This window comes from Paraburkholderia phymatum, assembly GCF_038900715.1.
GTDB lineage: Bacteria > Pseudomonadota > Gammaproteobacteria > Burkholderiales > Burkholderiaceae > Paraburkholderia > Paraburkholderia phymatum_A.
Genome location: NZ_JAYMRZ010000013.1, coordinates 1 through 57,671 on the forward strand (window position 1 = coordinate 1; position 57,671 = coordinate 57,671).

The window sequence follows — 57,671 nt, forward strand, 5'->3', positions numbered from 1 at the left end:
CATCTGCACCTCATCAGGAATTGCAGGATTCACGCATCAATATGCCAGGTCCCTGCAATTCCCACAACACCATTTCCGACTCAAAGCCCCACTGTAGAAGGCTCCGCTGATTGTTCAGGGTCGACTAATTAAAAGGGAGGCTATTGCCGTTCAAGTTGGCGCGAGACGACTTAATGGTCTGGCGACACGCAGCCGTCGGCTTACAGTCGAAACACTGCCACCGACTCGCGCAGCACAATCGCCTGCGATTCCAATGACTTGGCCGCAGCGGCAGCCTGCTCGACGAGCGCCGCATTCTGCTGCGTGACTTCGTCGATCTGCCCGATCGCCTTGTTGATCTGCTCGATGCCGTCGCTCTGCTCGTGCGCGGCGCCTTCGATCTCCGTCATGATGCCCGTCACGCGCTCGACGGCGGTCATCGCTTCCTGCATCGTCTTGCGCGCATCGGCGACGAGCGACGCGCCCTGCTCGACCTGCGCCGTCGAATCGCCGATCAGATCGCGAATTTCCTTCGCCGCGGCCGCCGAGCGCTGCGCGAGCGCGCGCACTTCCGATGCCACGACGGCAAAGCCGCGCCCCTGCTCGCCCGCACGCGCCGCCTCGACGGCCGCGTTCAGCGCAAGGATGTTGGTCTGGAACGCGATGCCCTCGATGATGCCGATGATCTCGCCGACCTTGCGCGACGACCCGGTGATGCCGTCCATCGTTTCCGTCACGCGCGTGACTACATCGCTGCCGCGCACGACCGTCTCCAGCGCGCCTTGCGCGAGACGGTTCGCCAGCTTCGCGTTGTCGGTGTTCTGCTTGACGGTCGCCGACAGCTCTTCCATGCTCGCCGCCGTCTGCTGCAAAGCGGCCGCCTGCTGCTCGGTACGGCTCGACAGATCGGCGTTGCCGGCGGCGATTTCGTTCGCGCCCAGCGTGATCGACTGCGTGCTGCCGCGCACTTTCGACACGGTTTCGACGAGCCCGTCGCGCATCTGCGCGAGCGCCTGCAGCAGCTGGCCCATTTCGTTGCGCGAGCGCACCCTGACCGTCGAGGTCAGATCGCCTTCGGCCATGCTGCGGAAGTGGCGGATCGTCTGGTTCACGGGCTTCACGACAGCGGCGGAAAGACCGGCGCGCGCCAGCGCGCCCACCACGACAGCGGCCACGCCGATCGCGATGAAAATGCCCGTCGAGATCCTGAAGCGCTGGCTCAGCTGGTCCGCCTGGCGCTGCCGGTTGTCGGCCTGCGCATGCTTGAGCGCGTCGATCGCCTTCGCGTAGATGCCGTAGTAATGGTCGCCCGTTTCGCCCTGAATCGTGCGGAACGTGTTGAAGTCGTTGTCGACGAGGGCCTTGTGCTCCGGCTCGATCGCCTGGTTGACGAGCGCCGTGCGCGCGTCCGCGACGGTCTGCGCAAGCTTGCGCTCTTCGTCGCTGCCGAACGGGCCCGCCATATAGACGCGAAACTCGTCGTTCGACGCTTCGAGCATCTTGTGCGCGGCCGCGAGTAGGCCTTCCGTTTCCTTGCCGACGCTGAAGAGCGTCTCGTAGCTCCCGAGCGACAGGCGGACCTGCAACAGCTTCTCCGAGCTCGACGAAAGCGCGTTCATCGCGGCCGAAGTCTGTTGCACGTTCTGCAGACCGTCGTTGCCGAATTTCAGCGCGCCCCAACCGACGCCCATCACCGTCAAAAGAAGCGCTGCGAATACGCAGATGACGAGCGTCAGTCCTTGTCGGATAGTGATGTTGTTGAGCATGGAGAGTCCGTGACGTGCAATGGGCAGCCGGGATGGCGGCTCCATCGATGGCTAACGGCAACGGCTCGCGTGCTCTGGATAGGGAAAATCCATGACGCAGTATGTGGGATTGTGCGTGTGCTCGGGAAACCGTCAGGAGTGTCGCTTCCTTCGGACGACCAGCCACCTCGGTGACTTGAACCGTACGATGCTGACGTAGAGCCACACATAGGTCGCTGCGAACACGATCACAAAGCAGAACAAATGCAGCGTATGCCGCCAGAATAGCGTCGCAGGGATGACTGCAATCAGACAGAGGAGCCACAGGTAAGGCGAGGTCAGCGAATTGCGCCGCGTGAGTTCCCGCGCGTTGCGCGCGCCCACAACCCAGCGCATCAATCGCTTGTAGACGAGCATATGCAGGTGCACGCCATCTGGAATGCCCGGCGACATCCCCCGAATGAATTTCTTCCGGTAGATCGAAAAGCACGTCTCGAAAATCGGGTACATAAACAGCAGCACGGGATACCACGCCGATACATCGCGGTTGCGCATGACAAGCATGATCGACAACTCGCCGAGCATGAAGCCGATGAAATACGCGCCGCCGTCGCCGAGAAAGATCAGGCCAGCGGGGAAGTTCCAGATGAAGAAGCCCATCACCGCGCCCATCATGATCAAGGACGCCGACAGCACGATCGGGTCGTGCACCTGAAACGCGACATAGGCGAGCGAGGCGAACATCATGAACGCGACCATCGACGCGAGCCCATTGAAGCCGTCGATGATATTGATCGCATTCGCCAGCGCGGCAACGGCCAGCACGGTCACGGCGCACGAAACCGCCGCATACGACAGTAGAAAATCGAGCGGCGGCACGCTGATGCGCGTGACGGCGATCCCGAGCACGAAGTACGCAAGCGCCGCCGCGACCATCGTGCAGATCAGGCGCACGAGCGGAGAAACCTTCTTCGTCAGATCTTCGACCAGGCCCGAGGCGAACGCCGGCATCCCGCACGCGACAACGCCCAAGATGCCCGCCGACACTCCCGGATACGCGCCATGCAGCTGGATCGCCGATGCGACGAGCCCCGCCAGAATCCCCGTTCCGCCGATTCGCGGCACGGGCCGCGCGTGGAATTTCTGCACGCCGCCCAGATCGGTGTCCGCGAACGTTTCATGCAGATGCGCATAACGCACGATCACGAGTGTGACCAGTAGTGAAACGATGAAACCGAGCGCGAAACTGAGCATGAAAGTGTGGGCCGGAAAGCAAACGGGGGATTATACAAATGAAACGCAGCCTGCCCGGACGGGTTGACGGGCATTCGATGCATCACCTCGAGTGGGGGATGCTGACGATTCCGTGCAATTTGGTCGAGGCCCCGGGCGCAGATCGTCTATATCCATCTTCGGCAGATGAAAAGAATCCGTATGTCGGGCGATTCGCTTGGGACTATGACGCGGATTTGCTCGGGTCTGCACGTGAGACGCCCATCACACAGGCAGGTAGCGATGTTTTTTCGGCCATAATTCGCTCCGTACCCACGCTTGTTCTTCGAAGATGCGACCTACACTTCTTGCATGTCTGACCGTGGCGTTGCTCGCTTCGCCACTATCATCCATTGCTGCTCAATCAACTGCTTCGTTTACGATGACGGGCGTCGCCGACAATGGCGATACCGTCGAGCTTCACCTTGACAGTTCGCCTTCGAGATCCGCAACGCTTCTAATAAAGGGCGACAGAACGGGGTTTCCTCCCAAATCCATCCCCTGTTCGTATGAATTTGAACCCACACAGAAGGGTGGTCTCGAAAGTCCGATCGTCAAGATCACATTCAACGACAGGCAAACGATGACAATCGCCTGCGATCCATTGTCCGACAACTGCCACGCTGATGGCTATCCGACGGTAAGCGGCACCAGCTTCTCCATCCTTTGGCGCATCAGTCGGACAGACGCACAGTCCACCTCAACAAAGACTGGTATTCCGCGCAGATGATTTGAGAGACGCGCAGGCTCAATCGTGGGGGCGTGACAATTTTCAGGCACACGTACCGCACATGACTAAAAAGGCGCCTCGCGCCTTTGTCTTTACATCGACAGCCGTTGACCAACGAGCGGCGGCACGCTGCGCAACGGCGGCGCGGCCAATGTCGGCTGATATTCGGCGACCCAACGGCGCAGGTCACGGCGCACTTCGTCGTCCATCAGCACGCGGTGCTGCATGAGCCACGGAAGCAGTTCGTCGAGCAGACTCTCCGGCACGCCACGCGCCTGCGCGATTCGCAGCTTCGGATGTGGTGTGCGCGTGGTCGTTTCCTCGTCGGCCAGCAGTTCTTCGTAGAGCTTTTCGCCGGGACGCAAACCTGTGAACTCAATGCGAATCTGCTCTTCGGTGAAGCCGTAAAGCCTGATCAGATCGCGCGCGAGATCGACGATCTTCATCGGTTGGCCCATGTCGAGGATGAAAATTTCGCCGCCGTGTCCCATGCTCGACGCCTGCAGCACGAGTTGTGATGCCTCCGGAATCGTCATGAAAAAGCGCGTGATTTCGGGATGCGTGACGGTCACGGGACCACCCTTCGCGATCTGTTGCTGGAATTTCGGAATCACGCTGCCCGCACTGCCCAGCACGTTGCCGAAGCGCACAGTTTCAAATTGCGTGCGGCCGCTGGTCTGTTGCAGCGCCTGGCAGGTCATCTCCGCTAGACGCTTGCTCGCTCCCATCACATTGGTCGGGTTGACGGCCTTGTCCGTGGAAATAAGCACAACGCGCGTCACACCATGGCGGATTGCGGCGCGCGCAACGCGATACGTACCCAGCACGTTGTTCCGCACGGCTTGCCATGCGTTCTGCTCTTCCATCAGTGGCACGTGCTTGTAAGCGGCGGCGTGGTAGACGATATGCGGGGTGTAGCGTGCCATCACCTGATCGAGCAGCAGTGAGTCCTTGGTGTCGCCGATGACAGGCACAATCGCCACGCCCGGGAGGCGTTCATGCAATTCTTCCACGAGGCGATACATCGCGTACTCGGAGATATCGAATGCGATCAGCTGCGCGGGCTTGAAGCGCAGAATCTGACGACACAGTTCCGAGCCGATTGAGCCGCCTGCCCCGGTCACCATCACCACGCGCGCATACAGTAGCGCTTCGACGTGCGGCGTATCGATATGTACTGGCTCACGCCCAAGCAGATCTTCCAGGTCGATGCGGCGCACGCGGGACATCGACGCCTGTTCCTCGGCGACGTCCGTCAGCGCCGGCAGCACCATCGCGCGCACTCCGGCTCGCACGCACAGCGTCGCCGCGCGGCGCTGCTGCTCGACGGGTGCCGATGGAATCGCAATGATCGCGTACTCCGTCTTCATCGCTTCGGCGATCTCGGGCAGCTTGCTGATCGGGCCCAGTACCTTGTAACCGTAGATTTCGCGGCCATGCTTCGAAATGTCGTCGTCGAGCAAGCCAATTAGGCGCCACTCGCTTGTGCGCGCCAACTCGCGTGCGAGCATCGCGCCCGCCGTGCCCGCGCCGAGCACGACGACGGGCTTTCCTTGCGCCACCAGCCCACCGTACAGATAGAATTCCTTCGCTGCGCGGTACAGCGCGCGAGAGCCGCCCATCGCCAGGAACAGGAAGAGCGGCGACACCAGCAATACCGAGCGCGGAATGATCGGGTTGGGCTGCACCATCACCGCGAGGATCATCGTGATAAGGGCAGCCGCCGCCACCGCCTTCGATATGCGCAGCAGATCGGGCAAGCTGGCAAACACCCACATGCCGCGATACAGACCGAAGATGCGGAACATCACGCCATAGACAGGGAGCACCCAAATGAGCGCATGCAGAGCGCTGTCGCGAAAGTCGGTAGGTACGGCGCCGTTGAAGCGAATCAAATACGCAATCAGCCACGCGCCTGCGACGGCAGTCAGATCGAAAAGGAAAGCGCTGAAGGATAGCCAGCTGGCTTTGGTTCTTAGCATCAGCGTCATACCTCGGATTGTTTGGACAGTGTTGACTTGAAACGACGCCAGCGCAGATCCACGATGCCCCCCATGACGACCAGCACGGCGGCCCATCCAACGACAATGCCCCACTGAACAGCCGGGGAACAGCCAAGCGCAACTACGGCAAGTCCTATGCCGATGACCATGACCGTGTACCATGCCCACGCGGTGCCTGCATGGCCGACTCCCGAACGCACCATACGCTGATAGTAGTGCTCGCGGTGCGCCTGCCAGAACTTATCGCCTCGCGCGAGCCGCCGCAACAGCGTAACCGATGCGTCGCCGATGAACGGCGCGAACACCAGCGCCGGGAACCAGACTGGCCAAGTTCCCTTGAGCCAGCCCCAGTAGCCGAGTGCTCCAGCCAGATAACCCAGCGAAATAGACCCGGCATCGCCGAGAAAAATCCGGGCCGGATGAAAATTAAATAGCAGAAAACCAAGCGCCGCGCCAGCGATCGCCGCCGACGCAAGCGCCAATTCCGAGGCGGGATGACTGCTCGACAGGGCGGCCGCGGCATAGCCTGAAAAGCCGAACAGGGCCATGCCACCGGCCAGGCCGTCCGAACCGTCCATGAAATTATAGAGATTGACGAACCAGATCATCAAAAATGCCAACGCCCCAAGCGCCCACCACGGCGCCATCGCCGGAAACAGCGCGACAAGCGCGACGACGGCGACCAGGTGCGCGGCGAATCGCACGCGCGCGGGTAGCCCGCGACGGTCGTCGACCTGAGAGACGGCAGCAAGGAATGCCGTTGCGAGCACGGCGCACCACAGCGACGGCGCAACCAGCAGCATCCCCGCGAGCGCGACGGGCACGATACCCCAGCCGCCGACGCGGGGCGTAGGCCGTACGTGAAGTGAGCGGTCGTTTGGAATGTCGGTTGCGAGCCGCCAGGCGAGGCCGGTCTTAAGCAACGTGTACAGGATTGCCGCGCACGCGCAGACGCCCAAGATGGCGACGGCGGCCACGATCCAGGGAACCAACGACGGGGCTTGTATTTCCATGATGGCTCAATGAGTCGAGCGGTACCAAGCGGCCGTTGCCGACAGGCCGTCGTCGGTTGAAAACGGCGCACGCCAGCCTAGCACCTCGCGAATGTGCGTCGTATCCACCTGCAGACTGCCTATCAGACGATCGATCTCCGCCGAACGGCCAGTCAACCGGCCAGCCGCGCGCAGCCAGCCTGCTGGCACCGGCAGCATGCGCGAGGGTTTTCGCAGATGCAAGGCTAGCGAGCGGACCAGTTCCGCTACGGTCGGCGCGCCAGAATCGGCGACATGAAAGCACTGGCGCGCCGCACGCGGATCGGTCACACAGCGCACGAGCGCATCTGTCAGATTGCCAACGTAGATCACGCTGCGCCGCGCGCTCACTGCACCGAGCGGCAACGGCATGCCACGCCAGACGGCGTCCATCAGGCGCAGGAAGTTGGCGCGCACTTCGGGACCATATACGAGCGGCGGCCTGACAATGACAACATCGAGCCCAGTTTCCTTACCGAATTGAATCAACGCCTGCTCCGCCTCGCATTTCGAACGACCGTATGCATCTTGAGGGCACAGCGGGTTGTTTTCGCTCAATGGACGGCCTGGGTCGACTTCCGCCATTGCCTTGATACTGCTTACGAATATCATACGGCGCACGCCGCGTTGACAAGCTGCCTTGGCGACGCGCAGTGTGCCCTCCACGTTTGTTTGGCGAAAGGCCGCTAGCGGATCCGCTGCGTCGTCGCGCATCACGTGCACGCGCGCTGCCAGATGGACGACGCAATCGCTGATCAGATTCTGCGGCCATGTTGCAGGCAGGTTCGCGAAGTCCTTGCCGTTATGAAGCCATTCCTGAGTGCCGTTGGGACACCCGCCCGCCTGCCGGACCAACCCCGTCACCACATGGCCTTCGCTTAGCAAGGCTCGGCAGAGCGAACGACCGACAAAGCCGTTCGCCCCCGTGACCAGAACGTGACTCATAGCCATTTCCAGCCGAAGCGGTTGAAGAATTTGAACGCGGAAGCGGCAAACATACTGATGTGCGCCGGGCCTTTGCGCGCGGCCCCCCCGCCATGGTGAATCACCCGCACGAATGGCACATAGACGACACGGGCGAACTCATGTGCTCGTAAGCTCAGGTCGTAGTCCTCGAAATAGAGGAAATAACGCGGATCGAAGCCGGCCAGCTTTTTCAGCAGCCCAGTTCGAAACAGCATGAAGCAGCCGCTAATGATGGGTGGGTCCCAGACAACTTCGCGCTCGTTGATAACGTCATGCATTTCGTAGCGTGTCAGACGCTTTTTGAAGAGGTCGCGAATTCTTCGTGGGAGGAAACCTCGGACAAATAGGTCGAGAAGGGTCGGATAGCGACGGCACAGATATTGGAGTCGCCCTTCGCGATCCCCGATTCGCGGCGTGATGAGGCCAGCATCCGGATGCTCATCGAAAAAATCAAGCGCTTTCATCAACGCGTCCCGCTCGATATCGATGTCTGGATTCAAAATGAGGTGGTAACGGCTCTCGATCCGCTGGATCGCCAAATTGTGGCCTCGTCCGTAGCCAACGTTACCGTGTCCGCCAACGATCTCGCAAGCCACTCCCAGGTCCGTCAACACGCCAATGGTCTGCGATATATCCAAAAGACCGCCATTATCCACGATGCATATGTCAATCGCGAAATCAGGCCGGAATTTGCGCAATTCGCTGCACGCAACTCCCAAATTGGCAAGCGTGCAATTCAATAGCTCCTCATCCGGTCTGAATACGACAACAGAGACGGACAAGCCCCCGGTTTCGGAACGCGGCTCATCTAAAGAAATCATTTTTGAGAAACTGACGTGTCGTCTTGGCAACACTTCCAAGATTGAGGGCCGCAACAACCTTTCAGTTTCCTCAAAAACGCCGCCCTCGGCAACTCAATTTGCTGTTTGTTACATTTTCTTTTCCTTTGTTGCGAGTTGACCGCCAACTAGAAGAAAGCCGGACATGGTGCCCAGCCAGCAAAATATCTGGCAGAAAATCTTCTGCACGGGGGTCGTGTGGAAGCAACAAAATCGTAAAGTAGCGCCGCTGGAACATGTGGATTCGTTGATTCTGGGCAGCGAGCGGGCTCCTCGCCGGTGGCTGGTACGTCTACGCCCAACCCGCGCCGCACAGTTCAGCGCTTTCATCGACGCACTTGACCGGAGGCGGCGGAACATGTCAACTACGCCTTGCCTCAAAATCAAGTCACGTTTTCGGAATGACGGCTTGCGACATGTTGTCAAGCCGCCCCAAAAGCTTACTGGATCGACAAGATTGAACAGCACACTTGTACCGTCACGGAAACTTCTTGCTGTCCGCGATCCCAGCGATGGAGTTCGCATCAAAGTAACGCGCGTGGAGAGTGATTTCCGTACTGTCAACCGGTTCATCCGACTACACAAACGGAATCAGTACCATACCGCCAAGGAGCCAAGCGCAGTCCAAGATCGCTTGCGCCCCGGCTCCATTGAATCAACTTAACGTCGATCCTAGTCTCGCCCTAGCGTCAAGCCGCCTTCAACGACGCAATTGCACCACGCATCGTCCTCACTCGTGCGCGTAGATGTGTTGACCGTTGCTGTTCCAACCGACGGTCAACAATGACTTTGGGTACGCACATTCTATCGCGGCAAACACAACATTCTCAAAGGGAAATATCTTGTTTGAGCGTATTCATAAACTGATTAGCGGCACGCAAAGGATACAAAGCGATACTAACGTCCCACCACCTTGGACCAGCATGCATCTAGGGACTTTCCGGGCCAGCTTTGCGGAGCCGAATTTGACGGAGGAGGAGCGCCGACTCGTCGAGTCGTTCTCGGACTTGTACTATCGAAAGATAGATAATTTTCGCGGTCTTCATACCATCGTGCTGTCATGGATGGGCTACGAAATGTTCAAATGCCCGCTCGATCTGTGGGTTTATCAAGAGTTAATTATTAGAGAACGCCCAGATTTAATTATCGAGGTAGGTACATATAAAGGCGGCAGCGCACTATATCTCGCGACTGTATTCGATTTGGCCGGCTTCGGTGAAATCGTCACAATCGACATTGATCCCACACATGATTCGATTCGACCGCGACATCCTCGGATCACCTATCTAACAGGATCCAGCATCGCCGATGACGTGATTGACGACGTCGCCAACGCTGCAAAGGGGAAAAGCAATATCCTTGTCATTCTGGACGGGGATCATCGATGTGAGCACGTCCTGCAGGAGTTGCGGATTTATCAGCGCTTCATTCAGCCCGGCGGCTTCTTAGTGGTTGAGGATACCAATATAAACGGCCATCCTACCTATCCAGAGTTTGGTCCCGGCCCATGGGAAGCCGTCGATCTGTTCCTGAGGGAGAACGATGGCTTCTATGCCGATCGGTCGTGCGAACGGTTCTTATTGACGATGAATCCACGAGGATTCCTACGTCGGCGCTAATCTCCTCCACACGCAGCCGCATAACGATGACGATCTAGAAATGAGGGAATACAATGTCGAGACCATCCTTCTCGATCTTATTGCCGAGCCGAAATCGACTCGAACTATTAAAACACGCTATCGACTCAGTTTTGGCACAGAACGAAGGAAATCTGGAAATTATAATTTCGGATAATGCTTCCAGTGAAGATTATATCGGTTATATACGGACAATTACATCTGTGCCGATCCGCTACATTCGCGGGGATGCGCCGATTTCGGTAACCGATAATTGGAACCGCGCGCTCAAAGCCGCAACCGGTGACTATATTGTCATGCTTGGTGATGACGACGCCTTGACGCCGGGTTTCATTCAGAAAATGAGCGATATTATCGAAGACCATACGCACCCAGACGTCGTCTACTGCATGGCTTATCACTACGCGTACCCTGATGTTCTTCCTGATCAAGCAGCGGGATACTTATGCACCGTCAACAATAGCAGCTTATTTGACGAATCGCCTGCCGCCTATTTGCTTGATATGCATAAGGCAAGGCAACTCGCAAAGCAAGCTCTTCGATTTCGACATTTGATAAGTTTTAACGCCCAGCACTTTATTTGGCGGCGTGAATTCATAGAGCGCAATCGCTCGGGATCCGCATTTTTTCAGTCGCCGTACCCTGATTTCTTCGCTAGTTTCCTGACGTTTTTGGCGGCCGAAAAAATAGTTGTCACACCAACACCTGAAATTATTATTGGCATATCCAAGCACTCGTTCGGTTTTTTTCATGCAAACGACAAGGAAGAAGAAGGATTTCGCGAATTCTTCGGCGAATCGGTTCCAGAAACCGCACTCGCCGCAGAAAGCGATGAAATTCTCCGTGCATTGCGGCACCCCGGCACTGGACATTATAGAAACTGGCTAATAGCGGCGCTATATATCAAGCGATATTTTGCTGATTCCATTGACCTGCACATTGATCTCCGTCGTTATCGCCGAATCCAGATATTCGAGCTCGCCCAAAGCAGCGCATACAAGAAAACCTTGAGCCGACATTTTTTCAGGCAGAATATGAAGAATTTCGATACACGTGATCTACGGTATGCAGAAAGACTACTATGGGCGTTCGCGATGTTAGATCGCGTCAAAACCCTACCGCGGCCAATGGTGGTCTACGGGGTAAGAGAGTTGTTAAACATTCACCACCCGCCGAAAATATACCAGCACGACATCGGTAATCACGAAAATATTATGGATGCCTTTCACTGGCTGGAAAAAAATCGCTGATTGCGCCTCTTGACACAATGCCCCATTCTCCAATGCCTTTTGGATAATGTGATGAGGCGGCCTTCGAAAAAAGCTGACGTGTTCAATCTTCTCCAAAAAATTCGGGTTCCCTCTGGCTCCTTCAAATTTTCAATTATGCCTAGGAAAAATCGCTCCTCATTTTCACGTTATAAAATATTCGCGAGGCTTTGTTTTAATGCGGTGGCAGGAAGCCGTCCGCGTTTTGGTGTTTTCGCGTTGTTCGATCCCGAATGGTATCTGTCGTCGAACCCCGACGTCGCCGAAAGGGGGATAAACCCGCTGGCGCATTTTCTCAAGCACGGCTTACTCGAAGGTCGCAATCCGCACCCTTTGTTTGACACTGATTGGTACCTAGAGCGCAACCCTGACGTCGCAGCAGCAGGGGTCAACCCACTGGTCCACTTCATCACATCAGGCGCTCGCGAAGGTCGCGATCCGCATCCGCTGTTCGATATCCATTGGTACGTCGAGACCAACCCCGATGTTGCTGCAGCGGGGGTCAACCCGTTGATGCATTTCATCAGGGCAGGCGCTCGCGAAGGACGCGATCCGCATCCGCTGTTCGATACCCATTGGTACCTCGAGACCAATGCCGGAGTCGCAGCGACGAGGGGCAACCCGTTGTTGCATTTCATCAGGTCAGGCGCTCGCGAGGGACGCGACCCTCACCCGTTGTTCGACACTGATTGGTATCTCGAGCGCTACCCCGACGTCGCAGCGGCGGGGATCAACCCATTGGTCCATTTCATCACATCAGGCGCTCGCGAGAGACGGAGTCCACATCCGTTGTTTGACACTAGCTGGTACCTGGAAACCAACCCGGATGTTGCCGATGCTCAGGTCAATCCACTTGTCCACTACTTAAGATCCGGTGCGTCCGAAGGGCGCAGCCCGAGTCCCGATTTCGATACGAATTGGTACGTTTCTCAATATCCGGACGTGGCCGCGACAGCAATCAATCCACTTGTACATTACGTTCTGACCGGGGTTCACGAAGGCCGGGTACCGCATGCGAAGATAAAGGCACGCGAGCGATTGGACGGAGCGATTGCGCGGTATGAAGAAACGGGTGAGTTGAATGCCGAAACAACTCTTCGTCTGCGTCGCGATGACGCCGGCACTACTGCTCTTGGGTTTCTGTTGCCCAATCAACCGCTCAACGTGTTCGTCGATCCGAGCCTGAGTTCGACTCCAACCCTGAGGATTTTGCTGCCTTCCCTTCAGATGCGCTACGCTACCGGAGGCCCAAACACGGCATATATCTTGGGCATGCTACTCGCCAACGATGGCATCCCGGTCATTTTCGTGTCGACGGACTTACCTCTCGATGACAATCTCAACGGGATCAAGTCGCACCTGCATCGGTTGACCGGCTTACGGCCGGACGATCTGGCGGTCCAATTCATTGATGGCAGTGACCGGACGCAACCCTTAGCCATTGGCTATAACGACGCGCTGATGGCCACCGCGTGGTGGACTGCCCACGCCGCAAGATCAGCGACAAGCATGCTTCGCTGCAAGCGCATTTACTACCTGGTGCAAGACTACGAGACGCTCTTCTATGGCGCTAGTGAGAACTTCGCGGATGCCGAAGCCTCGTACAGTTTCGATCACGTCCCGATCATCAATACGAGCCTTTTGCGTGATCACTTGATTAGTCGAGCCGTCGGCCGCTACTCGAATGCCGACTTCAGTCGGCAAGCCATCGCGTTCGAACCTGCGATTGACCAATCGTATTTCCGTCCTGAGAACCGTGACGCTCAAGCACCTCGCCGGTTACTCTTTTACGCGAGACCAAATATCGCAAAGCGAAATCTCTTTGGACTTGGCATCGCTGTTCTGCGTGCGGCAGTTGAGAAAGGTCTTTTCGGGGACAGTGGTTGGGAATTTATTGGAATGGGGGAATCATTTGATCCGATCCCCCTTGGCCGCGGCTATACGCTCACGCCCGCCGAGTGGCTCGACTTCGAAGGGTACGCGGAACAGATGCGGGGAACGGACATTCTCTTATCCTCGATGCTATCGCCGCATCCTAGTTATCCGCCGCTCGAAATGGCCGCATGTGGTGGGCTGGCAGTCACAACTGTATTTGGAAGCAAAACGGCAGCACGCCTCTCGGCGCTCTCGCCCAATCTGATCGGTGCGGAACCTGAGATCGGCGACATGCTCTTAGCCCTCGCGCGCGCGCGGGCCCTTAGCGATGATAAGGGTCGCCGGCAAACAGCGCCACAGCTAAGTCTCCCACGGACCTGGACCGAAAGCCTTTCGCCCGCAGTGGAAACGCTTGTCGCGCAATTGCAACGTGACGGAATTTCACGGCGCGGAACACTTCCGAAACTCGCACGCCCCGTTTCCGTCGTCCGTGCAAACGATATCATCGAAGACAGCCCCACCTTCTATCATCGGCGGGCGCAATTGCGTCGCAAACGATATGTCGAAGGCGATACCCCTGGGCTCCTTAGTCTGGTTACTACCGTCTATGATACGGACCCGTCGTTTCTCACCGACCTTGCCCACACTGTCTTCGGTCAAGATACGACAGCCGACTTCGAATGGCTGATTCTGGACAACGGCTCCACGCGGCTTGAAACGCGTGAAGTCCTGAATGAAATCGCTCTCGATCGTCGTGTACGCCTTGGCCGTGCTGAACAAAATCTAGGTATAGTCGGCGGCATGCGTTGGTGCCTCGAGCGTGCGCAGGGACGTTATATCGTTCCGGTTGACAGCGACGACCTGTTGTTCCCCGATTGCGTACGGACACTTTCGAGCTTCCTGGAGCAAGCCGGAATGCCACTAGTCGTATATACCGATGAAGACAAGACCGACGGATACAATCATCGCGACGCTTACTTGAAACCAGAATGGGATCCCGTTCTGTTTGTCCATTCGTGTTTCATCGCCCACCTCACAGTAATCGATCGAAAGACAGCACTCGAACTCGGCTGCTACTCGGATCCAGCTACCGAGGGATGCCACGATTGGGATACGTTCATACGGTTCTTCAACGCTGGACAAGAGCCTGCTCATATTCCAGAGGTACTGTATTCATGGCGCATGCATCATGCGTCAACGTCGAGCAACTACCGTGCGAAACCTTATATCTATCAGTCTCATAAGGCAGCGCTTGAACGCTTCCTAGACGCACGCGGTAAACTCGATAAGTATGAGATCGTGCTTTCACCGCTTTTCGACGGCACGCCCGATTACCGTTTCAAGCGGCGCCGCGCTCGCACCGGCGATTCTCAAAACGCTGTGCGAGTGAACAATGACATCATCGCAACGGTCATGCTTGATCAAAGCGTATCGCGCGATGGCCTACGGGCTGCAATTGGTCACGTTGACCCTAACGTACGCTACATTCACTTGCAAAGTCGCAAATGCGATCTCATCGAAGGAGAATTTGCAGAAGAAGTGCTCACGCATTTCGATCTATTCCCTGATTCTGCTGTCGTTGGCGGACGCATTCAAGATGGCGAAATCATACGTGAGAGCGGATATGTCTTTGGCTATGGTGGTTCGATTGGTTGCCCTGAAAGCGGAAACGCATTGACTAGTTCCGGATACTTCGCGCAAGGTTGGAAGCCACGTTCGGTCGCAGCTGTATCTGCTCGCCATAGTGTAGTGAGTCGCGCGTTTCTAACCGAAAACCTAGACAAGTTGCCCGTTGAACTCAGTTTAACGATGCTCGGCCCGTGGCTTGGCGCACTTGCATGCCTAGCAGGACTACGTGTGATCTATACTCCACTGATCAGTGCGAAACTAGGAGCGGGCGAGGAAATCGCATTGTCGCACGAGGAGCTTGCCGGATTCACCGGGGCGTTCAGTAGCCTGATGCGAAATCCAGTCGGATACGCACATCACTTGGACCGCAGCGGACAGCGCGCATATCAACCTGCGGAAGTCGGCACGCCGCTGATTCGCTTGCCCTACGCAAATTTTTTTACACAGCACGTCGAACAACGCTTCGCAGCACTAGCCCCGCGCCTGACGGACGATTTGCCAACTATATCGGTACTGACAACAGTATACGAACGTACTGATACAAAGCTGTTTCGTGCGACGGCGGAAGCGATGAGAGCACAAAGGCACAAAGCATCCGAGTGGATTGTCCTGGCGCACGGTCCCATTCCAGCCGATCTCGACAAAACATTGGTCGCCTTCGAGGCAGAAGGACTACTTCGGACGCTCCGTCACGAAGTGAATCTTGGAATTCATGGCGGGCTACGCGTTTGCCTCGAACACGCAATCGGCGACTTCGCAATCTCGATGGATGCCGACGATCTCTTGACGCCGGATGCGCTTGCCATACTAGCCAACGCCGCGAAAAGCAATCCCAATAGAGCGATCTTTTATTCTGACGAGGATCTGCTAATCGAAGATGCCTTCTGTCATCCTTACTATCGACCGGATTTCGATCCCGCGCTGCTGTTTGCCCAATCGTACATATGGCATGCGATACTCTTCCAACGCCAACTGGCTCTCGCGCTAGGCGTGTTTACGTCGAGTGAGGCAGAGTACGCCCAAGATTGGGATACTCTTGTCCGCTTTGCCGAAGGTGGTCACGAGCCGTTGCATATTCCAGAAGTTCTATACCACTGGCGACAGCATCCGAGCTCTCTCTCAAACAGTGGTAACTCGTTCTCGGGAAGCGCAAGGTCCATCCAAGCAGTGCTTCGCGGCGTTGCGCAGCGCCGTCGCCAAGATCTCTATGAGGTTGCCCCCTATCCGTTTGATCTCGGCATTCAAGACTACTATCTCAGGCGCTTGCAAAAGGAACCTGCTTCGGTAGACCTCATATCGATCGGCCTTGATGCACGTGGACCTGAGCACTTTCCATTCGCTACCCGTCAAGTTGCGCCGCCGTTGAGAGGTCTGAGTGGAATTGCAGTTCTGCTTGATCTTCTGGAACATTCAGAGAGCGAATTTGCGATGCTTGTTGGGCCGTCAACCGTGGCAATTGAGAGTCAAGCGGTGTGGGATTCGCTAAAACACTTTGAATTGATCAGCAACGTCGTGGCCGTTACGGGTCCGCTCGTCGACGCATCGGGAAAAGTCTTACGGGGCTCGCTAGTCTTACGCGACCGCGAGCAACTCTGTGACCCGATTGCAGGCCGTGCAATGAATGATCCCTGCTCCGGTTCCTTGGGACTCAAACCTCATTGCGTAGACGGAGTATCTGTTGACCTTCTGATCGGGCGTCGCAGGTTCCTGGTCGATGCGCTCAAAGCGGCGCCTGGGAATCTCGCGACGAGGAGCTTGGGCGCATGGCTCGGAAGCTTCGCCTCCGGCACTGAGCGGCTAATGGTCTACGAACCTCTGCTGAGGGCCTTCGTGAAGAATGAGAACGATCTGATCGGCGACGGGATTAGCGGCCTGCAAACGACGTGGGCTCACTTGCTGGCAGCGCGCGCGCCCTGCAATGTGCCCGCCCGTGGCCTCGCCGGATTTGTCCGTCACTCCGACATGCATGAGTAGCCAGCACCCAACAGTCGGTACTGACCGCAACCGACGGGTTCAGCTACGGAAAAGCGAGGTCAGACGTTCTTGAGACAAGAGCAGTGCTGCGAGTAACGCCGTCTTCATGCACGAATCTTGCTTTCCAATGAAATATCGTTCGCGTACACTGGTTCGCTTATACTTCCTGCACATTCCAGTGGTCGAGCGCAACCCGTTACTGTCCTCTCCAGTCCCACAATCTATGAAAGCCGTAATTCTTGCCGGCGGGTTTGGAACCCGAATCAGTGAAGAGTCACACTTGAAGCCGAAACCGATGATAGAAATCGGTGGCAAGCCGATTTTGTGGCACATCATGAAGATCTACTCGCATTACGGGATCAACGACTTTGTGATCTGCCTTGGGTATAAGGGTTACGTAATCAAGGAATATTTCGCGAACTATTTTTTACATACGTCCGACGTCACGTTCGACATGAGCAAGGGAAACGGCATGGAAGTGCATCAGCGTTACGCCGAGCCTTGGCGTGTCACGTTGATCGATACCGGACCGGAAACGCTGACCGGCGGACGCCTGAAGCGAGTCCGTGACTACGTCGGCAACGAAACATTTTGTTTTACGTACGGCGACGGTGTTGCTGACATTGACGTGTGTCGTCTCGTTGAGTTTCACCGACGACACGGCAAACTGGCGACGGTAACGGCAATTCAGCCGCCCGGTCGCTACGGCGCATTGCATACTGACGGCGATGTCGTCTTGAACTTTCAGGAAAAGCCTGCCGGCGACGGCGCGTGGATCAATGGCGGCTTCTTTGTCCTTGAACCCAAAATATTCGACTACATCGACGGTGACGATACGAGCTGGGAATCTACGCCACTGCCCAAGCTTGCGGCCGAACAACAACTGATGACATACCGGCACCACGGCTTTTGGCAGGCAATGGATACCCTGCGCGATAAGAATCACCTCGAAGATTTGTGGCGAACCGCCCCTCCATGGCGAGTCTGGTCGTGAATCTGTTCGGCGGCGCCTACCTCAATCGCCGGGTGCTCTTGACCGGTCATACAGGCTTTAAAGGAAGCTGGCTCGCGCTTTGGCTAACGCGGCTTGGGGCGCACGTCACCGGCGCATCACTTGCGCCGGCGACCAATCCAAATCATTGGGATCTGCTAGAGCTCGATGCCGTTAGCCATCGAATCGATATACGCGATCCCGATGCGGTCGCGCGCGTCGTCGAGGAAGCGCAGCCTGAGATCGTGTTTCACCTCGCGGCCCAACCTCTCGTGCGCCGTTCGTATGTCGCCCCCGTCGAAACCTGGGCAACCAACGTGATGGGAACGTGCCACGTGCTCGAAGCATGTCGCACGATGTCGAGCGTGAAAGCCATCGTCGCAGTCACGACGGACAAGTGTTACGAGAACAACGAATGGGTTTGGGGTTATCGCGAGTGTGATCGCCTGGGCGGCCACGATCCCTACAGCGCGTCCAAGGCCGCAGCGGAACTCGTAGCGGCCAGCTACCGTGCATCCTTCATGTCGACAACCAACGCGTCGCTCCTCGCGACAGCACGTGCGGGCAACGTTATCGGCGGGGGTGATTGGTCAGAGGACCGGCTGATACCTGACCTTGTCCGGGCTATGGTCAACGGCGCCTCTTTAGAAATACGCTCGCCCAATGCAACACGTCCCTGGCAACACGTGCTGGAATCGCTGAGCGGCTATCTACTGCTCGGTCAGCGGCTGCTGACAGGACAGAATTGCTTTGCAGAACCATGGAACTTCGGTCCAGACTCCCATGGCAATCGGTCGGTCTCCGACGTGCTGCGGCACATGTCAGAGTCGTGGCCCGAAATAAAATGGCACACGACGACGCAGTATCATCCGCATGAGGCTCGGTTGCTATCGCTTGATAGCACAAAGGCGCACACGTTGCTACGCTGGCAACCCGTGTGGGACTTCGACGACGCATTGCGGCATACAGCTGAATGGTATCGGACGTGGCTCGCGTCCGGCGAAGTCGTCAGCGTGCGCCAACTCGACCAATACGTTGAGGATGCCGCAGCTATCGGTGCATCATGGTGCGAGTCATGAAAGTGACACCTACTGCCATTGCAGGCGTGATGATTGTGCGCGCCACACCCTTTGCTGACCATCGCGGAATTTTTCAGAGAGTTTTCTGTGATAAAGAACTGGAATCGATAATTGGCCGACGGCACATTACACAGATCAATCACTCCAAGACAATGCGTGCCGGTGCAGTGCGCGGCATGCATTTTCAGCACGCACCACACGCAGAACTGAAACTGGTTCGTTGCCTTCGCGGTAAGGTCTGGGATGTTGCTGTCGATTTGCGAGCCGACTCGCCAACGTTTCTCCACTGGCACGCAGAGGAGCTTTCGTTTGACAACGGACGAATGCTCGCCATTCCAGAGGGATGCGCGCACGGCTTTCAGGTTATCGAGCCTGAAAGCGAGTTGCTATATCTTCATACGGCGTCGTATGAGCCCACCGCCGAAGGCGGCATACGGCACGATGATCCGGCGCTGAACATCACATGGCCTCTTCCAGTTGCCGATGTCTCTCAACGAGATCAATCACACCCTCTTCTAACGCCGGAGTTTCGCGGAATAACTGTATGAACTGCCGACACTGTCAAACGCCCTTGGAACACGTTTTTCTCGATTTGGGTTTTGCGCCGCCATCCAATGCCTATCTAACAGCCAGCGACCTAAAGGCTCCTGAGACGTATTTCCCACTAAAGCTTCTTGTCTGCCAACACTGTTGGCTTGTTCAAACCGAGGATTACGCACGCGCGCATGAACTGTTCAAGCCGGACTACGCGTATTTCTCGTCGGTCTCCCAAACTTGGCTGGCGCACGCGAAAGCCTACGCGGAAATGGTGTCCAGGCGTTTTGCGCTGAGTCAAGACAGCCTTGTCATTGAGGTAGCGTCAAATGACGGCTATTTGTTGAAGAATTTCATCGAGGCCGGTATTCCATGCCTAGGTATCGAACCGACCGCAAGCACGGCGGAAGCAGCTGAACGTCTTGGTATTCCAGTGCTGCGTGATTTTTTTGGTGAAGCACTTGCAAGGCAACTTGCCGCAAAAGGCAAGCAAGCGGACCTTATCGCTGGTAATAACGTGTTCGCGCATGTTCCAGACATCAACGACTTCACCTCGGGCTTGAAAACAGCGCTAAAGCCGCATGGCACAATTACATTGGAGTTCCCTCATTTGATGCGATTGATCGAGCACGTGCAGTTCGACACCGTGTATCACGAACACTTCTCCTATCTGTCGCTTCGGACTGTGATGAAGATTTTTGCACGCGCAGGTCTGCGCGTATGGCAAGTGGACGAGCTTGCGACGCACGGCGGCAGCCTCCGAGTGTACGGTTGCCACGACGAAGATCGGCGCGAAAATCATCCCTCGGTAGCAAAGGTGCTTGACGAAGAGGCTCGCTTTGGGCTCGCGGACCTTTCGACTTACAGCAGCTTCCAGTCGCGGGCCGATCACGTTAAGAATGGCCTACTCCAGTTCCTGCTTGAACAGAAGAAGCTGGGAAAAAAAGTTGCCGCGTATGGGGCGGCAGCCAAAGGCAACACTCTTCTCAACTATGCTGGGGTAAAGCCGGATCTGTTGCCGTATGTATGCGACGCGGCGCCGTCGAAACAGGGGAAATATCTTCCCGGAAGCCACATCCCTATTCTTCCGGCAGACGCGCTTCGCAAACACCGCCCGGACGTCATTCTCGTTTTGCCTTGGAATATTCTCCACGAGGTCACCGATCAGCACGCCTACGTCAGAGAATGGGGAGCTCGATTTGCGGCCGCCGTACCCGCTATAAGTATCTCTTGATACGGCGTACCGTGCGCCGACGACCGACGTCTCCCCTAGCTGTAAGCAGAATCCGAGCGAAGTGTGCGGTCGTGATCGTGCTCGACGGCGGCAATGGCTCCGCCTACTCAATTGTCTGTTCCCCAGATGCACATATTGCCATGCCGTCCATCCTTGGCCAGATAGAGAACACACTCCGATCGCGGATGAAGCGAAGGCTGCAATAAAGGGAAAGAAGGAGCGGCGACCTCCACGACGCGCACCGTTCGCCCAGCCGTAGGCGAGAATTTGGAAATACGACGCGCTGGAGGCCGTCGGGGACTAATGCGACTGAAATCTGGTGCTGATGTGCGAAGGTCGGGTCGAGTTTACCGTCGCCGGACGCAGAAGCTGCGATCCTGCGCAGCTAGCTCGTGAGCGTCACGCCGCTAACCTATTTGCCGGCATGGATGGCGAATAGCATATTCGCAGCACCTTGGAATGGCGGGATTTGTCTCGCTAACGCACTGGACGACCTACCCGTACTAGGCGCGGTCGGCAACCGAGAGTGTATGGATCATGATGCTTGACCAATTGCTTCGCCGCGGAAATAACAACGCTGATCTGCTTCGCCTAATCGCCGCGACAGCAGTAATATGGGGACACGCGTACAGGCTGACTCCTGAATCAGGCGTGGACGAGCCACTCGGCAACCTCCTCGGGTTCGATTATTCCGGCTCATTGGCGGTGAAGTTCTTCTTTTTCCTCAGTGGCATTCTCGTTACCAACAGTTGGCTTACGAAGCCAAGCGCGGTCCGTTTCGTATCGGCTCGATTTTTCCGCATTTTCCCGCTACTGTTTGTTAGCTCTTTTGCAACGATCGTCATCATGGGGCCGACGCTAACTTCTATGTCGGTATCCGAGTACTTCCACCATCGCGGCGACCTGACGCGGGTGCTTTTGCATCCCTATATCGAATACGTGCTACCGGGCGTGTTTGAGCATGCGTTGTATCGGCATGCAAATGGTTCGATCTGGACGATCAAATATGAATTGATGCTTTACGCCTTACTTCTCGGTGCTGGGATGTGCGGGCTTTTTCGTGTTAGGCTAGCCGCCACCGCGGTTCTCTTAACGGGTATTGTCGTCTGCTTGGCCTGGCCCGATGGCATCACCGCAATCGGTTTACCTAATATCAACAAGGGTGGCCAACTGCCAGCATTTTTTGCATTCGGCTCTCTACTAGCCCTGTACAAGGAACGCGTGCGGATAGACGGACGCCTGTGCATCGGGTTGGCGGTCCTCGCCGTCACTGTCAGACATGGCCCCGCATTCGAGTTTGTATTCTTGCCTGCCTTTTTTATTACTGCCTTGTGGGTTATGTCATTGGACATTACGAAATCCATTCGCCTTCCGGGAGACTTTTCCTATGGGGTGTATGTGTTCGGGTGGCCTCTGCAAAATACTTTCGCCAGCATTTTCCCGAAATCCGGAATACACGGAAACCAGATTATGACGTTTGCATGCGCGTTTCTCCTTGCGGTTATATCGTGGTTCTTGCTTGAAAAACCATGCATCTCGCTGGGTCAAAAGATTCCAGATCTTTTACGACGAAGAAACCGGAGCGCTGAAGCAGAAGCTCCCAAAGCGACGTTCGTGTGATAGAACTGCCTGCACTTACAGCTGTAAAATAAGTAAGAAGAGGGAGGCGGTAAAGTAATCCGCTACGCTCCTGGCATTGTCTTATCTTGTCCGCAATGCCGAAGGAATTTATACATTTCGACGATTCACCGAGTCATACCGCGCGGATGCCTTTTGTCAGTCCGGCACCGAGAATCGTGATGCCGCCGGTTGTATTTGGCACCATGCACGTGACGTTCGCGCTGAATGCATATGTGCCAAGGGTAAATTGGCTGATCAAAGGCCGGAGGCGATCGACTGAAGCCGGCGCGCGTCCCCCCAGAACGCCATTGGTTCATGGCTGGGATATGGATAGTGTCCCAGGTTGAGTGTAATTTGCGCGCTCCGCTCAACAATTCTTCGTTCGACCAGCCGACGCACGGATATCGGCGCACCACTACAGATGTTTGTTACGCCACTCAGTTCAGGATGCTCAATCAGTAAGGCTAACCTCCGGACGACTTCCACCACCGGCAGGTAGTCCCGCAACTGCTCCCCTCCCGACATATTGAAAACCGAATCGCCGTCATCAATCGCGCGATCGAGCTGTGCAAGTACACTGCGCGGATTCTGTCCCTCTCCGTACATGTAGAACAATCGCGCCCATTGCAGGGTAAACTGCCGCTGCTGCCAGGTCTCGAGAAATTTCCGAAGTGTATCTTTCGCCAACGAGTACGCATTCCTTGGCTGCGACTCCAGCGTCTCCGAAAGACACCCGTCTCGCATGCCATATTCAAAGCATGTCCCAGTCACAAGAACCTGCGAAATGCCCGCCGTCACACATTGCTTTAGGAAGCGATAAGCGGCTGGCAGATTCTCTTCGAAGTGAAACGGCGCATGATAATTGGGAAGCCCTGGCCAGGCAAGATGGATAACAGCATCTTGACTACCTAAAGACCCAAAGAAATCCGGCTCCATACAGCCAACGTCCGCGGTAACGATGCGAACTTCGCTGGACCATCGAAAATGGCGCGCTTTTGCTTTATCCCGCGCGAGCGCGACAATTTCGTGGCCGCGGGAAAGCAATTCGGGCACGAGATGCTGGCCGATAAAGCCGGTGGCTCCAGTTACAACGACTTTCATGGGCTGTCCTGTATTCGGGTTACGCATTCATTGCGGCACTATGCGCCATGGCCTACTTGCCTGCGCAAGCGCAATCAGCATGGCGTCCAAAAATATAAGGAGATCACTTAATACGGGCGCGCTAACCACCAGTATCTTGCGCCTCATAAGACACGCCAGCGTCATCTTGCAACGAATGAAAAGCCGTATCAAGCGCGTTACACTCAGCGTCTCAGTTCTCGGAACGTAGGTGTCAGCGACCAACTGACCATGATAGAATTTTCAAAGTTTGAGGGTGATCGGTGCCGACGCCCGTATGTGCGACCGAACTGAAGCCGTCGAGCTTTGAAGATTATCGAATACTCACCGATTTCGCGATCTTAACATTTAGTGGCTGGGCAAATGCCGCGGTGCAAAAATTTGCGTCGACGCTGCGAACATTATTGATTTTCTTGAATATGTTGGACAATACCATCGGTAAAATAGCATTTTTACATATCCCAAAAACAGCCGGTGTTTCAGTTATCGACGCCTTTGTTCAACGGCTTGGCGCGGAATCCTGCCAAGCATTTAGCAGCGAAATTTCTGAAGATGTCTTCAGCAAAAAGACATTTGTGTCCGGGCACGTTTACCTCGGTGACATTCAATGTGATCCGTTTATTTTCACGTTTGTTCGAAATCCGCTGGAGCAAATTGCATCGCATCTGATGTGGGTCGACCACTATAATCAGCCGGAGTACGAAATCGAGCTCAATGGTTTCCCAGAGAAAATTAGGCAGGAGATACGCCGGGTTGCGAGCGTGGATCTTTCAAGCGCTAAATCGATAGACAAATATTTCGAATCACGCTCTCATGACTCCGAGATCAGACTGATCAATCTCCAATCCGAATTGCTTGTATTCAAGCGCGGCCACGTCACTGAAATGACACACAGAGATCTCGCAAGCAAAGCGATAAACAACTTAAATCGGTTTGGATTCGTTGGAATTTCCGAGGATCTTTCAGCTGAAATGAAAACACTTTTTGAAATGCTCAATCTGGGAGCGAGCCCAGTTATTTCACATCTCAATTCCTCTCCTTCTTCACGGAAAGTGGATACAAGCGTGCATGATATTCAGCGAACTTTGCTGAAATATGTTCAAGCGGATCTACGACTGTACGAGCACGTCATGGCAGAAAAGAAAAGCTCTCTTAAGACCAACCGGAATATCTTTTCCATAATGCAATCCTTTGCGAGGAAATACACAAGAGCTTAAAGAAAAATCCAACTATTGGCCTAACAGGCGCTAAGGCCGGTACCACCTTCAGGAACTCCCAGTGCAAGCACCAGCAAAGGTAGCGACGGCACTGACGGAAGAAAGTAGCACTCCAATACACCGCGTATGGTCATTTGACTGTCCCGCGTCCACGTCAAATACAGCGGCCCGAAGATCATTCCAATGAATCGCCAGGAAGTTAAAGAGCGGTCTATCATTTCGGCGATCGTGCATTCGGCCCACTGACGTACAGGACAACAACGCGTCGATCGCCGCTCGTGAGAACGGCAACGTCTCGTCCGCGGCGAGACGAATGACCAGCGCTGGTCTGGCGGGTCGCCAGTGACTACCCTCAGGCGGCGCCCAGCGATCAGAGCTCACTGATCCGGCCGTGCTGGAACGTCAGCACGCGGTTGCACATCTTCTCGACAAGCGCCTGCGAGTGCGAAGCCAGCACCAGAATCGACGAATTTTCTACGACCTTGTCGAGCCGCTCTGCCGCCTTCTCGTTGAATGCAGCATCCCCCACCGACAGCCATTCGTCCATCAGCACAATGTCCGCGTGAATAGACGTTGACACGGCGAACGCGAGGCGCAGCAGCATACCGCTTGAATACGTCCGCACGGGCATGTTCAGGAAGTCTTCTCCTAACTCGCTAAATTCCGCGATCGCCTCGAGCTTCTGCTCGATCTCACGAGGCTTGATACCCATCATGATGCCGCGCAGAAAAATGTTCTCGTAGCCAGTGGCTTCGTGATCCATGCCAAGGGAGATGTCGATCAGCGACACGATCCTGCCCTTGACATCCAGCGTCCCTGCGACAGGCGGATAGACGCCCGCCAGCACGCGAAGCATGGTCGTCTTGCCAGCACCGTTATGTCCGACGAGGCCCACGCGGTCGCCTGGCTTGAATTCAAAGCTGACGTCGTCGAGCGCCCGGACCGTGACGCGCTTCGCCGCGTCGGCTGCCACGCGCCCACCGGTTGTCGCGCGCATCAGCGACTTGCGAAGCGAACGATGCGACGCGTTGTAGATCGGGAATTCCACGACCACGTTTTGTGCACGAATGTATGACTCACTCATTCCCGACTCACAGCCAGTAAGCGATTCGATCGCGGAAGCGGCCTTGCAGTGCGATTCCAACGGTCAAAAGGATAATCGTCGTACCTAGCGACCAGATCCACGAATCCAGCGGAAAGTAGCCGTTGATGATAGGCGCTCGCACGATCTCGATGAGGTGCGCAAACGGATTGAACTTCGCTACCCAATGATGCTTCTCGCCGAGCGCTTCCGGTCGCCAGATAATGGGCGTGATGTAAAACAGCACCATTGTCGCGTTTGAGATGATCATCGGCATATCGCGGAAACGCGTACAAAATACGCTGACGATCATCGAGATTGCCAGCATGGCGATCGTGCCGAGGAAGAGCCCTGGAATCGCCAACAGCGCGTGCCACGTCAACGACGGACCGAGCACAGCAATCACGATGACGATGATCACGCAGTTGTGACCGAGGATGATCAGGTTGCGCATCAGAATACGCAGCAGGTACACACCCATGGGAAAACGGATCTGCTTGATCGTCGATTCGAACTGGGTGAAGCCCGTACAGGCTTCGTTGATCTGCGCAGCGTAGAAAGTCCACACGACGTTTCCGATCGCAAAGAACGGCAGAAACGACTTGACGTCATTCTTGAACAGCACCGACCATAGCACGCCCATCGTGCCGATCATGATGCCCGTGGAAAGCGTGACCCAAAAAGGGCCAAGAATGGAGCGACGATAGCGCTGACGAATGTCATACCACGCCAGTAACGCCCACAGATGGGGATTCGCAAGCGCGGCCCAGAATTCGCGCAACCCGTTATAACGTTTCATTGCGGTTGTGTTCATACTCGCTTGCAATCAACTAAGTCCATTATTGTAACTGAATGCTCCTGCGCGCCCGACGGTACAAGGGCTATCTGACCTTTCGCGCTCGCAGTCGACATCGCCGTCAAACGCAGGAGGATTCGAACCCGGTCACGCCGCCCACAGGCCCGACAACATCGCGCGAATCCGGCGCAGCCTTGCCGGCGCAAACAGAGTCTGCACGACGAAGAGACGGACGAGCCGCCGCTTCCAGAAGCGCCGCCATGGCAACGACACATAGGGTGAACGTATCAGACGAAGCGAATTGCGGAAGTAAAAATAGTCCCGCATCGGGCTATGCACCGGCAATTCGCGCCTCCCGAGCAGCCAGAACGACACGACCTCATCTCCAATCGCATGCTCGAGCCGAGCCTGCGGAACACAGAATATCGCTCGTCCCGCAGCGCCCGCGCGCAGACACCATTCGACGTCGACCTGATCGACGAAATACGCTTCGTTCATTGGGCCCACCGCATGGAACGCCTCGAGCGCGATCAGCGTGCCCGACGCGATCAGATATTCGCAGCGCACAGGCGCCGTGCCACCGACGTCGACAAATGTGATCCCGCCGTCGGCGATGACGGGAACAGGGGCCGCCGCTCGCGACTTTCGATCGACGATAGCAGGCCCCACTGCACCCAGTACATGGCCAGACCCACGCAACTGGCTTGCTGCCTTGACGAGCGTCGCCACCATGCCTGGTTGAGGCACGCTGTCGTGATCCAGTAGCAGCACGTCAGTCGCGCCCTGCTCCCTTGCGAGCGCGACACCTCTGTTCTGCGCTGCCGCAATGCCAACGTTAGCGGACAGACGGTGCAGCACTGCGCGTCGCCCGCATGCTTGCTCGATCCTTGCCGCACATTCGGGCGTCGAACCATTGTCGATTACGAGCGACACCTCGACTTGCGCACGCGTCGCATCAAGCAGCGCAGCAAACACGTCCAGCTCCGGATTGAACGTGACGACAATCGCGAACACGCGATGCCGTGCCACAACTCCGCCCACGGTCCGCAGCGCGTGGGCGTCGCCTGCAAACGGTCCGCTCATGCGTGTGCAACGCTGCCGATCAACGACAGGATTCGCTCGGCGCGCCGCGCGTACGTATGGTCGACAAGCGCACGCTGCTGGGCGGCTCGGGCCATCGTTGCGGCTCTCGCCGCATCGTCACGCAACATGTCCACATGACGACGCAACTCGGCAGGCGAATCGAACAGCAGAATCTCGCCTGCGTCGGAATCGAAATAGTCGTAGATTTCAAGCCCCTCGACAAACATGCATTGCACGGTGCCCGCCATGGCCGCTTCGAACGTGCGTGGCCCAGGCGTGGGCGCGTCGAGACTAAAGCGGGCATTGGCGAGATCGTAGCGACGCCCAATATTCAGCGTGACGAGCGAACTGGCGTAGTAGTCGGGCAATAGCCTGTTTTCGATGCGCTCATTGCGTGCGAAGCGCATCTCGCCCGGCCATTCGGCGCCAAGCACCTCAACGTGGACGCCATCGAGGTTCGATGCGCAATCGCGCAACAGTGCGACGCGGTTCGGAAAACCCACACCGCAGAAAAATACATCACGCTGCTTCTGAGGACGCAAAGGGCGATAGTGGTCCGCCTTGCTGGCGCCGAGCGGCACATGATAGACACGTGGATGCTGATAGTGTGTGACCGCCCACCGATCGTTCGAAAAGATCACATCTGCAATATTCACGATCTTGTAGTTGAAATCGAACTCGTAGGGATCGTCGTGCAGCCAGAACGCCATGCATGCGCCACTGCGCAAGCAGTAATTCTTCAGGCCGTGATAGACGCTCACGGCGGGCATGCAAGAGCCGAACACCAACACCAGTTGCGGACCGAACGCCTCGGCGCAAAATTCCGCCACTTCCAGCGAGCACACGCGCACAGCCGCATCGCCCAGCAACTCGCGAAAACCTTCGCCTACGTAACCACGCAACTGTGCATTGTTATTGATCGAGTCAGGCGACGCGCTGCAGACGAGAACTCGGATTATCGCGTCCATAGGATCCTTTTCGCGTGTTTGACCATCAGCCTGGCCGTTTTCCTGAAACCATGTTCTGCATAGTACGCGTACACACCGCGCACCTTGGAGCGGTTGCGAAGTCCCGATGACGATAGCTCCACTGTCACCATGTTCAACCGCGAGGCAGACCCGAGCTGGAACCACGATGGTGATTGCAGCACGATCCCCAGTTCCGCGATGCCTGTCGGTCGGCGCGGTACGTCCGATATCTGTTCATGATCAAGATCCCTAAAACGCTTGCGATACTCAGCGGTCAATGCAGCGACGTGAGACGTCAGTGTCGGGTACAGGTCATGAGTAATATTGGCGCGCAGCGTCGCAAGCAGGTAGCGATCTTCCGCGAGCAATCGGATTGCATTGACCAAGTCGCCTTCCTCACTGACTCGGATCTTCAACCCGTTGACGCGGTTGCGTACCCGCTCACCCAGCGCGCCGATGTCCGAGACGATCGGCACGATGCCATGCTGCCAAGCTTCAGACAGCGTGAGGCAGAACGTTTCCGGCCAGATCGACACGTGCAACGACACATCGCACTCGAGCAGCGCACGCGGCAAATCGTCCGCGTGATAAGTGCCGTGCACGAACACGCTCGGGAACATCCGCTTGTCTTCGAGGTGCTTGAATTCTTCGTCGAGGCGGCCGAACACGTGAAACTCGACGGGGACGCCACTCAGTTCAACGACCGTCGGCGCGAGCAGATCACCGCCCTTTCCGTGCGTGACGTTGCCCAGCAGGGCGACCTTCAACGCGGGCGCGGCACCAGCAGGGGGTGCCTGTCGTTCCACCGGGGGCGCGACGTCTTCGTCGTCGAGAATCGGCACCGGTAGGACAATTGCGCTGGGGTGTTGCCGCATAGCTGGGTAGATGGCGCTGAACAGGTCGCGCTGTCCCGCCGTGTTGAAAAACAACATGTCCGCGGCCCCGATGACACCGTTCCAGAAGTCACGACGCGCAGCCTGCGAACCTGGCTGGATCTGGTGTTTTTTCCAAAGGCACAGATCGCACTGCGCAAGCGACACATCCGGTGCGCCGCAAAACTTCCCCTTGAATGAGATCAGTTGAAACTCGTTGCACACGGCCAAGTAGTCATGTGCTGTTATAGCTGTTGGTATGCCGAGCGACTTCGCGATATAGACAAGTGAAGGTACGTGCCCAATGAAATGCTGGAAGTGGACGAGATCGACCTTTCGTTCAATGAGCACGGCGTGAAAGGCTTTCTCGCGCTCGGGCGACGATAGCATTTGAGTCCCGTACGGTTCAGCGAATGTGTACCGCTTGAGCAGCTTGTAGTCCTTGTCCAGCAGGAGCGTGTCCCAATTATCGCCCGAATCGCCGCGCATGTAGAGAAGAACATCGAATTCGTTGCCCAAGTTCGCGCGCAAACGGTCAAGGTAAATTTCGACGCCGCCAAAGTGGCCTCGTTCAACATAGTTGTGCGAGACGAACAGCACGGTCTTGCGTGTCGCAACGGGAGATGTCGCCACACTACCGGCTGCGGCTACCGGCGACGTGCCCGTGTCGTTGCGACGCGAAGATAAGCACGCTGCTTCTGCAAGCATCGTGTCCACGCGGTGGTCATAGGTATGATCGCGCAACGCTCGTTCTCGCGCGGCCGTTGCGATCCGGTTGCGGTACTCGCGATAGCCGATCAGCGTGGTTGCCTTGCGAATAAAGTCCTGAGCATCCGAGAACAGCACGACTTCGGAATCAGGCTCGAATGCAAGTGCGACTTCCGCAAGCGACTCCTGTACCATCTGCACGCCGCCAGCCAGCGCGGCTTCAAATAGACGAGGGGGCGGCGTTTCCGCAAACTCCCTGTCCCCTGAAGCCGAAAAGACGCGAGGCAGCAAGATCGTGATCGCCGAACGATTGACGAAGCGCCCGAAATCCGGTGGCGACGTGCGCCAGGTGATCAGGCTCTCCGGCAGATCCACATTGCGCGGCGGCAAATGCTCGTTGGCAGGAAGCGCGAGCTTGAATCGCCAGTCTGACGGCATCTGGCCAAGTATCGATCGCACGAAGGCCGTTCGGTTAGGCCAAGCCGTACCGGCAAAAAACAGCTCGTAACGCAGCGCCTTGTCGACCGGCAAGACAGGGATGCTGTGGAATTCGACGGCCCCTGCAAGCGGCAGGTGACGGCCCTTCTCACCATATTCAGCCACGGTGGACGAATCGTTGGTGAAGACCAGATCGAAGATCTCTGCATTGCGTTTGTTGACCGATACTTCGTAGGGGTCTTCGGTCACCCACAGCAGCGACCGGCCGCACGCGCGCGCAAGGCGCCGGCACAGCGTCTGATTGAGTTCTTCACCGTCGAACGCCACGAACAGATTGCACTGATGTTCATACGCCTTGTCGATCGCATCTAGCGGATCGGCCTTGACGACGAACTCCACATCGCTGGATCGACCAAGCGCGTCGCGCAACGCAATACAGATATAGTGATTGGGGTTGCGAAACTTCGTATCGAGCAACAGAATCCGATATTTATCGTTACCCATTTGTTTCCTAAATTTCTCGCCTTCGCCGCGCTCAAACCGATCAATTGACCGGCGAGCATCTATTCGATTAACCTGCTCGAACTCTCTTGCCCGGACCTTGCCTCTTGTCTGATCGTACCGCCGCCATCATTGTCACATACGACCCAGAGCGCGAGGTCCTGTTACGACTGATCGAAATGCTCTCAACGCAGGTACGAATGTTGTTCATCGTCGACAATGCATCGAGCAATTTCGATCAGTGGCAACACGCGTTGCCAGCCGCGCAATGCCATCTCATCCGGCTGTCGAGCAACCTGGGTATCGCCGCGGCACTTAATCATGGGCTTGCCCGCGCAGAGCGCGAAGGCGACCTCCAGTTCTGCGCAATCTTCGATCAAGACAGCGCGCCGTCCGCAAACATGATCGACCAGCTCGAGACGTACCATGATCGCTTGTCGTCGCGCGGCCCCGTCGCGCAGGTCGGCCCTTACTTCTTCGAGCACAATCGCGGGATTTTCCTACCGTTCATCGAGTTCAAACTTGGCTTTCCGCGCAGGAAGCGCGATCCCGGCAATGGCACCTGGACGACTGCCGATTATCTGATCTCGTCGGGTGCCCTGATATCAATTGCAGCGTTGAACGTGGTCGGCAATATGGACGAGGCCTTGTTCATCGATTACGTCGACATCGAGTGGGGCCTGCGCGCCCAAGCCGCCGGTTTTCAAAGCTATGGCGCGTTCGACGTTCGCATGGAACACAGAATCGGCGAAAGCGCCCTTGAAGTAGCCGGCATTCGTCTAGCCGTGCACAAGCCACTCAGGCGCTACTACTACTATCGCAATGCCATCCTGCTATGCAGACGCCACTACATTTCCCTCGCCTGGAAGATCAGTGAGATCACTCGCCTCGGAATCAAGTTCTTCGTATTCAGTGCGTTATCGAAACGCCGTGCTGCTGACTTCACCATGATGTCCAGAGGCATTTGGGATGGCTTGCGCGGGAAGACGGGCAAGTTCGAACAGGCCAACCGATCTTGACGGGAGGTTCGGCCGCACAGGCTCGCATGCCGGCCTGCGGCCGGGCGACCTCTCTTTTCGCTCCGCCTGCTTACATTTCGCCGATACAGAGACGCAGCGCGTCGTCCCACTGTGGCACCTGCACGCCGAATGAGGCAGCAAGCTTCTCACAGGACATCCTCGAATTGGATGGACGCTTTGCGGGCACCGGGTACTCGCTAGCAGGAATTGATTCGACCGATGGTTTTTTCTCGAGCTCAGCCATATCGAAGATCGCTTGTGCAAACCCTGCCCATGACGTCGAACCGCCCGCCGTCAGGTGATACACACCTGACTTCGAGGCCCACCACTCGGTGCCTGCCGCGTGACCTTGCGCAACGATATGCGCAACCAGCGCCGCAATGGTCTTGCTCCAGGTCGGCGCGCCGAACTGATCGCCGACAATACGCAGAACCGGCCTGTCCGCCGCGAGGCGCAGCATGGTCAGCAGAAAATTCTTGCCACGTCCGCCGTACACCCAGCTCGTGCGAAATACCAGCGACGCCCCGCCGACTTCGGCAATTGCGCGCTCGCCGGCCAGTTTGCTCGCGCCATACACATTCTGCGGGTTCGTCTCGTCCAACTCGACGTAGGGCGCCGGCTTCGTGCCGTCGAAGACGTAATCGGTCGAAAAATGCAGCATGGGCGCACCCAACTTCTTCGCTTCTTCCGCGATGATGCCAGGCGCTTCACCGTTGATCCGCATTGCGTCGTCGCACTCTTTTTCAGCCAGATCGACGGCCGTGTACGCAGCCGGATTGACGATCAGCGCGGGCTTCAATTCGCGAATGACGCTGCGAATCTGGTCGAAGTTCGCGAGGTCGAATTGTTGCCGGCTCAGCGCGGCGATGTTGCCGAGACCTTGCAGGCTTCTCGCCAGTTCGAAGCCAACCTGACCGTTGACACCCGTTACGAGGATGGTGCGTTGTTCAGTCGTCATCTACGTCCTCATGCGAAGCAATCGGCTTCCGCCAACCGCTTGCCCGCCGCATCCTTCGCCGCGAGCAGGGGCTCGAAATCGATCGGCCATTCGATACCGATCTCCGGATCGTTCCACACGATGCTGCGCTCATGCGCCTGATACCAGTAATCGGTCGTCTTGTAGAGGAACTGCGCCGACTCCGACAACACGACGAAGCCATGTGCAAAACCCGGCGGCACCCACAACTGCCGATGGTTTTCTTCCGACAGATTCACACCGACCCACTTGCCGAAATTCGGCGAACTCTTGCGAATGTCGACAGCGACGTCGAACACTTCCCCTTCCACAACGCGCACGAGCTTGCCCTGCGCGTGTTCGATCTGATAGTGCAACCCGCGCAGCACGCCCTTGGCTGAACGCGAATGGTTGTCCTGCACGAACTCGACACCCGCCTCGACGTGCTCAGCGAATTCGCGCGCGTTGAAGCTCTCGTAGAAGAACCCGCGCGCATCGCCGAACACCTTCGGCTCGATGATCTTGACTTCGGGAAGTGCAGTTGCAGTTACGCTGATGGCCATGCGACTTGATCCGTAAGAATGTTTTGCAAATATTGCCCGTAGGCATTCTTCGAAAGCGGCTTTGCGAGCGCGAGCAGCTGTTCGCCATCGATCCATTTCCGACGGTAAGCGATCTCTTCAGGACACGCGACGACCAGCCCCTGGCGCTTCTGCAGGGTCGCAATGAACGTCGCGGCCTCGATCAGCGAATCGTGCGTACCCGTGTCGAGCCATGCGTACCCGCGCCCCATGATCTCAACGTCGAGCTTCTTCTGCTCGAGGTAGCGCGAATTGACATCCGTGATTTCCAGTTCGCCGCGCGGGGAAGGCTCGATATCGGCGGCGATGTCACACACTTTATTGTCGTAGAAGTACAAGCCCGTGACCGCGTAATTCGAACGCGGCTTTACAGGCTTTTCTTCGATCGACAGCGCGCGGAATTCCTTGTCGAATTCCACCACGCCGTAGCGCTCGGGATCATGCACGTGGTACGCAAACACGGTAGCGCCGTCGGTGCGCCCATTCGCGCGCTCGAGTTGCTTCGCGAGATCGTGACCGTAGAAGATGTTGTCGCCGAGAATCAGCGCCGACGGATCGTTGCCCACGAATTCACGACCGATGATGAACGCCTGCGCGAGGCCATCGGGCGACGGCTGCACCGCATACTGAATGTTCATCCCCCACTGGCTGCCGTCGCCGAGCATCGCCTCGAAGCGCGGCGTGTCTTGCGGCGTCGAGATGATCAGCACGTCGCGAATGCCCGCGACCATCAGCGTCGACAGCGGGTAATAGATCATCGGCTTGTCGTACACGGGAAGCAATTGCTTCGACACGACATGCGTAATCGGATACAGCCGTGTGCCCGACCCGCCCGCCAAAATGATGCCTTTGCGTGCCATCGTGCCGCCCTTACGCGCGTTGCGCGTAGTTGGTTTCGACCCACTTGCGGTACTCGCCCGAAGCGACTTCGTCGACCCATTCCTGGTTGTCGAGATACCACTGGACGGTCTTCGCAAGCCCCGTCTCGAACGTCTCGGCCGGCTTCCAGCCGAGCTCGCGCTCGAGCTTGCGCGCATCGATCGCATAGCGGCGATCGTGGCCCGGACGGTCCTTCACATACGTGATCTGGTCGCGATACGAACCCTGCGCCTTCGGACGCTTCTGTTCGAGCAGGTCGCACAGTGTGTGCACGACTTCGAGGTTCTTCTTCTCGTTCCAGCCGCCAACGTTATACGTCTCGCCCGGCACGCCGCGCGAGAGCACTTCGCGGATCGCGCTGCAGTGGTCGCCGACGTACAACCAGTCGCGCACGTTCTGACCGTCGCCGTAGACAGGCAGTGGCTTGCCGCCGAGCGCGTTCGCGATCATCAGCGGAATCAGCTTTTCGGGGAACTGGTAGGGGCCGTAATTGTTCGAGCAGTTCGTCGTCAGCACGGGCAGGCCATACGTGTGATGATAGGCGCGCACGAGATGATCGGAGCCCGCCTTGGTCGCCGAATACGGACTGTTCGGCGCATAAGGCGTGGTTTCCGAGAATTGCGGATCGGTTGCGGACAGCGAACCGAAGACTTCGTCCGTCGACACATGCAGGAAGCGGAAAGCCGCCTTATCCGCATCGTTCAGTGCGCTCCAGTACGTGCGGGCTGCTTCGAGCAGCGTGAACGTGCCGACGACGTTGGTCTGCACGAAGTCCGCCGGCCCGTGGATCGAGCGGTCGACATGGCTTTCGGCTGCAAAGTGCAGCACCGCGCGCGGCTTGTGCTCGGCAAAGAGTGCGTCGAGCGTCGCGCGGTCGCAGATGTCGGCGCGCACGAACACGTGACGGGGATTGTCCTGCTGCGACTTGAGGGTGCCCAGATTACCGGCATAAGTGAGCTTGTCCAGATTGAGGACTGGCTCATCGGAGGCATTCAACCATTCAAGCACGAAATTGGCGCCGATAAAGCCGGCACCGCCCGTTACCAGGATCATGGGATTCCTTCTAGAAATTTTCTTGACCGAGTAGCCGGCTAGCCGCAGTTGTGAAAAACCCGGCAGCCTTTACCCGAGTGGCCCGAACTCCGGCAAAGCTGACCGACCCCGCGAAGCGCGCGGTTTGTAACCGGCAATTATAAAGGTGTCAATGAGAAACACCAGCACGCTAACAAACTGAGACGTTTTGTAAGTCAGGCCAGAGCAAGCATCCAGTCGATGGTGTCTTCGAGCCCGATGGCGGGCATCTCCGGCACCACGCGGTTCAGCCGTTCCGCCGAACCCACCAGCACCTTGACCTCGTTTTGACGGACGAACGCTGGATTGACGCGGACTTCGAGATCGTGCCCCGTCGCTTCCCGCACGATGTCGACGATGTCCGTCAACCTGCGCGGCGTGCCGCTGCAAACGTTGAGCGTTTCGCCCGCAACAGGCGATTCCAGCAGCGCCCGATAGGCGGTCGATACCATCCGCACATCGGAAAAATCGCGCGCGACGTCGAGATTCCCCAGCTCGATAAACGGCCGCCGCCGGACGAAATGGGAAACGATTTTGGGAACAAGGAAACGCTCGGATTGCCCGCGCCCCGTGTAATTGAAGGGCCGCGTGACGACGATGGGCAGGCGGTCGAACCATGTCCGCACCAGATGCTCCATCGCCAGCTTGCTCGCCGCGTAGTGGTTGACGGGCGCGGGCGCGGTAGCTTCGTCGACGACGCCCTCCGCGTTGCCGTAGACGTTCGCGCTGCTCGCGATCAGGATCTTGCGCGGCTCGTGGCCGACGTCGACGCACGCCTGCAGCAGGTTCGTCGTGCCGATCACGTTGACGTTGTACAGATCCAACGGGTCGTCGTGCGCGACGAAGCTGATCGCCGCCAGATGCACGATGAATGCGGGCTTCAGTTCGCCGATCAGGCGTCGGCAGTCCGACAGAGACGTGATGTCGAGCGTGCGCTCGCCGGGCTCCGGCGCGCCCGCCGTCGTGCCGATGACGTCGTAGCCCGCGTCGGCCAGTTCTTCCCGGACGTAGGCACCAGTGAAACCGCTCGCCCCTGTAAGGAGCACGCGATGGATAACCGGCTCAGACGGATGCCGCAAACCCTTCCTCCCCTGCTCTGAAATGCACGCCCGTGCAGGCAGCCGGCCGAATATATCAGACGAATAAATCGGCCCGCTTCATTCCCGAGGCGCGTAAAAGCGAGTTTGGCGGCCAGAAAATCCTCAAAAAATCGGAAAAAAACAAAAATATCTCTGCATTGCGCCGTCGATGCGATGTCGGCGGCATCGAGGCGCAAGCGCGCTCAACGACGATGTCACGAGCGCGCGCTATCATGTCGCGTTGTGCAGCGCAGGTCGTTGGCAGCGTATTCGTTCCCGTATCGAGCGGGCATCCGTCGCGCCACGACGCTGCTGCCGCGTCCTTTGGAACCACCCATTCTCCCGATGACCGTTTCCACCAGCTCCCCTCCCCTCGCTTTCGGCGATCTGCAGGGCTGCCGCACCCAGTTCCAGCAACTTCTCGCCAAGGCCGCGCCGCCTGCCGATGCGCCGCTCTGGTTCGCGGGCGACCTGATCAATCGGGGCCGCGAATCGCTCGCGACGCTGCGCGACATCATCGCGCTCGGCGACCGAGCGGTTCCCGTGCTGGGCAATCACGACCTGCACCTGCTGTCGGTGTCGGCTGGCATCCGCAAGTCAAAGAAAGGCGACACGATCGACGAAATCCTTGCCGCGCCCGACGCCGAAGATCTGCTCCACTGGATTCGCCACCGGCCGCTCGCGCACTACGAGAACGGCATGCTGCTCGTGCATGCTGGCGTGTTGCCGCAATGGGACGTCGATCTGACGCTGGAACTCGCCGACGAGCTGCAACGCGCGTTACGCGCGCCGGGCTGGAAAGAGACGCTCGCGGGCCTGTACGGCAACGAGCCGAACCGATGGACATCGAGCCTGAAAGGCATCGACCGTCTGCGTCTGACCTGCACCGCACTCACGCGTATGCGCTTCTGCGATGCCGACGGCGTAATGGATTTTTCGTCGAGCGGCGGCATCGACTCCGCGCCGAAAGGCTTCATGCCGTGGTTCGACGTGCCCGGGCGCAAGACGGAAAACATGACGATCATCTGCGGACACTGGGCCGCGCTCGGCCTGATGATCCGCGACAATCTGATCGGACTGGATTCTGGTTGCGTGTGGGGCGCGCAGCTGACGGCCGTCCGGCTGGCGCAGTCGCCGGCCGAGCGCACGATCACGCAAGTGGAATGCGAAGGCTGTCGCGCCAACGCCGGTTGATCGGCACCTGAACGGTTTTACGCGTGGCGCGTCAGATCGACGTCCGAACCGCCGTTTAGCGGTTCTATCGTGGCGTTCCTGCTCGCATCGATCAACGCCTGAGTCCGGTCGGCAACCTGTCCAGAGCGACGCGACTCCGGGTCCTGCAACGCGGCGAGCGCCGCTTGCACGGAAGCCTGCGCCTCGGCCGCCAGCAAGCGCCGGTCGGCACCCGGCGCGAGCGGTGCGCCGACATACACATGCGCGGTCAGCGGCCCGCCGCGCAACAACGCATCGAGCGATTCACCAAGCGACATCTCGCCGATATACGCAGGCGCCGTCGACTGCCGGCCCTGTGCATCTTCGTACATCAGGCAGAGCGGCTGCACGGGGCGTGACGCCGATACGGGCGCCTGGAACATGTTCGCGTGAAACGGCAGCAGTTGAGTGCCGACGGACGTCGTGCCTTCCGGAAACACGCACATCAGCTCGCCCGAGTTCAGCCGGTCGGCGAGTTCGTGCATGATGCGCTTCGCGTCGCTGCGCTTCTCGCGCTGAATGAACACGGTGCCCAGTTGCTGCGCGCACCACCCGACGACGGGCCACTTGCGGATCTCCGCCTTCGACACGAACGGCGTCGGCCGCCATGCGTTGATCACGTAGATGTCGATCCACGAAATGTGGTTCGCGACGACCAGCACGCCTTCATCGAGCCGCACGCCATCGTTGTGCACGACGAGACGCATGCCGCACAGTTGCAGCATGCGCAGCGACCAGGCGCGATTCAATTCCAGACGCTGCTGCGCAGTCGCACGATGAAAACGCGTCCAGACGGTCCACATGCCGTACAGCAGATGCACGACCAGCCGAATCTTGCGAAATGCGAGCTTCATGGTGGGAGTCTTCCGCTAACCTTCCGATTCTTTTCAGCTTCTTTTGCGCTCACTGCCGACGTCCGGCTTTCTCAGCGCTGCTCGAACGCAACCTGCCCGCCGACAACCGTCGCACGCACGCGCGCAGGCAGCTCGTAGCCGAGGAACGGTGTGTTGTGCCCCTGGCTCTTCAGCGCGCGAGGCTCGACGCGCCAGTGCGCGCCGCGGTCGAACACGCACAGGTCGGCGGTTGCGCCCGCTTCGATGCGGCCAGCGGGCAGCTTCAGCACGTCGGCAGGCGCGGCCGTGACACGGTTCAGCGCCTTCGCGAGCGAAACGCCCGCTTCGTCCGCCCACTTGACCGTCAGCGACAGCAGCAGTTCGAGCCCGGTCGCGCCCGGCGTCGCCTCGGCGAACGGCAGCAGCTTTTCGTCGTCGTCGACGGGCGTGTGGTCCGAGCAGATCGCGTCGATCGTGCCGTCCAGCAGGCCCGCGCGAATCGCCTCGCGGTCGCGTTGCGAGCGCAGCGGCGGATCGAGCCGGAATTGCGAATCGAAATAGCCGATGTCGATGTCGATCAGATGCACGTGATTGATCGTCACGTCGCAGGTGACGGGCAAGCCTTCCGCCTTCGCTGCGCGCATCAGCGCGACGCCCGCGCCCGACGACACATGCGACAGATGCACGCGCGCGCCCGTCACGCGGACGAGTTCGAAAATCGTGTGCAGCGCGATCGTTTCCGCCGATACGGGCACGCCCGACAGACCGAGCCGCGACGCGAGCGGCCCGCTCGCCGCGACGCCGCCCTTCGCGAGATACGCATCCTGCGGACGCAGCCACACGGTATAGCCATACGTGTTCGCGTACTGCAGCGCGCGCAGCAGCACCTGCGTATCGACGATGGGCGTATCGGCCTGCGAGAAACCGACGCAGCCCGCTTCCGTCAGCTCGACCATCTCGGTGATCACCTGCCCCTTGAGGCCGACCGTCAGCGCGCCCAGCGGATACACATGCGCACGGTTCAGATTGCGCGCGCGGAACTTGAGCATTTCGACGAGGCCCGGCTCGTCGAGCACGGGATCGGTGTCGGGCGGACACACGAGGGTCGTCACGCCGCCCGCGAGCGCCGCGGCCATTTCCGATTCGAGCGTCGCCTTGTGCTCATAGCCGGGCTCGCGCAACCGCGCGGATAGATCGACGAAACCGGGTGCCACATAAAGGCCCTTTGCATCGATCGTCTTCGCCGCGTTGAAATCGGCAGGCGCGCTGCCAAGCGCGACGATCTTGCCCGCCGCGATGAATACGTCCTGTTGCTGTTCGGTGCCCGCGACCGGATCGATCAGCGCGCCGCCTTGAATATGGATCTTCATGCCCTACCTTTTTACCTACCTGTGCCTGATGTGGTTATGCGAACCGCCGCGGATCAGTCGTTGTTGCCCGCGACGATGCCCATCACCGCCATGCGCACCGCAATGCCGAACGTCACCTGATTGAGGATCACCGATTGCGGCCCGTCCGCGACCTGCGAATCGATTTCGACGCCGCGGTTCATCGGGCCCGGATGCATCACGATCGCATCGGGCTTCGCGAGCGCGAGACGCTCGGGCGTCAGCCCCCAGCTCTTGAAGTACTCCTGCGCCGACGGCAGCAGCGCGCCGCTCATCCGCTCGTTCTGCAGACGCAGCATGATGACGACGTCGACGTCCTTCAGACCTTCGTCGAGGTTGTGGAACACGCGCACGCCCATCTGCTCGAGACCTCCTGGCAACAGCGTGCGCGGACCGATCGCGCGCACTTCCGGCACGCCGAGCGTGGTGAGCGCGTGGATGTCCGAGCGAGCGACGCGCGAATGAAGAATGTCGCCGACGATCGCCACGCGCAGATTCGTGAAGTCGCGCTTGTAGTGGCGGATCGTGTACATGTCGAGCAGACCCTGCGTGGGATGCGCGTGCCGGCCGTCGCCGGCGTTGATCACATGCACGTGCGGCGCGCAGTGCTCGGCGATCAGATACGGCGCGCCGCTCGACGCGTGGCGCACGACGAACATGTCGGCATGCATCGCCGACAGGTTGTTGATCGTGTCGAGCAGCGATTCGCCCTTGCTCGTCGACGAAGCGTTGATGTTCAGATTGATGACGTCCGCCGACAGCCGCTTCGCCGCAATCTCGAACGTGGTGCGCGTGCGCGTCGAATTTTCGAAGAACAGATTGAACACCGATTTGCCGCGCAACAGCGGCACCTTCTTCACTTCGCGGTCGGTCACGCTGACGAACTGCTCGGCCGTATCGAGAATGTGGCTGACGATCGCGCGCGGCAGGCCTTCGATTGTCAGCAGATGCTTCAGCTCGCCGTTCTTCGTGAGCTGCGGATTGCCCTTCAGGAAACCGAAGCGAAAACGGTCCGCTGACGCGGCGCTCTCGGTCGAATCGGTGGAACCTTGGGAAACCGGGTTGGGCGTGTTCATGGTGATCCTGAATCAGACTTGGGACTGCGAGTGATGCTGTTCGGTGGAGCTTTGGGGTGGAGCGTTTCGGATGCTGCTGCGAGGTAGCGATCTCTTTCGATCCAGGCTCGCGTTTGTCGGCGTGCTACGTGCGCCATACGCGTGATATGCGCCTGCACGCTCGATGCACGGCTCGCCGTCCCGCTCAGGCAAGCTCGCTCAATCCGCGCGCGGCTCGGTGTGAAACGTGAAGCGTTCGCCATCGCGCGCGAGCACGAGCGTCGCATTCGCCGGCATCTCGACCGTGCCGCCGACGAAGCGCGCCGCGACAGGCAACTCGCGCCCGCCACGGTCGGCGAGCACCGCGAGTTCGACGGATGCAGGGCGCCCGTAGTCGTACAGTTCGTTCAATGCGGCGCGCACGGTGCGGCCCGTGTACAGCACATCGTCGACGAGCACGATGCGGCGGTTGTCGACTTCGAACGGCAACGAAGTCGGGCTCGCCTGCGTGTGCAGACCTTTCTTCGCGTAGTCGTCGCGATGCAGCGCGACGTTGACGACGCCGAACGTCGCGACGTTCAGGTCCTTGGCGAGCCGCTCGGCGAGCCACGCGCCGCCACTGTAGATGCCCGCGAGCACCGCGCCGTCGGGAGCACCCAGCGTGTCGCCGTATGCGGCGCGAATCTGTTCGAGCACGGCGCGATAAAGCGCCTCGGCGTCAATGGAACTCATGATCGTCGGAAAGTCCGTCCAGATATTGCTGAAGAATGATGCACGCGGCTTCGGCGTCGAGCATGCCGGCCTGTCTCGATCCGCTGCGAATGCCCGCCTCTGCTTCGACCGACGAATAGCGCTCGTCGACCCACGAGACAGGGAGATTGAAGCGCCCGTTCAGCTGATTGCCGAAGCGTTTGGCAAGCTGCGTTCGCTCATGTGCGGTGCCGTCGGGATGCATCGGCAGCCCGACGACGAGCGCATCGGGCTTCCATTCGTCGATCAGTTTGCCGACGGCTTCGAAACGGTATTCGCGATTGCGGTTTTGCAGAACGACGAGGGGCCGCGCGCTGCGCGTCAGTGAATTGCCGACGGCCACGCCGATGCGTTTTTCGCCATAGTCGAACGCAAGCAGCGTCGCTTCACGTCCGGCTATGTCGCTCATGCGTGACCCGCTTCGCCGGAGAGCATCGACGACGAAATACCGAGCAGTGCGAGCGCGGCTTCGAAGCGGTCTTCAGCGGGCACGTCGAATACGATCTTCGGATCGGCCTGAACGGTGAGCCAGCCGTTCTTCGAGATTTCGTCTTCGAGCTGGCCCGCGCCCCAGCCGGCATGGCCGAGCGTCAGCAGAAAGCGCTGCGGGCCCTTGCCGCTCGCGACGGCTTCCAGCACGTCTTTCGACGTGGTCATTTCGAGCCCGCCCGGCACCTGCATCGACGACGTATACGTGCTTTCCGATGCATCATGCAGCACGAAGCCGCGCTCCGTTTGCACGGGGCCGCCGAAATACACGGGAACATGCAGCAGAGGTTCGATTTCGAGCTTGAGATCGATGCGATTGAAGAGCGCCTGAAGATCGATATCGGTTGGCCTGTTGATGACGAGGCCAAGCGCGCCACGCTCGCTGTGATCGCAAAGGTAGACCACCGTTCCTGAAAACGTGGGGTCCGCCATGTTCGGCATGGCGATCAGGAACTGGTTGGTCAGATTGATGCGATCGTTACTCTTGGGCATAGGTCGAATTTTAGCAAAGACGGTGCGCAACTGCGGCCTTCCGGCCTCATACACGGAGGCCTGCCGGATCGTACCGCGCGCCACGCTTGCAACCTGTGCGCAACCTGTGTGCATCGGTGCGCGGCCGGCAAAAACCGCAGTTCATGAAACTGCACTCTATCACGCGCTTCGCCCTTGCCGGTCAAGAGCAACGTGCGCTATCGCGCAGCAGATGGCATAGGACAAGTGACCGTCCCTATTCAACCCGCGCGAGCCTTCGACCCGCTACGCGCCGCCCTGTTCGACCGCGTGCGTGAGCGCCGCGAGAGCGGTCGTCGCGGACTGCGGCGCGACACCCGCGGCCACCTTGTGCAACATCGCGCGCAGCGCCTCGGCGGCGGCTTCGAGCGAAGGCGCGCCGGGCGCATCGACGACGACATGTGCGCGCACCGCGGGCGTCGACACGCCGGCATGCGCGCGACGACGCCACGCAAGCCCGAGCGCATCGGCGAGCAGCGCCACCTGGCCCAGTCCGAGCGCGGACGCCGCCGCGCCCAGCCGGTACGCGGCATCGCCCGCCTGCAGCGCGGCGCTGGGGTCGGCCTTCTGCGGATTGTCTGCGGCGCGCGCATGGTCGGTCAGCGCGACGATCGCGCCATCGGCCGTCTGGAGGAAGTCCTCGTAGGCGTTGGCATTGACCGTCAGCACGCCCAGCTCGCGCGTCGTCGCGACGTGCGCCAATGTCTCGGCCTGGTGCGCGCCCGCCTCCCACAACGCCTCCGACGCCTGCGTGCCCGCAACATGCCAGTCCACGGTCAGGCCGTAGTCGCGCAGCAGTTCCACGTGTTCGGTGTCTTCGGCCGCCGCGCCGAAAAGCGCGTAGTCGCGCCACAGAAGCGCGAGCGTCGCGCGCACGAGCGAGCGCGGCGCGAGCGGGATGCCCCGCGCCGCGTCCGCGAGCGCCAGATTGCAGCGCGCATAGAAACGCCGCGTTTCGGCGTCTTCGATGGACAGGCCGCGAGTACGTAACGCACGGGCGCAGGCGGACGCGAGACGCCAGAAGTCGTATGGATCAGGGCCCGCCAATTCCGCGAGGCATGCGTCGAGATCGCCGAGCGCCGCGTTGACGGCCCCCGCCACCGCGGCGCTCGCGCCGACATTGCCCTTCGAGCGCAGCACGGGCAGCAGCGCCCGCTCGTAACGCGCCCGCGCATGCGCGAGACGCGCGGCAGACTGCGAGCGCAGCGTGACGGGCGGAATCGGCCGACCGGCCAATGCGATGTCCTCGAAGGTCACGCTGTAGCCGGGCGTGCGCTGCGCGATATGCGTGCTGAGTGCCTGGTAGTGCGAGAACAACGAGGGCGAGCAACTCAGCTCGCGCAGATTGCGCCGCTCCAGCGCCGCGTGAAACGCGCGCAACGCCGCGCCGAACGTGGCGCGCGCGGGGGCCTCATCGGGGAGACCGCTCGCGGCCATCGGCGATACCAGCAGCAGCGCATCGGTGAAACGTTGCGCGGCGACCCAACCCGCCTCGCGCAGCGCGCGCACTGCGACGAGCAATTGCGCAGTCATGTCGCGACGGCCTTCGAACGCGTTGAGGGCGTCGGCGATGGCCTGTTCCGCCGGACGGACGGCGCCGCCGCGGGGGTTCGGTAAAGCGTCGAGCGTATCGGGCGATGCGGATCGAGGTGTCATGGGCAGGCTGCAGGAACGCCGGCTTCGTCGAACGGGCACCAGCACGGCGCCGCCCGAACTGCCGCAGTGGCGAAAATAAAGCAACCGCAGGGCCATCCGACGCGTAGCCGGAAACGGCGCCGCGTCTCGAAGCAGCGATACGACAGGCTGGCAACGGCTACGCGAGACGGCATGCGCACCGGTTGCACACGTCGGCAATCGTCGGCAAAGATCCACACCGACGAGACGGCGCCTGCCACCTGCTGCTGGACCAAAACCACATTGAAATCCTCCCCCCCATGAATGGGGAGGATTCCTACCGTGCCGTTGACGGAGTTATCCATCGCAAGTCACCTCGGAGGGTTCCTGCTTCACCGAGCGGCCTGACTGCACCGATTCTCCACAGGCTATCCGGGCTAATTCCAGCCCTTCACTGCTCAGTTGTGCCTCGCCACGACGAAGCACGTTGATCGCGCCGACCAAATCGGCGTTGGCCTCGAAACCGCACTCGACGCAGAAAAACTGCGCCTGCGTCATGCGATTGAAAGCACACACATGGCCACAGCACGGACAGGTGCGGCTTGTATCGTGCGGTGGCACGGCGATAAGCCAGCCGCCATTCCAGTCGAGCTTGTATTCGAGCTGGCGCCGGAATTCTGCCCAGCCTTGGTCGAGGATGGCTTTATTCAGGCCTGACTTTGCGTTGACGTTGCGGCCGGGATTGCCGAGCGTACCGGATGCCGAGCGAGACATATTGCGGACCTTCAGGTCTTCGATACACACGAATGCGTGGTTTTTGCTGATCGCGGCCGAGGCCTTGTGAAGGAAGTCGCGCCGGACATTGGCGATACGCGCGTGAATACGTTGGATTCTGGCTTTCGCCTTCTTCCAGTTATTGCTGAACTTCTGCTTGCGGCTTATCGCTCGCTGTGCGCGCGCGAGCCGCGGCGCATGGCGCCTGAAGCTGTTGAGCGGCGAGAGGTATGAGCCGTCCGAGAACGTGGCAAAGCGGGCGACGCCCATGTCGATACCGACCGAGGACGTCCCAACCGGGAGCGGCTGCTCGATCTCCCGAGCGGTTTGTATCGAGACGAACCACTTGCCGCCGGCATGGGACACGGTTGCGTTTCGCACTTCGCCAAGCACATCGCGGCTCTTGCGAAAGCGAACCCAGCCGAGCTTGGGCAGGAAGATCCGGAAATTGGTCTGATCGAGCTTGATCTGTTTGCGATCGGGATAGCGGAAGCCGTTGTTCTGACCGCGTTTCCTGAACCGTGGGAACGCAGCGCGTTTCTCGAAGAAATTCTTGTACGCGCGATCGAGATCCTTGAGCGCGTGCTGCAGTGCGTGTACCGGTGCGTCCATGAGCCAGGGCGTCTCGTCGCCATTGCGCCAAACGGTGAGGTGCCTGGCCATTGCGACATAGCCGATGTACTTACCGCCCACCTCGTACGTGTCTCTCTGCAACGCTAGCGCCTTGTTGAAGACGAACCGACACGCGCCGGCGAAGCGGCGCATATTGCGATCCTGCTCGCCAGTCGGCATCAGTTCGAACTTGAAAGCCTGGAGTCGTTGCATCATAGTGCAATTCGAATCTTGCAGCCCTTCGCTTCGAGACGGACATGGAAACGCCGCCCTCGCCGAACGATGGGTCGCTCAGATCTGGACCATCTCGAAGTCTTCTTTGCGCGCGCCGCACTCGGGGCAGGTCCAGTTGATGGGGACATCTTCCCAGCGCGTGCCCGGCACGATTCCTTCCTCTGGCAGACCGGCTTCTTCGTCGTAGATCCAGCCGCAGATCAGGCACATCCAGCTCTTATATTCCATTCTTGAGTCGCGTCGAAAAGTCCGTGGAAACGGGAGCCATGATGGTACCGTGTTGCCGCCCCCATGCCTAGCGGATGCGGGGCTCGAGCGGCTTCGCGCGGCCCGGTGGCCGCTTTATCTATGATGGGACAGGCCGACTGATGCGAAAAAATGCCGGATGCCAATATAAAGCCGCATAATTGAGCCGTCTGCGGGCCCCATTGGCGCCTCGCGCGCTACGGCCCACGAACGTCCCGCTTATCGACTCATCAAAGATTTCATGGCCAGCGACACCCCTCCCATCGTTCTCACCTTCGGCCTCTCCGATCCGACGGGCGGCGCCGGGCTGCAAGCCGACCTGATGACGCTTGCCAGCATGGGCTGCCACGGCGTGTCCGTGCTGACCGGCTACACGGTGCGCGACTCGGCGAACTGCGACGAAGTGACCGGGCTCGACCCGGAAGTCGTCGCGACCCAGGCGCGGATGCTGCTGGAAGACATGCCCATCGCCGCGTTCAAGGTCGGTGCGGCGACGCGCGCCGAAGTGGTCAGCGCAATCGCCGAAGTGGTCGCCGATTACGACAATATTCCACTGATCCTCGCCCCCGACTTCACGCTCGACGACGAACACGTGCTCGCCGCCGACGAGTTGCGCGAGGCGATCGCCGATCTGCTCGCGCCGCAGACGACGCTGCTCGTCGCGGACACGACCGCGCTGCTCGCGCTCGCGCAACCGGACGGCGACGCCGAAGCGCCGACGCTCGATGCCGCGATCTCGCATCTGCTGTCGCAAGGGTGCGAATACATCCTGTCGACGGAAACGGGCACGCACCGGCTCGTCAATACGCTCTTCAGCGACGATGGCCAGATACGGCAGGACATGTGGGATCGTGCCCAGCAGCGCGTCATGGGCATCACCGATACGCTCGGCGCCGCGATCGCCGCGCTGCTGGCGAACGGTCAGGAGCCCGCCGAAGCCGTGCGCGAAGCGCAGGAGTATCTGTTCCAGGCGACGCAGGCGGCGTTTCGCCCGGGCATGGGCGCTTACTTGCCGGACCGCTTCTTCTGGGCACGCAGCAGCGATGAAGACGTGCCGCTTGCAGGAGGCAAGGAGCCGCCGCCGGGCGAGGCGCGGCACTGACCCGTTCGGTTACGTCCTTTTCCGCCCTTTTCGCGCGGTTCGCCCTTCGCTCGCAACGTGCGGAGGGCGCGTCCACATCGCGCACGCTCACGTCAATCCGGTAGTCAAGCACAAATTGCAAGTCAGATATTACTTCCGTAATGAAGCGTTACAGCACCGTTAAATCTAATGGATTAGAGTTACGAACTGTAAACTTGAACTCTGTCTCCCGCCCGTCTTTGTTCACTTGCCCGCACACGGTGCGATTCGCGCCCGAGCGTCCAATCGGGAAGTGTCGAAGGCAGGCTGTTGAACCCCTTCGGTCGAAGAAAGGAAATAGCCGAATTGGAAAACCTTTGCCCTGGCGGCACTTACCACATTGAACCGTGGCCATCTCACGCGCGCGACGACGCATCGAACGACCGCGCCGCCCGTGAGGTCAGCGAAACGCCCGCCCAACGCGCCCAGCCGTTTGTGCTTCGTTGCAATGGAACGATCACGGAACCCGACCGCGCGCTGATATTCGGACACAAGCCCGTCACCGTGTGGCTGACTGGCCTATCGGGGGCCGGCAAATCGACCATCGCGTTTGGTCTCGAACGCAAACTCATGTCGATGGGCCATGCGTGCTACGTGCTCGACGGCGACAATGTTCGTCACGGCCTCACGAGCGATCTCGGCTTTTCGAAGGAAGACCGCCGCGAAAATATCCGGCGGGTTGCGCATGTCGCGCAACTGATGAACGACGCCGGCCTGATCGTAGTTGCCGCGCTCATTTCGCCGATGCGCGACGACAGGGCGATGGCCCGCGACATCATCGGACACGAAAGGTTTGTCGAAACTTATTTGTCCGCTTCTGCAAACGATTGCGCAAAGCGCGATCCGAAGGGACTCTATGCGAAAGCGATTGCGGGAACCATCAGCTCGTTCACGGGCGTATCTGCGCCCTATGAACCGCCTGAAAATCCCGACCTGCTTCTCGAAACAGCCGTAGAAACGGAAGCCGCCAGTGTGTCGTGCGTGCTCGATCATCTGGGCGCGCACTTTCTGTTGAAGCGCTGAAACATTCGGTATAGCAGCGCCGCATGGCCAGAACACGGCTTGCCTGCCGGAAGCGCAAATAAAAAACCCGCATCGCTGCGGGTTTTTTATTTTTGGGAAGCACGCGTTGCGGCGCGCTTCCCGCATGCATTTCCGTTGCCGGAAATTACATGTCCATGCCCATGCCGCCCATGCCGCCGGGCATGCCGCCAGGCATCGGTGCATCTTCCTTCGGCAGTTCGCAGACAGCTGCGTCCGTCGTCAGCAGCAGGCCAGCGACCGAAGCTGCGTTTTGCAGCGCCGTGCGCGTCACCTTCGTCGGATCGACGACACCCGCTTCGACCAGGTCGCCGTACTCGCCCGTTGCTGCGTTGTAGCCGTAGTTGCCCTTGCCGGCCGAAACAGCTGCCACCACGACGCTGGCTTCTTCGCCGCCGTTCGTGACGATCTGGCGCAGCGGCTCTTCCATCGCGCGCAGCACGATCTTGATGCCTGCGTCCTGGTCAGCGTTGTCGCCCTTCACACCAGCGATTGCGCTGCGAGCGCGGATCAGCGCGACGCCGCCACCGGCCACGATGCCTTCTTCCACAGCTGCGCGCGTTGCGTGCAGTGCGTCTTCGACACGTGCCTTCTTTTCCTTCATTTCGACTTCGGTCGCTGCGCCGACCTTGATCACTGCAACGCCGCCAGCCAGCTTGGCCACGCGCTCTTGCAGCTTTTCACGGTCGTAGTCCGACGTCGCTTCTTCGATCTGCGTGCGCACTTGCTTCACGCGCGCTTCGATGCTCGCTGCTTCGCCAGCGCCGTCGATGATCGTCGTGTTTTCCTTGCCCACTTCGATGCGCTTCGCCTGGCCCAGCTCCTGCAGCGTTGCCTTTTCCAGCGACAGGCCGGTTTCTTCGGCGATGACCTGGCCACCCGTCAGGATCGCGATGTCTTCCAGCATTGCCTTGCGACGGTCGCCGAAGCCCGGAGCCTTGACAGCAACCGTCTTGAGGATGCCGCGGATGTTGTTGACGACCAGCGTAGCCAGCGCTTCGCCTTCGACGTCTTCAGCGATGATCAGCAGCGGACGGCCAGCCTTCGCAACTTGCTCCAGAACCGGCAGCAGATCACGGATGTTCGAGACCTTCTTGTCGTGCAGCAGCACGAACGGGTTTTCCAGAACGGCGACTTGCTTGTCCGGATTGTTGATGAAGTACGGCGACAGGTAGCCGCGGTCGAACTGCATGCCTTCGACGACGTCCAGCTCGTCTTGCAGCGACTTGCCGTCTTCGACGGTGATGACGCCTTCCTTGCCGACCTTGTCCATTGCTTCAGCGATGCGATCGCCGATCGACGTGTCGCTGTTCGCCGAGATCGCGCCGACCTGCGCGATTTCCTTGTTCGTCGTGCAGGGCTTGCTGATCTTGCGCAGCTCTTCGATTGCTGCCGCGACGGCCTTGTCGATGCCGCGCTTGAGGTCCATCGGGTTCATGCCCGATGCGACGTACTTCATGCCTTCGCGAACGATCGACTGGGCCAGAACCGTTGCCGTCGTCGTGCCGTCACCGGCGTTGTCGCTGGTCTTGGAAGCGACTTCCTTGACCATTTGCGCGCCCATGTTCTGGAGCTTGTCCTTCAGTTCGATTTCCTTCGCGACCGACACACCGTCCTTCGTGACCGTCGGGCCGCCGAAGCTGCGCTCGAGAACAACGTTACGGCCCTTGGGACCCAGCGTGACCTTCACTGCGTTGGCGAGAATGTTCACGCCTTCAACCATCTTGGCACGGGCGGAATCGCCGAACACGACGTCTTTAGCTGCCATCTTCTAACTCCTTGAATTCTTGAGAATGAACCGGAACAAGTACTGACTGGAACAGGTGCTTACTTGTTGACAACGGCCATGATGTCTTCTTCGCGCATCACCAGCAGTTCGTTGCCGTCGACCTTGACGGTCTGGCCTGCGTACTTGCCGAACAGGACGCGGTCGCCGACCTTCACGTCGAGCGCGATCGGGTTGCCCTTGTCGTCACGCTTGCCCGGGCCGATGGCCAGCACTTCGCCTTGATCCGGCTTTTCTGCTGCTGCGTCGGGGATCACGATGCCCGATGCGGTCTTGGTTTCCTGATCCAGACGCTTGACGATCACGCGATCATGCAAAGGACGAAGGTTCATGGATATATCCTCTCTTGGATTGGGACTGAAGTACGCTGAGGAAAGCCAGCTGGCTGAGCCAGCCGGCGAAGTTGTTAGCACTCTCGTGCAGTGAGTGCTAATTATATGGACCGGGAATTACATTTTCAAGAAGGGGCGTCGGATCAGATTCGGAGCGTCGTGGTGCGCTCGAAGTGGGGCGGTGCTCATACAGATTCAGATTCGCCGGGCTCGGAAAGCTGCCGACACCCTCTGAAAAAATCCACGAAAACAAGGGCTTGCGAAGGCGTGGCGAGAATCGCAGCGGACAGCCCGTCTGGCCCGAACCACTCCGCTAGACGTGACGAAACACCGGACCTGGGGAAATCCCGCACTCGCATCAGAGCACGCTACTGACGCGCAAGTACGCGGCTCACTACGCTCTTTTCCCGCCCCGAAGTCGCCGGAACAGAAACATCCCGTTGCGACAGATCCTCAATCCGGCGACACAACGGAATGCACCGGCACGGTCGCGACTTTCTCGCGCGTCAGGACGCGGCGCACATACGTTCTCGTTGGGGCGACGACCTTCTCCTGAAAGACAATCGCCACGCAGGCGATCAACAGCAGAAAGATGGGGTAGAAGGAAAACCGCAACGGTATTCCACCCGCGATATGCGCGCATAGATGCAAGCGATCGAGACAGGAGAGAATCGGGAATGGCAGGTCCAGGATCTTTTCTGCCTTTGCGTACAGGTCGAACAATGGGCTTTGCAACGCAAAGATCGAAAGCGACGCATTTCCGAGCCGCCGTACAAACTCGCCCGACTGCGCCGACGTGTCGCGCAGCAGGCATGCGAAGACGATCACGACGGCTATCTGAGTGGGCAGCATTGCGCCGTTATGAAGCAGAATCCGTGTCGAATGCGAGCCGTTCGCATACACGTAGCTCGCGACGCAGAAGACGACTGCCAGAAAAGACAGCAAATAGCGCCAATGGCGTGCGACAGCATCGGCGATTTCATCGCCATGTTGGACGAACACGCCGTATGTGAGTATCCCCGCCAGAAATTCCGGAAGACGGAGTAGCGGATTCGTATGAAGCATTCCAATTACACCGATGCCATACCATTTCTCCAGAACCGCAATCAGCGCAACGACGAGATAGGCCGCGCACACCGCTAACAGCATTGCGGCTTTATTTGAGATCCTCATCAGTCGCGGCGCGACTGCAGGGAATACCAGATAAAAGAACATCAAAGTCGAAATCGACCATGCGGGGATGTTGTACGACAGATAAAACGGATTCCACGCCTGCAGCAGAAGAAGCTGCATGACCAGATTCAAAACGGCTTCATCCATTCCCCTTGTTCGCGGCGCTATCGTTTGCAAAAGCGTATCGTTCGGATGAGAACTCAAAAACGTCAATGCAACCGTCAACAGCAAGGTGAAAATATGTATGGGATAAAGGCTGCTGAATCGCTTGATGAAAAAGCGGGACGTCGAAACCTTGAATCCTCGCCGTGATTCTGCTCCGACATAAATGTGCGAAAGAATAAATCCGGATAAAACGAAAAACGTACTCGTTGCATAGCCGCCGAATCCGAAGACATCATATAGACGCATCGACCCGTATTCCTTGTACGACGGCAATGTATGAAACAGAACCAGATAGAATGCGAGCAAAGCTCGCAGTGCATCCAGCCCAGGAAACGTCCTGTTCAATTTATTCTCCCCTTCGGGCCGATATATTTCTTTTTTGATTGAAATTATCTTTCCTTCACACCACATGCTTGCATTTCTCTGAACGAAATATTCCCGATTGAAAGTTTCATTCAATACCAGCACACCAATATTCTTTGGATGCCTGACTTTAAGTCTGTACGTTCTCGCACCTTCTTTTCCGCGCCTTGAACACTTGCGAAGCATTTTCAAATGCGCCGTCAAGCGCACTGAAATATGATTCAGGCGAATTGCAAGTCAGCTCAGTGAGGATCGCTAATTTCCTTCATCGCGCGCTTTCGATGAAGTCGATGGACACGGCCCCGGTCCGTCAACCTCTCATCCGGTGACAACCCCCCTGGCCTTGCCGCGCAAACCTTCCTTCACTCGATAGCCCTGCGCCTCACGCGAGCAATCGCGCTCCGAAGCCGCTCATCCGCTACTACACTGAGCGATATTGGCAGCGTTGCACGCCGCGCCGCATTGGCCGCTGCGTGGACCGCGCACCTTCGGGCCATCGATATGCAATCGTCCAGCATCAACGGCAGAGTGCTTGCCCGCCTCGCGCGGATCGCGCCAGGCGTCGTCGCCTTCGTCCGCTATCGCCGCGACGACCTGCGCCATGATGTCGTCGCGGGTGTGTGCGTGGCCTCGGTCGCGCTGCCCGTCGGCGTCGCGTACGCGGAGCTGGCCGGCTTCAATCCGGCCGTCGGCCTGTATTCATGCATGTGGCCGCTCGTCGCGTATGCGCTTTTCGGCACCTCGCGCCAGTTGATCGTCGGCCCGGATGCGGCGACCTGCGCGCTCATCGCAGCGTCAATCGCGCCGCTTGCGGCCGTCGGCTCGCCCGAATACATGTCGATGTCGATCACGGTCGCGTTCCTCGCGGGTGTGTTCTGCGTCGCCGCGAGCTTCGTCGGCCTCGGGGCATGCGCCGACTTTCTGTCGCGGCCGATTCTCACCGGCTTCATGAACGGCATCGCGATATCGATTGCACTCGGACAGGCCGGCAAGCTGCTCGGCTTCAAGATCGAGTCGACGGGCGTCGTGGGTACGCTGATCGAAATCGCGGCGAAGATCGGGCAAACGCATCTGCCGACTCTGGCCGTCGGATTATGTGCGTTCGCGCTGCTCCTGCTGATGCCGAAGTTCGCGCCCCGCGTGCCCGCTGCGCTCGCCACGCTCGCCGCGGCCGCGTGCGTGACGGCCCTGCTCGCGCTCGACACACACGGCGTGCGCACGATCGGCGCCGTGCCTGCGGGCCTGCCGTCGTTCGTCGTGCCGCGCTTCTCTTTCGATACCCTCGATACGCTCGCCGTCGACGCTGCTGGCATCGCGCTGATTTCCTTCTGCAGCGCGACGCTGACGGCACGCAGCTTCGCCGCGAAAAACGGCTATGACATCGAGGACGACCGCGAACTGTCGGCGATCGGCGCGGCGAACATTGCGTCGGCGCTCTCGCACGGCTTCGCGATCAGCGGCGCCGACTCGCGCACCGCGATGAACGACATGGCGGGAGGACGCACGCAACTGGCATCGATCGTCGCCGCGGCCGCCATCGCGTTCGTGCTGATCTTTCTCACCGGGCCGCTGCGATTCGTGCCGACTGCGGCGCTCGGCGCAGTGCTCGTGATGGCGGCCATATCGCTCGTCGACATCACCACCGTCAAGGCATTGTGGAGCGAAGCGCGCGGCGAGTTCGCCATCTGCATCGTCGCGACGGTGGGCGTCGTTGCGCTCGGCTCGCTCAAGGGCATCATGCTCGCCGTCGCGCTCGCGCTGTTCCGCTTCATCCGCCTCGTTGCGCGCCCTTCCTATGAAGTGCTCGGCCGCGCGGACGGGATGAAGGGCTTTCACAGCACCGCGCGTCATCCCGATGCGCGCTGCACGCCCGGACTGTGCCTGTTCCGTTTCAATTCGCCGATCGTGTTCTTCAACGCGCGATACTTCAAACGGACGGCGCTCGACGTGGTCGCCGAAACGGTGCCGAAGCCGCAATGGCTCGTGCTGGACGCACTGGCCGTGACGGGCATCGATGTCACCGGGCGTCACGCGCTCGACGAGTTGCGGGAAGAGCTCGAGCAGCGCGGCGTGTCGCTCGTGCTCGCCGGACGCCGCACGCAACGGCTCGACTGGCTTCACAAGCACGGCATGGACGACGTGACGGCCGCGCAGTTGCACTTTGCGACGCTGCGGGCCGCAGTGCGCTCGTTTCATGCCGCGCAGCGCGGTGATGCCAAATCGTCCGCTTCGATGTCGCGCGAGACGCAGGCACAGCAGCAAGAACAAGAACAAGCTGACCTGCCCACGCAGAATCCGCACGACGAGCCTGTCTCGCGTCCAACGCAAAGCGGACAAGAGCCCGCGTAGCGCAACGCTTATCGGCGCATGATGCCGCGTCGTACGCGATCGACCCGGACGCCCGCATCGACACCGCGCGAACCATGACCCCGCATCGTGCGACAACGTACATTGCATTCACCGGGATCGATCTAGAGTGAAGCCCCGGGCTCGAGAGTTGACGTCAGATCCAGATTGACAGTGTCGCTGGGCCTTAACCGAAGATCGCATCGAGGGGAGAAGCGCGACATGGCCCGCGACCGTCAAGTGGATGAACGTCAGTTTGCCGGCGTAAAAGCCGCTGTGCTCGGCTTCTTTCTTTGCTTCTTCCTGATGATATCGAGTGGGAGGATTGGCAGCTACGACGCTGGCCAGCAGCTTTCGGCCGCCACGCTGGCCGCGACCCAACACACGCTCAGCACGTCGAATCCACCCGATTCCGTCTTCTGGAGCCACGCGCCGAATGGCCTCTACTATGAGCCACACGACCTCGGCGCCGTGCTATTGATGCTGCCCGCCGCCTGGATCGGATCGCAACTGGATCACCGGCCCGTCGACAGCCAGTTTCTCAATCCGCCCTTGCCTGCCAAAGTGGGCGTCTCGTTGACGTATGCGGTCGTTTGCGCGATCGGATGTTTCTTTCTGTTCCTGCTCTTCGCGCAGCGCTACGCGGTATCGCAAGCGGTCCTGATCGTGTTCGCGTTCGCGGCGGGCACCTACTATCTGGCGTATGCAAAGGTAGCGTGGGACGTGGCGCCTTGCGCCGCCGCCATGTGCGCCTTCCTCTACTACGCGCAGCGCATGCTGCTTCCGGATGCCAGCGCTCGAACGTTTGCGGCAGCGGGACTCTGGCTGGCTGTCGTTTGCACGTTCCGCTACTCGATGGCTCCCGCGTTCGTCGTCGCGCTCGTGTTCCTGTGGTGGCGCACGCGAGCCTCGCTGCGCCCTTACCTGCTGCTGGCATCCGTATTCGTGCTCGGCATGGTGCCGATGTTCGTCTACAACGCCGCGCGCACGGGATCGTTCTGGCGCCCGGCCAACACGTCCGCATTCGAATTGAGCCACGGCAATGCGATGGACGGCAACATCGTTCATGGCTTTATCGGCCTGATATTCAGCAGCAATCGGGGACTTTTCTTTTACTCGCCGATCCTGCTGCTCGGCCTGCTGCTGCCGTGGATCTGGCGCGGCCTGCAAGCGAGGCATCGACACCTGATCGAAGCAATGTCGATTGGCACCTTCCTCTATATGCTGGTCGTCTCGAAGCTCAACCATTGGGGAGCATTTGGTTGGGGACCGAGATATCTCCTTCCGTGCCTACCGATTATTTTTCTGGTCGTCGGTCCGTGCCTCGTTGAAGTTCTGAGGAAATCGCGAGTTGCTGCGGGCATTGCGATTACAGCAGCCGTGCTTTTCAATGTTGCGCCCGCAACGACGAACTGGCACGTGATCATCGCCGAGTACCCCGGCGCCGAAGTGATGGACGCCCCGGCGCCGTACGCGCTCGAAGGAATCTGGGAAGGATTCTGGCGCGGCGTGAACGACAAGCCACTCGTTTTCGCCAACTCGAATGTGCAGTTTGCGAAGTCCGACGATGGCCGGCGCTTTCCGGATTTCTGGACCGCCAGGCTGATCGAGCGCTCGCCCTCGGGCCGCGTCGCCGGTTGGCTGATCGTCGCCGCGTTGCTTGGCGGCATGGCGGCGGCGCTGCGACGAATCGTTCGACGTGGCCCGGACGGCGGATCGTTCGACGGCCTCGACGGGATACAGCGTGAACGCACGGACGGGTTGCTGTCCTGAAGGCAAGCGCGTCATCACACAATGAAAATCGCCAGCGCACGACACGCTGGCGATCGTCAACAATTCGGGTAACGACGAACGATCGTCAAGCTCCGCTATCCGCGCTCACGCCCGCGCGAATCGGCTCGACGACGGCGTGGCTCTCCTTCGGCAGCGCCCATTCGAGCCAGCGCACGCGATGCAGCACCACGAGGCCGAATGCAATCGCCGCGAGCACGCCGAACGTCGCAAAGCCCATCTGATAGCTGCCCGTGCTTTCCTTCGCGATGCCCATGATGACGGGCAGATAGAAGCCGCCGATACCGCCCGCCGCGCCGATGATGCCCGACATCAAGCCCGTCTTGCCCTTCCAGCGCTGCGGAACGAGTTGGAACGTCGCACCGTTGCCGAGACCGAAGCACACATACGTCGCGATCAGCAGCACGATACCCGCCGACAGCGGCGGCATCCACGCGGCGAACAGGAAGTCGCACAGCGAGATCGCCGCAAGCAGGATCACGAGCGCGCGCACGCCGGAGATGCGATCCGCGACGAGTCCGCCGACGGGCCGCACGAGCGCGCCGATGCACGCGAGCAGCGACATGAAGAGACCCGCTTCGAGACGCGGCATCTCATAGAGCGAAATGAGCAGCGTCGTCACATACGACGACATGCCGACAAAGCCGCCGAACGTGATGCTGTAGACGAGCATCACGATCCACGTATCGCCCTCGACGAGCACGCTCCGATAATGCTTCGGCAGCACGGCGATCGCGAGCAGCGCGCCGAGCACGGGCAACAGCAGCACGCCCGTCTTGCCTGCGCCGAACACACCCGAATGCACGGCGACGACGAGCGCGACAAGACCCGCGAGCGTCACGACGAAGCTGCGCAGCGCCTGCGAGCCGCTGCCCGTCTTCGGTCCGAGATCCTTGGCCCAGAAAAACAGCGCAACAGCAGCGAGACCCAGCAGCGGCAGCGCGGCGCCCGCGGCCTTCGCCCAGCCGAAGTGATCGGCGAGTGACGGAAACATGAAGCCGTCGAGCACCGCGCCGATGTTGCCCGCCGCCGCGAGGCCCAGCACGAGGCCCTGCACTTTCGGC

47 protein-coding genes (1 of these 47 running past the window's edge) are annotated in these 57,671 nt (G+C 59.1%); 15 read left to right on the plus strand and 32 right to left on the minus strand.

The genetic code is table 11. The features are described 5' to 3' along the window. Positions 1-200: 200 nt before the first annotated feature. From VSR68_RS22905 to VSR68_RS22930, 6 genes are all read right to left on the minus strand, one after another. A complete protein-coding gene (locus VSR68_RS22905; RefSeq protein ID WP_342942027.1) occupies positions 201-1,745 on the minus strand; it encodes a methyl-accepting chemotaxis protein in 1,545 nt (514 codons plus the stop codon). Positions 1,746-1,877: 132 nt separating this feature from the next. Beyond that, the gene (locus VSR68_RS22910; protein ID WP_342942028.1) at positions 1,878-2,978 is read right to left on the minus strand and encodes a glycosyltransferase; all 1,101 of its coding nucleotides are present in this window, start codon (positions 2,976-2,978) and stop codon (positions 1,878-1,880) included. An 840-nt stretch (positions 2,979-3,818) separates the two neighbouring features. After that, positions 3,819-5,708 (minus strand): nucleoside-diphosphate sugar epimerase/dehydratase, encoded by a 1,890-nt coding sequence (locus VSR68_RS22915; RefSeq protein ID WP_342942029.1) that lies wholly within the window; start codon positions 5,706-5,708, stop codon positions 3,819-3,821. Between the two features lie 5 nt (positions 5,709-5,713). Continuing rightward, complete coding sequence (locus VSR68_RS22920; protein WP_342942030.1) at positions 5,714-6,742, minus strand: glycosyltransferase family 4 protein; 1,029 nt, start codon at positions 6,740-6,742, stop codon at positions 5,714-5,716. 6 nt (positions 6,743-6,748) lie between these two features. After that, on the minus strand, positions 6,749-7,705 hold the full coding sequence (locus VSR68_RS22925) for an SDR family oxidoreductase (RefSeq protein ID WP_342942031.1): 957 nt from the start codon (positions 7,703-7,705) through the stop codon (positions 6,749-6,751). Continuing rightward, positions 7,702-8,547, minus strand: a complete 846-nt coding sequence (locus VSR68_RS22930) for a glycosyltransferase family 2 protein (protein ID WP_342942201.1) — start codon at positions 8,545-8,547, stop codon at positions 7,702-7,704. Before VSR68_RS22930 ends, VSR68_RS22925 begins: the two co-directional genes overlap by 4 nt. 860 nt (positions 8,548-9,407) lie before the next feature. Between VSR68_RS22930 and VSR68_RS22935 the strand changes: the two genes are divergently transcribed. The 8 genes from VSR68_RS22935 to VSR68_RS22970 all read left to right on the plus strand — a co-directional run bounded on the left by VSR68_RS22935 (position 9,408) and on the right by VSR68_RS22970 (position 22,406). Next, positions 9,408-10,184: a CmcI family methyltransferase gene (locus VSR68_RS22935; protein ID WP_342942032.1), complete on the plus strand. Its 777-nt coding sequence runs from the start codon at positions 9,408-9,410 to the stop codon at positions 10,182-10,184. A gap of 53 nt (positions 10,185-10,237) precedes the next feature. Continuing rightward, on the plus strand, positions 10,238-11,452 hold the full coding sequence (locus VSR68_RS22940; RefSeq protein ID WP_342942033.1) for a glycosyltransferase family A protein: 1,215 nt from the start codon (positions 10,238-10,240) through the stop codon (positions 11,450-11,452). Between the two features lie 78 nt (positions 11,453-11,530). Further along, positions 11,531-16,948 carry a glycosyltransferase gene (locus VSR68_RS22945; RefSeq protein WP_342942034.1) on the plus strand — a complete coding sequence of 1,806 codons (5,418 nt, stop codon included), beginning with the start codon at positions 11,531-11,533 and terminating at the stop codon, positions 16,946-16,948. A 223-nt stretch (positions 16,949-17,171) separates the two neighbouring features. Continuing rightward, positions 17,172-17,942, plus strand: coding sequence for a glucose-1-phosphate cytidylyltransferase (rfbF, locus tag VSR68_RS22950; protein WP_342942035.1), 771 nt, complete (start codon positions 17,172-17,174; stop codon positions 17,940-17,942). After that, complete coding sequence (gene rfbG, locus VSR68_RS22955) at positions 17,924-19,018, plus strand: CDP-glucose 4,6-dehydratase (protein ID WP_342942036.1); 1,095 nt, start codon at positions 17,924-17,926, stop codon at positions 19,016-19,018. Before rfbF ends, rfbG begins: the two co-directional genes overlap by 19 nt. Further along, the gene (rfbC, locus tag VSR68_RS22960; protein ID WP_342942037.1) at positions 19,015-19,566 is read left to right on the plus strand and encodes a dTDP-4-dehydrorhamnose 3,5-epimerase; all 552 of its coding nucleotides are present in this window, start codon (positions 19,015-19,017) and stop codon (positions 19,564-19,566) included. The genes rfbG and rfbC (VSR68_RS22960) overlap by 4 nt, the downstream gene beginning before the upstream one ends. After that, on the plus strand, positions 19,563-20,786 hold the full coding sequence (locus tag VSR68_RS22965; RefSeq protein ID WP_342942038.1) for a class I SAM-dependent methyltransferase: 1,224 nt from the start codon (positions 19,563-19,565) through the stop codon (positions 20,784-20,786). The genes rfbC (VSR68_RS22960) and VSR68_RS22965 overlap by 4 nt, the downstream gene beginning before the upstream one ends. Before the next feature lie 537 nt (positions 20,787-21,323). Beyond that, positions 21,324-22,406, plus strand: coding sequence for an acyltransferase (locus VSR68_RS22970; RefSeq protein ID WP_342942039.1), 1,083 nt, complete (start codon positions 21,324-21,326; stop codon positions 22,404-22,406). Between the two features lie 255 nt (positions 22,407-22,661). Here the strand turns inward: VSR68_RS22970 and VSR68_RS22975 are convergent, their stop codons facing one another. Continuing rightward, entirely contained in the window at positions 22,662-23,507 is an 846-nt protein-coding gene (locus tag VSR68_RS22975) for an NAD(P)-dependent oxidoreductase (protein ID WP_342942040.1), read from the minus strand. 281 nt (positions 23,508-23,788) lie between these two features. On the opposite strand from VSR68_RS22975, the gene VSR68_RS22980 reads away from it, so the two are divergent. Further along, complete coding sequence (locus VSR68_RS22980; RefSeq protein ID WP_342942041.1) at positions 23,789-24,742, plus strand: sulfotransferase family 2 domain-containing protein; 954 nt, start codon at positions 23,789-23,791, stop codon at positions 24,740-24,742. Positions 24,743-25,112: 370 nt separating this feature from the next. Here VSR68_RS22980 and VSR68_RS22985 read toward each other — a convergent pair whose 3' ends face one another. The 5 genes from VSR68_RS22985 to VSR68_RS23005 form a co-directional block, all read right to left on the minus strand. Further along, entirely contained in the window at positions 25,113-25,826 is a 714-nt protein-coding gene (locus VSR68_RS22985; protein WP_342942042.1) for an ABC transporter ATP-binding protein, read from the minus strand. A 7-nt stretch (positions 25,827-25,833) separates the two neighbouring features. Continuing rightward, positions 25,834-26,622 carry an ABC transporter permease gene (locus VSR68_RS22990; RefSeq protein WP_342942043.1) on the minus strand — a complete coding sequence of 263 codons (789 nt, stop codon included), beginning with the start codon at positions 26,620-26,622 and terminating at the stop codon, positions 25,834-25,836. Between the two features lie 144 nt (positions 26,623-26,766). Next, positions 26,767-27,702, minus strand: coding sequence for a glycosyltransferase family 2 protein (locus tag VSR68_RS22995; protein ID WP_342942044.1), 936 nt, complete (start codon positions 27,700-27,702; stop codon positions 26,767-26,769). Further along, positions 27,699-28,670 carry a CgeB family protein gene (locus VSR68_RS23000; protein WP_342942202.1) on the minus strand — a complete coding sequence of 324 codons (972 nt, stop codon included), beginning with the start codon at positions 28,668-28,670 and terminating at the stop codon, positions 27,699-27,701. Before VSR68_RS23000 ends, VSR68_RS22995 begins: the two co-directional genes overlap by 4 nt. After that, a complete protein-coding gene (locus tag VSR68_RS23005; RefSeq protein WP_342942045.1) occupies positions 28,658-31,192 on the minus strand; it encodes a glycosyltransferase family protein in 2,535 nt (844 codons plus the stop codon). Before VSR68_RS23005 ends, VSR68_RS23000 begins: the two co-directional genes overlap by 13 nt. Positions 31,193-31,296: 104 nt before the next feature. Between VSR68_RS23005 and VSR68_RS23010 the strand changes: the two genes are divergently transcribed. After that, positions 31,297-32,208 carry a glycosyltransferase family 2 protein gene (locus VSR68_RS23010; protein WP_342942046.1) on the plus strand — a complete coding sequence of 304 codons (912 nt, stop codon included), beginning with the start codon at positions 31,297-31,299 and terminating at the stop codon, positions 32,206-32,208. 70 nt (positions 32,209-32,278) lie between these two features. On the opposite strand, the gene rfbD is transcribed toward VSR68_RS23010, so the two are convergent. The 6 genes from rfbD to VSR68_RS23040 form a co-directional block, all read right to left on the minus strand. Continuing rightward, positions 32,279-33,166, minus strand: a complete 888-nt coding sequence (gene rfbD / locus VSR68_RS23015) for a dTDP-4-dehydrorhamnose reductase (RefSeq protein ID WP_342942047.1) — start codon at positions 33,164-33,166, stop codon at positions 32,279-32,281. Positions 33,167-33,174: 8 nt separating this feature from the next. Further along, positions 33,175-33,726 carry a dTDP-4-dehydrorhamnose 3,5-epimerase gene (gene rfbC / locus VSR68_RS23020; RefSeq protein WP_342935629.1) on the minus strand — a complete coding sequence of 184 codons (552 nt, stop codon included), beginning with the start codon at positions 33,724-33,726 and terminating at the stop codon, positions 33,175-33,177. Then, complete coding sequence (gene rfbA, locus VSR68_RS23025; RefSeq protein WP_342942048.1) at positions 33,711-34,604, minus strand: glucose-1-phosphate thymidylyltransferase RfbA; 894 nt, start codon at positions 34,602-34,604, stop codon at positions 33,711-33,713. Before rfbA ends, rfbC (VSR68_RS23020) begins: the two co-directional genes overlap by 16 nt. 10 nt (positions 34,605-34,614) lie before the next feature. Beyond that, a complete protein-coding gene (gene rfbB / locus VSR68_RS23030; RefSeq protein WP_342942049.1) occupies positions 34,615-35,676 on the minus strand; it encodes a dTDP-glucose 4,6-dehydratase in 1,062 nt (353 codons plus the stop codon). A gap of 194 nt (positions 35,677-35,870) precedes the next feature. Further along, positions 35,871-36,773, minus strand: coding sequence for an NAD-dependent epimerase/dehydratase family protein (locus VSR68_RS23035; RefSeq protein WP_342942050.1), 903 nt, complete (start codon positions 36,771-36,773; stop codon positions 35,871-35,873). Positions 36,774-36,828: 55 nt separating this feature from the next. Next, positions 36,829-37,107 (minus strand): hypothetical protein, encoded by a 279-nt coding sequence (locus VSR68_RS23040; protein ID WP_342942051.1) that lies wholly within the window; start codon positions 37,105-37,107, stop codon positions 36,829-36,831. A gap of 11 nt (positions 37,108-37,118) precedes the next feature. Here VSR68_RS23040 and VSR68_RS23045 point away from each other — a divergent pair, with 11 nt between their 5' ends. Next, positions 37,119-37,967, plus strand: coding sequence for a symmetrical bis(5'-nucleosyl)-tetraphosphatase (locus VSR68_RS23045; RefSeq protein WP_342942052.1), 849 nt, complete (start codon positions 37,119-37,121; stop codon positions 37,965-37,967). 17 nt (positions 37,968-37,984) lie between these two features. Here VSR68_RS23045 and VSR68_RS23050 read toward each other — a convergent pair whose 3' ends face one another. The 10 genes from VSR68_RS23050 to VSR68_RS23095 all read right to left on the minus strand — a co-directional run bounded on the left by VSR68_RS23050 (position 37,985) and on the right by VSR68_RS23095 (position 46,472). Beyond that, positions 37,985-38,839: a lysophospholipid acyltransferase family protein gene (locus VSR68_RS23050; protein WP_342942053.1), complete on the minus strand. Its 855-nt coding sequence runs from the start codon at positions 38,837-38,839 to the stop codon at positions 37,985-37,987. Positions 38,840-38,910: 71 nt separating this feature from the next. Continuing rightward, positions 38,911-40,188, minus strand: coding sequence for a dihydroorotase (locus tag VSR68_RS23055; RefSeq protein WP_342942054.1), 1,278 nt, complete (start codon positions 40,186-40,188; stop codon positions 38,911-38,913). A 53-nt stretch (positions 40,189-40,241) separates the two neighbouring features. Continuing rightward, positions 40,242-41,282 carry an aspartate carbamoyltransferase catalytic subunit gene (locus VSR68_RS23060; RefSeq protein ID WP_342942055.1) on the minus strand — a complete coding sequence of 347 codons (1,041 nt, stop codon included), beginning with the start codon at positions 41,280-41,282 and terminating at the stop codon, positions 40,242-40,244. A gap of 198 nt (positions 41,283-41,480) precedes the next feature. Continuing rightward, entirely contained in the window at positions 41,481-41,993 is a 513-nt protein-coding gene (gene pyrR / locus VSR68_RS23065; protein WP_342942056.1) for a bifunctional pyr operon transcriptional regulator/uracil phosphoribosyltransferase PyrR, read from the minus strand. After that, entirely contained in the window at positions 41,980-42,420 is a 441-nt protein-coding gene (gene ruvX / locus VSR68_RS23070) for a Holliday junction resolvase RuvX (RefSeq protein WP_342942057.1), read from the minus strand. The genes pyrR and ruvX overlap by 14 nt, the downstream gene beginning before the upstream one ends. After that, positions 42,417-42,992 carry a YqgE/AlgH family protein gene (locus tag VSR68_RS23075; protein WP_342935640.1) on the minus strand — a complete coding sequence of 192 codons (576 nt, stop codon included), beginning with the start codon at positions 42,990-42,992 and terminating at the stop codon, positions 42,417-42,419. The genes ruvX and VSR68_RS23075 overlap by 4 nt, the downstream gene beginning before the upstream one ends. A gap of 264 nt (positions 42,993-43,256) precedes the next feature. After that, positions 43,257-44,666, minus strand: a complete 1,410-nt coding sequence (locus tag VSR68_RS23080) for a hypothetical protein (protein WP_342942058.1) — start codon at positions 44,664-44,666, stop codon at positions 43,257-43,259. Further along, positions 44,663-44,989, minus strand: coding sequence for a hypothetical protein (locus tag VSR68_RS23085; RefSeq protein WP_342942059.1), 327 nt, complete (start codon positions 44,987-44,989; stop codon positions 44,663-44,665). Before VSR68_RS23085 ends, VSR68_RS23080 begins: the two co-directional genes overlap by 4 nt. Beyond that, entirely contained in the window at positions 44,982-46,223 is a 1,242-nt protein-coding gene (locus tag VSR68_RS23090) for a transposase (RefSeq protein ID WP_342942203.1), read from the minus strand. Before VSR68_RS23090 ends, VSR68_RS23085 begins: the two co-directional genes overlap by 8 nt. A 78-nt stretch (positions 46,224-46,301) precedes the next feature. Continuing rightward, positions 46,302-46,472 (minus strand): rubredoxin, encoded by a 171-nt coding sequence (locus tag VSR68_RS23095; RefSeq protein WP_176096542.1) that lies wholly within the window; start codon positions 46,470-46,472, stop codon positions 46,302-46,304. A 259-nt stretch (positions 46,473-46,731) separates the two neighbouring features. Between VSR68_RS23095 and VSR68_RS23100 the strand changes: the two genes are divergently transcribed. Both VSR68_RS23100 and cysC read left to right on the plus strand, forming a co-directional pair. Next, complete coding sequence (locus VSR68_RS23100) at positions 46,732-47,592, plus strand: hydroxymethylpyrimidine/phosphomethylpyrimidine kinase (RefSeq protein WP_342942060.1); 861 nt, start codon at positions 46,732-46,734, stop codon at positions 47,590-47,592. Between the two features lie 453 nt (positions 47,593-48,045). Then, a complete protein-coding gene (cysC, locus tag VSR68_RS23105; protein ID WP_428983568.1) occupies positions 48,046-48,633 on the plus strand; it encodes an adenylyl-sulfate kinase in 588 nt (195 codons plus the stop codon). Positions 48,634-48,778: 145 nt separating this feature from the next. On the opposite strand, the gene groL is transcribed toward cysC, so the two are convergent. From groL to VSR68_RS23120, 3 genes are all read right to left on the minus strand, one after another. After that, positions 48,779-50,419, minus strand: coding sequence for a chaperonin GroEL (gene groL, locus VSR68_RS23110; protein ID WP_342942061.1), 1,641 nt, complete (start codon positions 50,417-50,419; stop codon positions 48,779-48,781). 59 nt (positions 50,420-50,478) lie between these two features. After that, positions 50,479-50,769 (minus strand): co-chaperone GroES, encoded by a 291-nt coding sequence (gene groES / locus VSR68_RS23115; RefSeq protein ID WP_087738853.1) that lies wholly within the window; start codon positions 50,767-50,769, stop codon positions 50,479-50,481. Positions 50,770-51,222: 453 nt separating this feature from the next. Further along, on the minus strand, positions 51,223-52,452 hold the full coding sequence (locus VSR68_RS23120; protein ID WP_342942062.1) for an acyltransferase: 1,230 nt from the start codon (positions 52,450-52,452) through the stop codon (positions 51,223-51,225). Between the two features lie 519 nt (positions 52,453-52,971). Here VSR68_RS23120 and VSR68_RS23125 point away from each other — a divergent pair. Both VSR68_RS23125 and VSR68_RS23130 read left to right on the plus strand, forming a co-directional pair. After that, positions 52,972-54,819 carry a SulP family inorganic anion transporter gene (locus tag VSR68_RS23125; protein WP_342942063.1) on the plus strand — a complete coding sequence of 616 codons (1,848 nt, stop codon included), beginning with the start codon at positions 52,972-52,974 and terminating at the stop codon, positions 54,817-54,819. Between the two features lie 219 nt (positions 54,820-55,038). Further along, the gene (locus tag VSR68_RS23130) at positions 55,039-56,589 is read left to right on the plus strand and encodes a hypothetical protein (protein ID WP_342942064.1); all 1,551 of its coding nucleotides are present in this window, start codon (positions 55,039-55,041) and stop codon (positions 56,587-56,589) included. An 85-nt stretch (positions 56,590-56,674) separates the two neighbouring features. Here VSR68_RS23130 and VSR68_RS23135 read toward each other — a convergent pair whose 3' ends face one another. Next, positions 56,675-57,671, minus strand: partial view of an MFS transporter gene (locus tag VSR68_RS23135; RefSeq protein WP_342942065.1) — the 3' portion only. 401 nt of this gene lie beyond the right edge of the window; 997 of the gene's 1,398 nt are visible here — the last part of the coding sequence; its start codon lies beyond the right edge, outside the window; the stop codon is at positions 56,675-56,677.

Bases quoted from the DNA above. Each gene is read 5' to 3' on its own strand.
- VSR68_RS23045 (WP_342942052.1), top strand. From the start codon at position 37,119: ATGACCGTTTCCACCAGCTCCCCTCCCCTCGCTTTCGGCGATCTGCAG.
- VSR68_RS22965 (WP_342942038.1), top strand. From the start codon at position 19,563: ATGAACTGCCGACACTGTCAAACGCCCTTGGAACACGTTTTTCTCGAT.
- VSR68_RS23085 (WP_342942059.1), bottom strand. From the start codon at position 44,989: ATGGATAACTCCGTCAACGGCACGGTAGGAATCCTCCCCATTCATGGG.
- VSR68_RS23050 (WP_342942053.1), bottom strand. From the start codon at position 38,839: ATGAAGCTCGCATTTCGCAAGATTCGGCTGGTCGTGCATCTGCTGTAC.
- VSR68_RS23060 (WP_342942055.1), bottom strand. From the start codon at position 41,282: ATGAACACGCCCAACCCGGTTTCCCAAGGTTCCACCGATTCGACCGAG.
- rfbB (WP_342942049.1), bottom strand. From the start codon at position 35,676: ATGATCCTGGTAACGGGCGGTGCCGGCTTTATCGGCGCCAATTTCGTG.
- VSR68_RS23130 (WP_342942064.1), top strand. From the start codon at position 55,039: ATGGCCCGCGACCGTCAAGTGGATGAACGTCAGTTTGCCGGCGTAAAA.
- VSR68_RS23100 (WP_342942060.1), top strand. From the start codon at position 46,732: ATGGCCAGCGACACCCCTCCCATCGTTCTCACCTTCGGCCTCTCCGAT.
- VSR68_RS22990 (WP_342942043.1), bottom strand. From the start codon at position 26,622: ATGAAACGTTATAACGGGTTGCGCGAATTCTGGGCCGCGCTTGCGAAT.
- VSR68_RS23090 (WP_342942203.1), bottom strand. From the start codon at position 46,223: ATGCAACGACTCCAGGCTTTCAAGTTCGAACTGATGCCGACTGGCGAG.
- VSR68_RS22925 (WP_342942031.1), bottom strand. From the start codon at position 7,705: ATGAGTCACGTTCTGGTCACGGGGGCGAACGGCTTTGTCGGTCGTTCG.
- VSR68_RS22985 (WP_342942042.1), bottom strand. From the start codon at position 25,826: ATGAGTGAGTCATACATTCGTGCACAAAACGTGGTCGTGGAATTCCCG.
- VSR68_RS23080 (WP_342942058.1), bottom strand. From the start codon at position 44,666: ATGACACCTCGATCCGCATCGCCCGATACGCTCGACGCTTTACCGAAC.
- rfbD (WP_342942047.1), bottom strand. From the start codon at position 33,166: ATGACGACTGAACAACGCACCATCCTCGTAACGGGTGTCAACGGTCAG.
- VSR68_RS22940 (WP_342942033.1), top strand. From the start codon at position 10,238: ATGTCGAGACCATCCTTCTCGATCTTATTGCCGAGCCGAAATCGACTC.
- VSR68_RS23000 (WP_342942202.1), bottom strand. From the start codon at position 28,670: ATGGACGCGATAATCCGAGTTCTCGTCTGCAGCGCGTCGCCTGACTCG.
- rfbA (WP_342942048.1), bottom strand. From the start codon at position 34,604: ATGGCACGCAAAGGCATCATTTTGGCGGGCGGGTCGGGCACACGGCTG.
- rfbF (WP_342942035.1), top strand. From the start codon at position 17,172: ATGAAAGCCGTAATTCTTGCCGGCGGGTTTGGAACCCGAATCAGTGAA.
- rfbG (WP_342942036.1), top strand. From the start codon at position 17,924: ATGGCGAGTCTGGTCGTGAATCTGTTCGGCGGCGCCTACCTCAATCGC.
- VSR68_RS23075 (WP_342935640.1), bottom strand. From the start codon at position 42,992: ATGCCCAAGAGTAACGATCGCATCAATCTGACCAACCAGTTCCTGATC.
- groL (WP_342942061.1), bottom strand. From the start codon at position 50,419: ATGGCAGCTAAAGACGTCGTGTTCGGCGATTCCGCCCGTGCCAAGATG.
- VSR68_RS22920 (WP_342942030.1), bottom strand. From the start codon at position 6,742: ATGGAAATACAAGCCCCGTCGTTGGTTCCCTGGATCGTGGCCGCCGTC.
- pyrR (WP_342942056.1), bottom strand. From the start codon at position 41,993: ATGAGTTCCATTGACGCCGAGGCGCTTTATCGCGCCGTGCTCGAACAG.
- VSR68_RS23055 (WP_342942054.1), bottom strand. From the start codon at position 40,188: ATGAAGATCCATATTCAAGGCGGCGCGCTGATCGATCCGGTCGCGGGC.
- VSR68_RS22930 (WP_342942201.1), bottom strand. From the start codon at position 8,547: ATGATTTCTTTAGATGAGCCGCGTTCCGAAACCGGGGGCTTGTCCGTC.
- groES (WP_087738853.1), bottom strand. From the start codon at position 50,769: ATGAACCTTCGTCCTTTGCATGATCGCGTGATCGTCAAGCGTCTGGAT.
- VSR68_RS23125 (WP_342942063.1), top strand. From the start codon at position 52,972: ATGCAATCGTCCAGCATCAACGGCAGAGTGCTTGCCCGCCTCGCGCGG.
- rfbC (WP_342942037.1), top strand. From the start codon at position 19,015: ATGAAAGTGACACCTACTGCCATTGCAGGCGTGATGATTGTGCGCGCC.
- VSR68_RS22910 (WP_342942028.1), bottom strand. From the start codon at position 2,978: ATGCTCAGTTTCGCGCTCGGTTTCATCGTTTCACTACTGGTCACACTC.
- VSR68_RS22975 (WP_342942040.1), bottom strand. From the start codon at position 23,507: ATGAAAGTCGTTGTAACTGGAGCCACCGGCTTTATCGGCCAGCATCTC.
- VSR68_RS22995 (WP_342942044.1), bottom strand. From the start codon at position 27,702: ATGAGCGGACCGTTTGCAGGCGACGCCCACGCGCTGCGGACCGTGGGC.
- VSR68_RS22915 (WP_342942029.1), bottom strand. From the start codon at position 5,708: ATGCTAAGAACCAAAGCCAGCTGGCTATCCTTCAGCGCTTTCCTTTTC.
- VSR68_RS22970 (WP_342942039.1), top strand. From the start codon at position 21,324: ATGATGCTTGACCAATTGCTTCGCCGCGGAAATAACAACGCTGATCTG.
- VSR68_RS23095 (WP_176096542.1), bottom strand. From the start codon at position 46,472: ATGGAATATAAGAGCTGGATGTGCCTGATCTGCGGCTGGATCTACGAC.
- VSR68_RS23005 (WP_342942045.1), bottom strand. From the start codon at position 31,192: ATGGGTAACGATAAATATCGGATTCTGTTGCTCGATACGAAGTTTCGC.
- rfbC (WP_342935629.1), bottom strand. From the start codon at position 33,726: ATGGCCATCAGCGTAACTGCAACTGCACTTCCCGAAGTCAAGATCATC.
- VSR68_RS22905 (WP_342942027.1), bottom strand. From the start codon at position 1,745: ATGCTCAACAACATCACTATCCGACAAGGACTGACGCTCGTCATCTGC.
- ruvX (WP_342942057.1), bottom strand. From the start codon at position 42,420: ATGAGCGACATAGCCGGACGTGAAGCGACGCTGCTTGCGTTCGACTAT.